This window comes from Uliginosibacterium paludis (assembly GCF_039631355.1).
GTDB classification, from domain to species: Bacteria; Pseudomonadota; Gammaproteobacteria; order Burkholderiales; family Rhodocyclaceae; genus Uliginosibacterium; species Uliginosibacterium paludis.
This window is the reverse complement of sequence record NZ_JBDIVF010000001.1, coordinates 173034-229647: the sequence shown is the minus strand read 5'-3', so window position 1 is coordinate 229647 and position 56614 is coordinate 173034. Positions and strand designations below refer to the sequence as shown.

The 56614-nt window shown below is 65.4% G+C and carries 50 protein-coding genes (2 of these 50 only partly in view); 24 read left to right on the top strand and 26 right to left on the bottom strand.

The features are described from left to right. Positions 1-426, top strand: the end of a protein-coding gene (locus tag ABDB87_RS01065) for a hypothetical protein (RefSeq protein WP_345923288.1). It extends 459 nt beyond the left edge of the window; the window shows 426 of its 885 coding nt (coding positions 460-885); the start codon falls outside the window, past its left edge; the stop codon is at positions 424-426. A 152-nt stretch (positions 427-578) separates the two neighbouring features. Beyond that, a complete protein-coding gene (locus tag ABDB87_RS01060) occupies positions 579-1802 on the top strand; it encodes a zinc-binding metallopeptidase family protein (protein WP_345923286.1) in 1224 nt (407 codons plus the stop codon). Positions 1803-1939: 137 nt separating this feature from the next. On the opposite strand, the gene ABDB87_RS01055 is transcribed toward ABDB87_RS01060, so the two are convergent. The 5 genes from ABDB87_RS01055 to ABDB87_RS01035 all read right to left on the bottom strand — a co-directional run bounded on the left by ABDB87_RS01055 (position 1940) and on the right by ABDB87_RS01035 (position 6603). Next, on the bottom strand, positions 1940-2272 hold the full coding sequence (locus ABDB87_RS01055) for a hypothetical protein (protein WP_345923284.1): 333 nt from the start codon (positions 2270-2272) through the stop codon (positions 1940-1942). A 203-nt stretch (positions 2273-2475) separates the two neighbouring features. Continuing rightward, positions 2476-4518, bottom strand: a complete 2043-nt coding sequence (locus tag ABDB87_RS01050) for a preprotein translocase subunit TatB (protein ID WP_345923282.1) — start codon at positions 4516-4518, stop codon at positions 2476-2478. Positions 4519-4571: 53 nt separating this feature from the next. After that, on the bottom strand, positions 4572-4763 hold the full coding sequence (locus ABDB87_RS01045; protein ID WP_345923280.1) for a hypothetical protein: 192 nt from the start codon (positions 4761-4763) through the stop codon (positions 4572-4574). Between the two features lie 246 nt (positions 4764-5009). Continuing rightward, complete coding sequence (locus tag ABDB87_RS01040) at positions 5010-5294, bottom strand: hypothetical protein (protein WP_345923278.1); 285 nt, start codon at positions 5292-5294, stop codon at positions 5010-5012. A gap of 190 nt (positions 5295-5484) precedes the next feature. Next, a complete protein-coding gene (locus tag ABDB87_RS01035; RefSeq protein ID WP_345923276.1) occupies positions 5485-6603 on the bottom strand; it encodes a branched-chain amino acid ABC transporter substrate-binding protein in 1119 nt (372 codons plus the stop codon). 231 nt (positions 6604-6834) lie between these two features. On the opposite strand from ABDB87_RS01035, the gene ABDB87_RS01030 reads away from it, so the two are divergent. Together ABDB87_RS01030 and ABDB87_RS01025 are read left to right on the top strand one after the other, a co-directional pair. Next, entirely contained in the window at positions 6835-7878 is a 1044-nt protein-coding gene (locus ABDB87_RS01030) for a Gfo/Idh/MocA family protein (protein ID WP_345923274.1), read from the top strand. A 31-nt stretch (positions 7879-7909) separates the two neighbouring features. Next, the gene (locus ABDB87_RS01025; protein ID WP_345923272.1) at positions 7910-10807 is read left to right on the top strand and encodes an HD domain-containing phosphohydrolase; all 2898 of its coding nucleotides are present in this window, start codon (positions 7910-7912) and stop codon (positions 10805-10807) included. 15 nt (positions 10808-10822) lie between these two features. On the opposite strand, the gene ABDB87_RS01020 is transcribed toward ABDB87_RS01025, so the two are convergent. The 4 genes from ABDB87_RS01020 to ABDB87_RS01005 all read right to left on the bottom strand — a co-directional run bounded on the left by ABDB87_RS01020 (position 10823) and on the right by ABDB87_RS01005 (position 16895). Continuing rightward, complete coding sequence (locus ABDB87_RS01020) at positions 10823-14110, bottom strand: EAL domain-containing protein (protein WP_345923271.1); 3288 nt, start codon at positions 14108-14110, stop codon at positions 10823-10825. Between the two features lie 100 nt (positions 14111-14210). After that, positions 14211-14984 carry an NAD-dependent protein deacylase gene (locus ABDB87_RS01015; RefSeq protein ID WP_345923270.1) on the bottom strand — a complete coding sequence of 258 codons (774 nt, stop codon included), beginning with the start codon at positions 14982-14984 and terminating at the stop codon, positions 14211-14213. Further along, on the bottom strand, positions 14962-16344 hold the full coding sequence (locus ABDB87_RS01010) for an MATE family efflux transporter (RefSeq protein WP_345923268.1): 1383 nt from the start codon (positions 16342-16344) through the stop codon (positions 14962-14964). Before ABDB87_RS01010 ends, ABDB87_RS01015 begins: the two co-directional genes overlap by 23 nt. Further along, positions 16341-16895, bottom strand: coding sequence for a hypothetical protein (locus tag ABDB87_RS01005; RefSeq protein WP_345923266.1), 555 nt, complete (start codon positions 16893-16895; stop codon positions 16341-16343). Before ABDB87_RS01005 ends, ABDB87_RS01010 begins: the two co-directional genes overlap by 4 nt. A gap of 212 nt (positions 16896-17107) precedes the next feature. Here ABDB87_RS01005 and ABDB87_RS01000 point away from each other — a divergent pair, with 212 nt between their 5' ends. After that, entirely contained in the window at positions 17108-17605 is a 498-nt protein-coding gene (locus ABDB87_RS01000) for a Dps family protein (RefSeq protein ID WP_345923264.1), read from the top strand. Between the two features lie 110 nt (positions 17606-17715). Here ABDB87_RS01000 and pelA read toward each other — a convergent pair whose 3' ends face one another. Next, complete coding sequence (pelA, locus tag ABDB87_RS00995) at positions 17716-19035, bottom strand: pectate lyase (RefSeq protein ID WP_345923262.1); 1320 nt, start codon at positions 19033-19035, stop codon at positions 17716-17718. 284 nt (positions 19036-19319) lie between these two features. On the opposite strand from pelA, the gene ABDB87_RS00990 reads away from it, so the two are divergent. After that, on the top strand, positions 19320-21647 hold the full coding sequence (locus tag ABDB87_RS00990; protein WP_345923260.1) for a Tex family protein: 2328 nt from the start codon (positions 19320-19322) through the stop codon (positions 21645-21647). A 74-nt stretch (positions 21648-21721) separates the two neighbouring features. On the opposite strand, the gene ABDB87_RS00985 is transcribed toward ABDB87_RS00990, so the two are convergent. Continuing rightward, positions 21722-22270 (bottom strand): cytochrome b, encoded by a 549-nt coding sequence (locus tag ABDB87_RS00985; protein ID WP_345923258.1) that lies wholly within the window; start codon positions 22268-22270, stop codon positions 21722-21724. Positions 22271-22379: 109 nt separating this feature from the next. After that, entirely contained in the window at positions 22380-22661 is a 282-nt protein-coding gene (locus tag ABDB87_RS00980; RefSeq protein ID WP_345923256.1) for a DUF2917 domain-containing protein, read from the bottom strand. 109 nt (positions 22662-22770) lie between these two features. Here ABDB87_RS00980 and gcvA point away from each other — a divergent pair, with 109 nt between their 5' ends. Further along, complete coding sequence (gcvA, locus tag ABDB87_RS00975) at positions 22771-23715, top strand: transcriptional regulator GcvA (RefSeq protein WP_345923254.1); 945 nt, start codon at positions 22771-22773, stop codon at positions 23713-23715. A 30-nt stretch (positions 23716-23745) separates the two neighbouring features. Here gcvA and nhaR read toward each other — a convergent pair whose 3' ends face one another. After that, positions 23746-24681 (bottom strand): transcriptional activator NhaR, encoded by a 936-nt coding sequence (gene nhaR, locus ABDB87_RS00970; RefSeq protein WP_345923251.1) that lies wholly within the window; start codon positions 24679-24681, stop codon positions 23746-23748. A gap of 133 nt (positions 24682-24814) precedes the next feature. Between nhaR and ABDB87_RS00965 the strand changes: the two genes are divergently transcribed. The 3 genes from ABDB87_RS00965 to ABDB87_RS00955 all read left to right on the top strand — a co-directional run bounded on the left by ABDB87_RS00965 (position 24815) and on the right by ABDB87_RS00955 (position 26720). Then, positions 24815-25171: a hypothetical protein gene (locus ABDB87_RS00965; RefSeq protein WP_345923249.1), complete on the top strand. Its 357-nt coding sequence runs from the start codon at positions 24815-24817 to the stop codon at positions 25169-25171. A 24-nt stretch (positions 25172-25195) separates the two neighbouring features. After that, positions 25196-25624: a hypothetical protein gene (locus ABDB87_RS00960; protein WP_345923248.1), complete on the top strand. Its 429-nt coding sequence runs from the start codon at positions 25196-25198 to the stop codon at positions 25622-25624. A gap of 163 nt (positions 25625-25787) precedes the next feature. Beyond that, entirely contained in the window at positions 25788-26720 is a 933-nt protein-coding gene (locus tag ABDB87_RS00955; protein ID WP_345923246.1) for a DedA family protein/thiosulfate sulfurtransferase GlpE, read from the top strand. A 56-nt stretch (positions 26721-26776) separates the two neighbouring features. Here ABDB87_RS00955 and ABDB87_RS00950 read toward each other — a convergent pair whose 3' ends face one another. Continuing rightward, entirely contained in the window at positions 26777-29056 is a 2280-nt protein-coding gene (locus tag ABDB87_RS00950; RefSeq protein ID WP_345923245.1) for a pectate lyase family protein, read from the bottom strand. Between ABDB87_RS00950 and ABDB87_RS00945 the strand changes: the two genes are divergently transcribed. Beyond that, positions 29049-29549 carry a hypothetical protein gene (locus ABDB87_RS00945; RefSeq protein ID WP_345923244.1) on the top strand — a complete coding sequence of 167 codons (501 nt, stop codon included), beginning with the start codon at positions 29049-29051 and terminating at the stop codon, positions 29547-29549. The two genes, ABDB87_RS00950 and ABDB87_RS00945, sit on opposite strands and share 8 nt — an antisense overlap. Then, positions 29546-29782: a hypothetical protein gene (locus tag ABDB87_RS00940; protein ID WP_345923242.1), complete on the top strand. Its 237-nt coding sequence runs from the start codon at positions 29546-29548 to the stop codon at positions 29780-29782. The genes ABDB87_RS00945 and ABDB87_RS00940 overlap by 4 nt, the downstream gene beginning before the upstream one ends. Here the strand turns inward: ABDB87_RS00940 and ABDB87_RS00935 are convergent. Next, positions 29748-32261, bottom strand: coding sequence for a pectate lyase family protein (locus ABDB87_RS00935; protein WP_345923241.1), 2514 nt, complete (start codon positions 32259-32261; stop codon positions 29748-29750). The genes ABDB87_RS00940 and ABDB87_RS00935 overlap by 35 nt on opposite strands. Positions 32262-32725: 464 nt before the next feature. Then, complete coding sequence (cimA, locus tag ABDB87_RS00930; protein WP_345923239.1) at positions 32726-34291, bottom strand: citramalate synthase; 1566 nt, start codon at positions 34289-34291, stop codon at positions 32726-32728. A gap of 136 nt (positions 34292-34427) precedes the next feature. Between cimA and ABDB87_RS00925 the strand changes: the two genes are divergently transcribed. The 3 genes from ABDB87_RS00925 (at position 34428) to ABDB87_RS00915 (ending at position 37254) form a co-directional block, all read left to right on the top strand. Continuing rightward, the gene (locus ABDB87_RS00925) at positions 34428-35054 is read left to right on the top strand and encodes an energy transducer TonB (RefSeq protein WP_345923237.1); all 627 of its coding nucleotides are present in this window, start codon (positions 34428-34430) and stop codon (positions 35052-35054) included. Then, positions 35051-36376, top strand: coding sequence for a S41 family peptidase (locus ABDB87_RS00920; protein WP_345923235.1), 1326 nt, complete (start codon positions 35051-35053; stop codon positions 36374-36376). The genes ABDB87_RS00925 and ABDB87_RS00920 overlap by 4 nt, the downstream gene beginning before the upstream one ends. Positions 36377-36546: 170 nt before the next feature. Beyond that, on the top strand, positions 36547-37254 hold the full coding sequence (locus tag ABDB87_RS00915) for a hypothetical protein (protein ID WP_345923233.1): 708 nt from the start codon (positions 36547-36549) through the stop codon (positions 37252-37254). A 31-nt stretch (positions 37255-37285) separates the two neighbouring features. On the opposite strand, the gene dbpA is transcribed toward ABDB87_RS00915, so the two are convergent. Together dbpA and ABDB87_RS00905 are read right to left on the bottom strand one after the other, a co-directional pair. Further along, positions 37286-38659, bottom strand: coding sequence for an ATP-dependent RNA helicase DbpA (gene dbpA / locus ABDB87_RS00910; protein ID WP_345923232.1), 1374 nt, complete (start codon positions 38657-38659; stop codon positions 37286-37288). Between the two features lie 2 nt (positions 38660-38661). Next, on the bottom strand, positions 38662-39138 hold the full coding sequence (locus ABDB87_RS00905; RefSeq protein ID WP_345923230.1) for a hypothetical protein: 477 nt from the start codon (positions 39136-39138) through the stop codon (positions 38662-38664). A gap of 199 nt (positions 39139-39337) precedes the next feature. Here ABDB87_RS00905 and ABDB87_RS00900 point away from each other — a divergent pair, with 199 nt between their 5' ends. Both ABDB87_RS00900 and ABDB87_RS00895 read left to right on the top strand, forming a co-directional pair. Continuing rightward, positions 39338-39952, top strand: a complete 615-nt coding sequence (locus ABDB87_RS00900; RefSeq protein WP_345923228.1) for a hypothetical protein — start codon at positions 39338-39340, stop codon at positions 39950-39952. A gap of 16 nt (positions 39953-39968) precedes the next feature. Then, positions 39969-40166: a hypothetical protein gene (locus tag ABDB87_RS00895; RefSeq protein ID WP_345923226.1), complete on the top strand. Its 198-nt coding sequence runs from the start codon at positions 39969-39971 to the stop codon at positions 40164-40166. Positions 40167-40169: 3 nt separating this feature from the next. On the opposite strand, the gene ABDB87_RS00890 is transcribed toward ABDB87_RS00895, so the two are convergent. The 3 genes from ABDB87_RS00890 to ABDB87_RS00880 form a co-directional block, all read right to left on the bottom strand. Then, entirely contained in the window at positions 40170-40901 is a 732-nt protein-coding gene (locus tag ABDB87_RS00890) for a flagellar basal body L-ring protein FlgH (RefSeq protein ID WP_345923225.1), read from the bottom strand. A 108-nt stretch (positions 40902-41009) separates the two neighbouring features. Beyond that, entirely contained in the window at positions 41010-42173 is a 1164-nt protein-coding gene (locus ABDB87_RS00885; RefSeq protein WP_345923223.1) for a hypothetical protein, read from the bottom strand. Further along, complete coding sequence (locus tag ABDB87_RS00880) at positions 42170-42754, bottom strand: sigma-70 family RNA polymerase sigma factor (protein ID WP_345923221.1); 585 nt, start codon at positions 42752-42754, stop codon at positions 42170-42172. Before ABDB87_RS00880 ends, ABDB87_RS00885 begins: the two co-directional genes overlap by 4 nt. Before the next feature lie 456 nt (positions 42755-43210). On the opposite strand from ABDB87_RS00880, the gene ABDB87_RS00875 reads away from it, so the two are divergent. Then, the gene (locus ABDB87_RS00875) at positions 43211-44956 is read left to right on the top strand and encodes a sodium:solute symporter family transporter (RefSeq protein WP_345923220.1); all 1746 of its coding nucleotides are present in this window, start codon (positions 43211-43213) and stop codon (positions 44954-44956) included. 368 nt (positions 44957-45324) lie between these two features. Here ABDB87_RS00875 and ABDB87_RS00870 read toward each other — a convergent pair whose 3' ends face one another. Both ABDB87_RS00870 and ABDB87_RS00865 read right to left on the bottom strand, forming a co-directional pair. After that, positions 45325-45609: a GlsB/YeaQ/YmgE family stress response membrane protein gene (locus tag ABDB87_RS00870; RefSeq protein WP_345923219.1), complete on the bottom strand. Its 285-nt coding sequence runs from the start codon at positions 45607-45609 to the stop codon at positions 45325-45327. Positions 45610-45777: 168 nt separating this feature from the next. After that, positions 45778-46515, bottom strand: a complete 738-nt coding sequence (locus tag ABDB87_RS00865) for a TonB family protein (RefSeq protein ID WP_345923217.1) — start codon at positions 46513-46515, stop codon at positions 45778-45780. Between the two features lie 90 nt (positions 46516-46605). On the opposite strand from ABDB87_RS00865, the gene ABDB87_RS00860 reads away from it, so the two are divergent. The 6 genes from ABDB87_RS00860 to ABDB87_RS00835 all read left to right on the top strand — a co-directional run bounded on the left by ABDB87_RS00860 (position 46606) and on the right by ABDB87_RS00835 (position 53728). Further along, positions 46606-47778 carry a M20 aminoacylase family protein gene (locus tag ABDB87_RS00860; RefSeq protein WP_345923215.1) on the top strand — a complete coding sequence of 391 codons (1173 nt, stop codon included), beginning with the start codon at positions 46606-46608 and terminating at the stop codon, positions 47776-47778. Between the two features lie 259 nt (positions 47779-48037). Then, a complete protein-coding gene (locus ABDB87_RS00855; protein WP_345923213.1) occupies positions 48038-49162 on the top strand; it encodes a D-alanyl-D-alanine carboxypeptidase family protein in 1125 nt (374 codons plus the stop codon). 77 nt (positions 49163-49239) lie between these two features. Continuing rightward, entirely contained in the window at positions 49240-49590 is a 351-nt protein-coding gene (locus ABDB87_RS00850; RefSeq protein ID WP_345923211.1) for a VanZ family protein, read from the top strand. 68 nt (positions 49591-49658) lie between these two features. Further along, entirely contained in the window at positions 49659-52154 is a 2496-nt protein-coding gene (locus tag ABDB87_RS00845) for an ABC transporter permease (RefSeq protein WP_345923209.1), read from the top strand. Between the two features lie 10 nt (positions 52155-52164). Further along, positions 52165-52950, top strand: a complete 786-nt coding sequence (locus ABDB87_RS00840) for an EI24 domain-containing protein (protein ID WP_345923207.1) — start codon at positions 52165-52167, stop codon at positions 52948-52950. A 13-nt stretch (positions 52951-52963) separates the two neighbouring features. Continuing rightward, on the top strand, positions 52964-53728 hold the full coding sequence (locus ABDB87_RS00835; RefSeq protein ID WP_345923206.1) for a competence/damage-inducible protein A: 765 nt from the start codon (positions 52964-52966) through the stop codon (positions 53726-53728). A gap of 24 nt (positions 53729-53752) precedes the next feature. On the opposite strand, the gene ABDB87_RS00830 is transcribed toward ABDB87_RS00835, so the two are convergent. From ABDB87_RS00830 to ABDB87_RS00820, 3 genes are all read right to left on the bottom strand, one after another. Then, entirely contained in the window at positions 53753-54370 is a 618-nt protein-coding gene (locus ABDB87_RS00830) for a hypothetical protein (protein WP_345923204.1), read from the bottom strand. A gap of 32 nt (positions 54371-54402) precedes the next feature. Beyond that, entirely contained in the window at positions 54403-54834 is a 432-nt protein-coding gene (cueR, locus tag ABDB87_RS00825; RefSeq protein WP_345923202.1) for a Cu(I)-responsive transcriptional regulator, read from the bottom strand. Between the two features lie 98 nt (positions 54835-54932). After that, positions 54933-56614, bottom strand: partial view of a heavy metal translocating P-type ATPase gene (locus tag ABDB87_RS00820; protein WP_345923200.1) — the 3' portion only. Its footprint extends 685 nt past the window's final position; 1682 of the gene's 2367 nt are visible here — the last part of the coding sequence; its start codon lies beyond the right edge, outside the window — the gene reads right to left on this strand; the stop codon is at positions 54933-54935.

Below are 56614 nucleotides of genomic sequence, written 5' to 3'. Positions count from 1 at the left end.
CGTTACGCTCCGGCACTTTGCTCCAGCGAAGACGAACAACGTTATGCGCCAGGGTTTGTGCCGAGCACGGTGAGTGGAGGTTTCGGTTGTCGGGAGTGGAGTTTCTATCAGCAGAATGCGCGTCTGCCCTACATCGACGTCACGACCTACCAGCTGGAAACCGATCGCACCGCGAAACCGGATCGCCGGGGGCGGCTGCCGCAACGCGTGCTGGCCACGATCAAGCCTTCACTGGGCTGGGGGCGATTCGACCAGCCCCCCAAGCCCGTCATCGGCAAGCATGGTGACAGCTGGTTCTGTCTGCATGATTGTCCGGACGGCGATCTGCCGGGCTACATTCCGAACATGAAATCCTGGCTGGCACGGCACAAGTGGCCCGCGCCCGCCGTGCCGAAGTCGATGCCGGTTTTTCCTGACAAAGCCTGAGCCCGCCTGCTTGCCGGAAGCTTTCGCATTCGTGGTGCGGCCGCGAACGGAATGCCGGGGCAGGGGGGCGAACAGGTCAGTCTCGTTTTCAAGCTTCAGGCGTCTGCGGGAAGGGGCTTCTGCAAGGCTCCGCAACGAGTCTCCAGCGATGAATGCACGCGCATTCCAGGGTATGCATATCGCATGGTCTCGCTGGCGTGCGGCCTTGCTTCTTCGCGACTTGCCGGCTGGCGCCCGGGTGTGGCTTGAGCTGCAACATGAGGTGGGCCGGTGCGCTCGGGCACGTTGCTTGCCCCCTCCGCCGGGCGTTTCCGCAAGGCTTCCGATGGAGGTTCGCGATGCCGCCATTCCAGTGCCCACGGTGTGGTCAGACCGTTTTCTTTGACAATACCCTCTGCGGCGGCTGTGGCGCAGCGCTGGGCTATTTGCCCCGAATGCGGCGGATGAGCGAGGCCTCCGTCGACGGCGGCTTGAGGCGCTGCGCGAATCACGCACTTCATGGATTCTGCAACTGGCTGCTCGAAGAGCCGGAGCACTCCTGGCTTTGCCTGAGTTGCCGGCTGACCCGGGTGTCACCCGATCTTTCCATGGCGGGCAAGCTTGAGGCCTGGCAGAAGCTCGAAGCAGCGAAGAAGCGCGTGGTGGTGACTCTGATGCAACTCGGGCTGACGCCCGAACCCAAGCACAGTGCCGAAGATCCGCTTGGCCTGAGTTTCGAGTTCCTCGACAGCCAGCCGGATGCTTCCCCCGTTCTGACCGGACATGCCGATGGCGTCATCACGCTCAACATGGCCGAGGCAGACGATGTCTATCGCGAGAAGGCGCGGGTGGATTTCGGTGAGCCGGTGCGCAATCTGCTCGGTCATTTCCGGCATGAGGTGGCGCATTACCTGCAGTATCGCTGGCTGGCCGGAAACGAGCGGGCCATGGATCGCTGCCGGGCCGTCTTTGGTGACGAGCGTGCCGACTACGCCAGTGCGCTGGCCGCGTATCACCAGAGCGGTCCGCCGGCTGACTGGCAGACCCGTTTCATCTCAGCGTATGCAAGTGCGCATCCTTGGGAAGACTGGGCGGAAACATGTGCGCATGTGCTGCTGGTTCTGGATGCAGTGGAGACTGCCGCCGCCTGGGGGCTGCGGCTTGAAGGGCCTGCCGCGACGGCCGAACCGGCGCGCGCGGGCTTTCGCCCCGAGGTCGAGCATCTGGTGGTGGAGCAATGGCTGCCGGTCGCGCGGTTTCTGAATGCCATGAGCCGGAGCATGGGGGAGCGGGATCCCTATCCCTTCCTGATTCCGGACGAAGTCTTGTGCAAGATGAATACCGTGCAGAAACTGCTGCGCGAGGCGGCAACGCAGTACTTGCCGGGCTCCGCCTGATGTCTTCGTCATGACGGTTGGGGGCCGGCCGGAGTCCGGAGCGCCGGGCTGACCGCGTGTGACGGGCCTCGCAAAAAAAAGGGAGAGCGTAAGCTCTCCCCAAAGCGCGGGGGACGCGTTTCAGATTCGGTGCCGGCTCATCGCTGCCTGCGCGCGGACAGGCGTTCCACCAGCAGCCCGAGGCAGCCGCCTGCGATCGAGAACAGGCCAGCGGAGATCATTGCGACGAACTCCGGCAGCGCCGCGGCAGGCGGCCAGCCCGAGGCGGCGAGCCCCGCCGCGAAGGCGGTGCCGCACAAGGCGCCCGCCATTGCGATCGTGGTGGGGGAATATACGGGTGATCCCTGGCCCGCCGCGTCGCGCCGGGCCTCGCCCCCGCTCGCTCGTACAGGGGCGACGACACCGGGCTGTGCAACGCGGCAGGTCTTGCTGGACAAAGCGTTGTTTCCGAATGCGAAGCTCGTTGTCATGTTCAGGCTCCGGAGTGTCCAAGACGGAAAGCGCCGTCCATTGCAGACAGTTTGCTGCGCGCGGGGCGCCCGTCCTATCGGTAAAGGCTGATTGCGGCTGCAGGACGTCTCCTACATCGATCAGCCGGGCGCTGCGCTGACCCGAACTGCCCGCGCCGTCTGACCGTGCGTGAGCAATCGGGCGCGGCGGATCCGCCTCGCGTTCAGCGCACGGTGCGCGGCGCTTCCCCCGGCGGCCAGAAGAAATGCGTGGGGCGGTGAATCAGTCTCCACAGCAGGTGGCGGCCCACGCCACGCGCCTGGCTCGGCCGGATCCGGCGGGATTTCAGCGCAACATGCAGAGCGAGTGAGAAGCTGACCGCGAGATTGCTCAGACCGATCAGCAGGACTCCCAGGAGTGTTATGCCCGCGGCATGCAGCGTGGTGGCGCTGGCGCCGCTCAGTCCCAACACCAGATTGGCGCTCGCAAAGGTGACATGGCGGATGTCGAGCGGCAGGCCCAGCAGAAAACCCAGGGTCCCCATGCTGCCCAGCATGAAACCGAGTGCGAGATTGCCGATCAGCGCACCGGTGTTGTGTTCGAGATAGCTTGCGAGCCGGAGATGGCGGGCGTCTCCCAGAAGGGCCCGGGGCCATCTGAGGCGCAGGATCCGCTCGCGCAGCCGATGGTAGATGGCGAGGTTGTCGCAGTAGCCGGAGATGAGCCCGGCCAGAAACAGGCAGACACCCGCGATGGCGGCATGAGCGATCGCCGGGCTGTGCCACGGATGGAGGTCCTCGAGCAGGTGGCGGGCCTGCGCGGCCCCGATCAGGGGGCTCGCGCTGCCGTGTTGCCAGACCAGTGCGATAGCGCCCGCTGCGAGCATGGCGAGCAGCATGTTGCCGAGGATCGCAATGAACTGCGAGCGGCAGACCTGCACGATCAGATCCGCGATCTCGTCGGCCGGACTGCTGCCCGGGTGATCCGGCTCCAGCGCTGCCGCAAGGGTTGCCGCTGTCATTGCGGGTTGCTTGGTGGCAATGGTGAAGCCGGACAGATGAACGAGCACGAAACCGGCGCCATAGTTGAGGCTGAGGGCGAGCGCGTTCCATACCGGGGGCAGGCCGAGGCTCGTGATGAATCCCTTGAAGAGCGCCATCACCGCGACGATCACGCCCGCACCGGCGGCCGCGCGGAACAGCGCATGAAATTCGCGCCTGTCACGGGCGATGTAGTGCTCGCCGGTCTGGCTGGCATGTTCGGTAACCCGTCGCGCCAACTGATCGGTCACGCTGCCGACCAGTTCACGCAGGCTGTTGCGCCGTGAAACGGCGCCCACCAGCAGGGCAAGCAGGCTGCTGGCCCCCGCGAGCGATTCGCTGTCAGGATGACTGATCGCGAGCAGCAGGCGCAGCCGATCCACGATCTGGCCGGCGCGGGTCAGCAGCCAGCCCAGCCGGACTGCTGCGCCCGAGTCGCGAGCCTGGCGGCGCAGTTTGAGGAGGGCGACACTGCACTGGTCCAGCAGTACCTCGACATGGGCCATGTCGGGCATCTGCCGATGGCGAGGCGATGCATTTGGCATGCTTTCAAGCATCAGTTCGAGCTCGCGCTGGAGGCCCAGAAAGGGAGATTCGTACAGGGCCAGTGCGGGCTGGTAGCGCACGATCTCGGGCTCGATGCCGGTCGCTGCAAGCCGACAGGCGAGAACCCGCATGGCCTCCCGGTGGGCGCGTCGCAACTGCGCTTCGCCCGGCGTGTCGCCGCCTCGTCCCCAGCCAACGGCTTCCAGCAGCCTCTGCCACTCGGCAAGGGAGATGGAGGCCAGCCAGCAGGCGTCGCCAGCGTCGTGGAACACCTCTTCGATGAGATCCTGCAGAAACTGCGGATTGATCGCCGGCGGCAGGATCCGGTTGATCAGGCGTTCGCGCATCGAGGTGAAGAAACCGGTGGCGCCGAGGACGCCCCCTTCGGCGAGCAGAAAGCTGTGATTGCGGGCCGCGAGCAGGTCCGAAAGATAGCCGCGCAGCGCGCCCGCAAGCTCGGGGCGAGCCTCGAGCAGCATGATGAAAACGGCCAGCGGCCTGCTCGCGTCGGACCCTTTGCCGGCGAGTGCTCGTGGCCTCAGCAGCGCGACTAGCCGTACCAGCGGGCCGGGGTCGTTGCCGGGGCTGACGGGCAAGAGGGCCTCAAGCAAGGCCTCGAGTGCCTCGCGCAGCGGCGCCTCACTGTCGCTCAGGCCGGCGCGGCTGCCTGTTCCGCCCATGCCGTGCTTTCCGTGCGACGCGAAGATGGCTTGAGCCCCTGCGGAGGCCGGGCTCAGTAGCGCGAGAGCAGATCGCGGATCTCTTCGTCTGCTTCCCGGCAGCGGATCGCGTGATTCATCGCGCCATGATCGGCACCCTCGCTCCGGCGCCCGCCCGGGCTGCCACCACGCTCTGCATGACGCGGGCGGCGCCCATTGGTGGCTTCCGCGCGGCGTGGTCTGGTCGGGCTGGTGTGCAGTTTCATGACGGCCTCCTGGAGGTTCAACCGGGAGCGGGACGGCGGGATGACGTCCTGCGCGAAGCCAGTGTCCCTGAAAGGCCGGAGCTCACTTGTAGGAAGGCGTGGAGGGCGCGCCGGACCCGCTGCCGCAAAACCGTGTAGGACAGCGCCGCATCAAGCCATGGGGCCTGAAAACCCGCCGGCCTGCGAGACCGGGCGATGGCTGCCGCAGCCGGGCCGGACTGGCGCGCCATGCGGCGGAGAGGCGTTTCAGCGGCGTTTGCCCGGGCGCTTGCCGGAGTGTGCGAGCAGCATGCCCAAGCCGCCACCTGCCAGCGAGAAAAGCCCCGCGCTGAGCATGGCACTGAAGCCGGGCGCCTGGACAACCGGCGTCCAGCCGAGGAGGACCAGCCAGAGCGCGAACGCTGTGCCGAAGGCCATGCCCATGATGGCGGTGGTCGTGGGGTCGGGGATGCGGTGAACCCGGGCGCGCGGGCCGATCTGGCGCAGGGGAGGCGTATCGCGCCGGATGTAGCGGTGATGGCTGGCGGTCATGGTGAGGCTCCCGTCTGAGTGTCCGTGATGCCGGCACAGTGTTGCGCTTTGGCGAAGCGGAGCCAATCGGGGCAAGCCTCATGAGGGAAACACAGATCCGGGCGCGCCCGGATGGCCGGGCCACCCGGCGCATGCCCGAATGAAAAGCCCCCTTGCGGGGGCTTCGGGCGGGGCCTGCTGCGGGTCAGGATTACTCCGCTGCGACCCAGCTGCCGTCCTTGTAGGAGTAGAAGGTCACGCCGCCGTTCTTGATGTCGCCCTTCGCGTCAAACGAGATCGTGCCGGTCACGCCCTTGATGTTGAGGGCCTTGAGCGCCGGCAGGTACTTGGCCGGTTCGACCGAGTTGGCGGCCTTCATGGCTTCGATCAGCGCAGTGGCGGCATCGTAGTTGTAGGGCGCGTAGAGCTGCACGTCGGCCTTGAAGGTTTCCTTGAAGCGCTCCTTGAACTTCAGACCGCCGGGCATCTTTTCCATCGGCAGGCCGGCTTGCGTGCAGAACACGCGATTGTCCAGCTCCTTGGCGGAGAGCTTGAGCATCTGCGCGGTGCACAGGCCGTCGCCGGAGAGGAAGGTAGCCGTCATGCCGAGCTGGCGGATCTGGCGCAGCATCGGGCTGCCCTGGGCGTCCATGCCACCATAGAAGATGGCGTCCGGATTCATGCCCTTGAGCTTGGTCAGGATGGACATGAAGTCCGTGGCCTTGTCATTGGTGAATTCGCGGGCCACCACCTGCACACCTGCCTTGCGCAGCGAGGCGGCCAGCGCGTCTGCCAGACCCTGACCATAGGCGGTACGGTCGTCGATGATCGCGATCTTCTTCAGGTGCAGTTTCTTCGTGGCGTAGTTCGCCATCGCCTCGGCCTGCTGGTTGTCGTTCGCGATCACGCGGAAGCTGGTCTTGAAGCCCTGGGTGGTGAGCTGCGGGCTGGTGGCCGAGGGGGTGATGACCGGGATGCCGGCCTGCTCATAGACGCGCGAAGCAGGGATCGAAGCGCCCGAGGTGACGTGACCGATCACGCCCTTGACGCCGGCATCAGCCAGGCGCTGAGCCACGGTGGTGGCCATGCGCGGGTCGGCCTGATCATCTTCCGACACCAGCTCGAACTTCACTTTCTGGCCGCCGATGGTGACGCCCTTGGCGTTGGCGTCGTCGATGGCGAGGCGGATGCCGTTCTCGCCGTCCTTGCCGATGTGGGAGATCGGGCCGGTCAGCGGGCCGGCAGCACCCAGCTTGACGGTCAGGTCGGCACTGGCAGTGCCGGCAGCGGCGATAAGGGCGACGGCAAGGGAAATCGTGGTCAGTTTCAAGGTGGGCTCCGTGTGGATTCAGTGCCAGGGCATCGGTCAGCAGACCGGGCAAGGCGGCGGGAAAGATTCCGATTATAGGAACAGCCCGGGAAAGCGACAAAACCTGCATGCTGATCTGGATCAGTGATTGACCGATCTGTCCGCCAGAGCGGGCGAGCGCAGGTCGGCTTGCAGCACGGCCGTGGCGGTGTAGGCTGCCGACTGGTGCAGCCTTGAACAGGGAGCAGCAGGATGAGCGAAACAAAGCGGCCGATCCGGATCGGCATTGTCGGAGCCGGCGCCAACACATGCAGCCGTCACATTCCCGGGCTGCGCGCCCAGCCGGGGGTGGAAATCGTCTGCGTGGTCAACAGCACGGCGGCGTCTTCGCAGCGAGTGGCCGCCGAGCAGGGCATTGCCGAAACCGCGCCAGACTGGCGGGCGCTGGTGGCGAGGCCCGATCTCGATGCAATCGTGATCGGAACCTGGCCGGTGCTGCATTGCCCGGTCAGCCTGGCCGCCCTGGCGACCGGCAAGCATGTGCTGACCGAGGCCCGGATGGCGATGAACGCTGCCGAGGCCCGCCTGATGCTGGAGGCCTCGCGGCAGCGGCCCGATCTTGTCGCCCAGATCGTGCCTTCTCCTTTCACCTTCGAGGTGGATCGCACGGTTCAGCGGCTGCTGCGCGAGGGTTATCTCGGTCGCCTGCTGACCTTGGACCTGCGGGTGGCGGACGGCGGCTTCGTCGATCCTGCCGCGCCGCTGACCTGGCGTCAGGATGCCGACCGCTCCGGGCTGAACGTGATGACGCTGGGCATCTGGTACGAGAGCCTGATGCGCTGGGTCGGTGAAGCCTCAAGCGTGATGGCGCGCGGCAGGACCTTCGTCAGTCAGCGTCAGGACGAGACCGGTCGCCTGCGCAGTGTCCGCGTGCCGGACCATCTTTCCATCCTGGCGGATCTTGCCTGCGGCGCCCAGGCCACGCTGACGCTCACGGCGGTGGCCGGTGCGGTGAAGCAGGCTGAAGTGCTGCTGTGCGGCACAGAGGGCACGCTGCGCTTTGCCGACGGCCAGCTGTGGGGAGCGCGTCGGGGCGACGATGCGCTCAGGCTGCTGGAGATCCCCGCGGCGGAGCGCGGCGCGTGGCGTGTGGAGGAGGAGTTCATCAGCGCGATCCGGGGTCGGGAATGCATAACGCATACGCGCTTCGAGGACGGGTTAAAGTACATGCTGTTTACCGAAGCCGTCGCCCTCAGCATGGCCGAGCGACGCGAGGTGGTCATTCCCATGTGCTAGTTGATGCTGAAACTCCTGGAGGAGCGGGCAGATGAGTCACGGCGATCCGGATGGACCGCGTTTCGTACGCATTCCCCTGCATGTGCTGGCCGCAGCCGGAACGACGCTGCTGCTGATCCTGGTGGCCGTCGTGCTGGCCTGGAGTTCCTACCGGAATACGCGCGAGGTCGTCTCGAGCACGGTGGACGAATCCATCCGTCATGCCTCGGTGGCCTTGCGCGGCAAGGTTCGCGGCATTCTCCAGCCGGCTGAAAACCAGCTCGACCTGCTTGTTTTCAGCGCCATCGTCAAGGCTGCGACGGTTGAACAACGGCTGGCTTCCGTGCCGATGGCACTGGCTGTTCTGGCAGCCAACCCCTTGCTGGACACCTGGTATGTCGGCTATCCGGACGGCGCTTTCGTGCTCTTCCGCGCCCTGCGGGACCGTGCGCTGCGCAGCGTCTATCACGCGCCGGACGACGCGGTGCTGATGGTGCAATCCATCGGCATGGGGCGTGGGGGCGTTCCGGAAGGCGAGTATTTCTATTTCGACAGCCAGGGTCGAGTGCTGCAGCATCGCCCCCGTCCGACCTATCGTTTCGATCCGCGTACGCGAAACTGGTACCGGATGGCGCTGGGCCACCGTCAGAACGTGCTGACGGAGCCCTATCTTTTCTACACCAACCGCGAAGTCGGCATCACGCTCGCCCGCGAGGCTTCGCCCGGCGTGGTCGTCGGGCTGGACGCCACCATCAACGACATCGGCAGCGAACTCTCGGAGCTGCGGATCACGCCCGGAACGCGGGTGGCCGTGATCGACCGGGGCGGGCAACTGATTGCCGTCGATGAACCCCGCGTCACCGGCGATCGCTACGACGACAATGGCGAGCTGCGCATGGCCTGGCTCGAGGAAACCAACGTGCCGGCGCTGACCGAGGCGCAGTACCTGCCGGCCGACAGCGTGCAGCGGCAGTATGTGACGATCGGCAAGCGCGATTGGGAGCTGATCTCGCTGCCCGTGCCCCTACAGACCAGCAACCAGGCCTACCGGGTACTCATGGCCGTGCCGGGAGACGAGCTGTTCGAGAAGGCGCAAAGCCTGCTGATGCGGCAATGGTGGCTGATCCTGGGCCTGATCGTTCTCAGTGTGCCGGTGGGGTACTGGCTCACCCAGCGGATCGTGCGGCCGCTGCGCCTGCTGGCCGAGGAAACGCACCGGGTGGCCCGCTTCGATTTCAGCGCCTTGCCCTTGCGGCGCTCGCGCATCGCGGAGGTCGACATGCTGACCACGGCCACCGTGCAGATGCGCTCGACCATCGCACGCTTTCTCGATGTGAGTGCCGCGCTCAACTCGGATCTCCGCCTGGAGCACCTGCTGGAGGTCGTGCTCGGCGATCTGGTCGAAACCACCGCCTCACGCAACGGCGCGATCTATCTCTTCGACCCCGATACCAATCTGCTGCACCGCTCTCAGGCACAAGGCACGGGCGCTGATGAAGCCTATGAGCGCGTCATGGAATTGGAGCCTGCCGGTGAGGGGCCGGTGATGCGTGCGGCCGTGCTGCGACGCAGCGTGGCGGGCGACCAGTCGGGGCGTGACGCAGGCGTTTTCGCGGTGCCGCTCGAAACCCTGGGCAAGGAGTTCGTGGGCGTGCTGGTGCTCGATCTGGGCAAGCCGCTGGGGCCTGAGAGCATCGCGCGGCGCGATCCGGTCGTGGCATTCATCGAGGCGCTCTCCTCGACGGCAGCCGTGGCCATCGAGACCCGGCGTCTGGTGGAAAGCCAGAAGGCCCTGCTCGAAGCCATGATCCAGCTGCTCGCTGGCGCCATCGACGCGAAGAGCCCCTATACCGGCGGCCATTGCCAGCGTGTGCCGGAGCTCACGCGCATGCTGGCCGAAGCTGCCCATGCGGAAGAGCAGGGCAGTTTCTCCGGTTTCCGGCTCACTCCCGAGCTGCGCGAAGCCGTGCACGTTGCGGCCTGGCTTCATGACTGCGGCAAGATCACGACACCCGAATACGTCGTGGACAAGGCGACCAAGCTCGAAACCCTGTTCAACCGGATCCATGAAATCCGGATGCGTTTCGAGGTGCTCAAGCGTGATGCCGAGATCCGCTTCTGGAAGGGCGCAGCGGCGAGTGTGCCCGATGCGGCTGCGCGAGCCGTGCTGGAAGCCGAGTGGGCGCAGCTTGATGAGGAGTTCGCTTTTGTTGCCGCCTGCAATCATGGCGGCGAGAGCATGGATGACGAGAGCATCCGCAGGCTGCAGCAGATTGCGGCGAGGCAGTGGGTGCGCACGATCGACGATCGACTTGGGCTCTCGAACGACGAAATGCTGCGTTGCCGGAACACGCCTTCAGCGCCTCTGCCGGCCGTGGAATGCCTGCTGGCCGACAAGCCGGAGCATATCGAGCATCGCGCCGCGAAGGAGCTGATGCCCGCCAATAATCCCTGGGGATTCCGGATCGAAGTGCCGGCCCGCAAGTTCAACCGCGGCGAGCTCTACAACCTCGCGGTCCGGCGCGGCACGCTGACGCCGGAGGAGCGCTACATCATCAATGACCACATCGTGCAGACCATCATGATGCTCGATCGCCTGCCGTTCCCGCGGCATCTGCGCAGCGTGCCCGAAATCGCCGGCGGGCATCATGAAAAGATGGATGGAACGGGTTATCCGAAGCGCCTGCGGGGCGAGCAGATGAGCGTGCCGGCCCGCATCATGGCGATCGCAGATGTATTCGAGGCGCTCACCGCGGCCGACCGACCCTACAAGTCGCCCAAGACCCTGTCGGAATCGCTGCACATCATGGCCCGCATGGCGCGCGAGCAGCATCTCGATGGCGAGCTCTTCGCGCTCTTCGTGCGCTCGGGCGTCTATCGCGAGTATGCCGGCCGCTTCCTCCAGCCGGCGCAGATGGATGCGGTGGACGAGGCCGCGCTGCTGGTCTGAGCCGGGCATGCCCGCTCAGGCGAGGCTCATCTCCTTGCGCAGCCATTCGGTGAGCGTGCCGGCCGGCCGGGGCGGGCTGATCAGATAGCCCTGGCAGAGCGTGCATTTGCGTTGCAGCAGCCACTCGCGCTGCGCCTCGTTTTCCACGCCCTCGGCGGTCACCATCATGCCCAGATCGCGTGCCATCGAGAGGGTGGCTGACGCGATGGCCGCGTCCTCGGTGTCACCCGGCAGGTCTTTCACGAAGGAGCGATCGATCTTCAGGCGCTCGATGGGCAGGCGCTTGAGGTAGGCGAGGCAGGAGTAGCCGGTGCCGAAGTCATCCAGCGCCAGGCTCAGACCCAGCGCGCGTAATTGGTTGAGGCGCCCGATCAGGGTTTCGGTGGAGGCCAGCAGCGCGCTCTCGGTGATCTCGAGTTCGATGTCGGCCGCCACCGCGCCGGTTTCCGCCAGGATGCCGGCGACACGCTCGACGAAGTCCGCCTGCTGGAACTGCAGCGCGGCAATGTTGATGGCCATGGTGAGGTGGATGCCCTGGTTCTTCCAGATCACCTGCTGCCGGCAGGCTTCGCGCAGCACCCATTCGCCCAGCGGCAGGATCAGGCCCGAGTCTTCCGCCATCGGAATGAACTGGATCGGCGGCACCATGCCCAGCTCCGGATGCTGCCAGCGCACCAGCGCTTCGCAGGCGATGATCCGGCCGCTTTCCATGTGTTGCTGCGGCTGAAAGTGCAGCACCAGCTCGCCGCGGTCGATGCCCAGCCTGAGCGCGCTTTCGAGCTGCAGCCGCTGCATGGCGCGGGCGTTCATCTCGGGCACGAAGAACTGGTAGTTGTTGCGCCCGTTCTGTTTCGCGCTGTACATCGCGAGGTCGGCGTGTTTCAGGAGCGTGTCGACGTCCTGTGCGTCGCCCGGATAGTGGGCGATCCCGATGCTGACGGAGACCGCCAGCTCGTGCCCCTCGAGACTGAAGGGCGCGGCGAGACTCTGCACGAGTTTGGCCGCCACCCGGCTGACGTCGGTGCTGTCGCTCACCCGGGGCAGCATCAGCACGAACTCGTCACCGCCCTGGCGGGCCAGCAGATCCTCGGCGCGCAGGCAGTCGCGCAGGCGGCGCGCCACCGAAGTCAGCAGCAGGTCCCCTGTCTGGTGCCCGAGGGAATCGTTGATGGTCTTGAAGTGGTCGAGGTCGAGGAAGAGGACGGCGGCCTGATCGCCATGACGCTCGGCGCTCTTGAGCGTGATGCGGGCCTGTTCCAGCCAGTAGGTGCGGTTGGGCAGGCCGGTGAGCGAATCGAAACGGGCGAGATGCTGGATGTGGGCTTCGGCCGCGCGTGCGCTGGTGACGTTCTGCACCGTGCCGAACAGCCGGACCAGCCCTTCCAGCTGCCACTCGCTTTCCACATGGAAGTGCAGCACCTGCTCGGTCTCCTCACGGTCGAGCATGCGGCAATCAAGCGTGCGGCTGCCTTCGTGCATCCGCACCTCGGCAAAGGCGGCCGCCAGCGCGGGACGGTCTTCGGCGATGACCCGCGCGATGAACTCGGCCTCGCCGATGGCTTTGCCGGGCGGGAGTTCGAGCAGGTTCCTCAGCTCTTCCGACATGTGCAGATGTTCGACGTCGGCAGCGATTTCCCAGCTTCCCATGTGCGCAATGCGCTGGGCCTGGGTCAGCAGCGACTGCTGGTCGCGCAGGCGGGCCGTGGCTTTGGCAAGCTCGCGCGTGCGGCGCGCCACGAGCTCGTCGGTGCGCAGCGCACGGCCGGAGTTCAGAAGCAGGAAGTTGCTGATCATGCCGCAGAACAGCAGCATCATGCCGAGCAGCGTGCCGGCAGCCCAGCTGCGGCTGGCGGTATCGCGCGGCGCGTCCACGCGGAGTTGCAATGTCCAGTCGCGGCCGGCAAAGCGGATCTGGCGCGACACCGGCATCACGCTGCCGGCTTGCGGGGAGGCCGCGCAGTCCGGCGGGCCGTAGAGCGCGATGACTTCCTGCGGATGCGTGTGGTCGGTCAGGCACAGCACGATGCGTGCGCGATCCACCTCACGGCTCGCGTCCCGGACCAGGTCGCCGATGCGCATGGCGCTGGAGACGACGCCCCGGGGCTGGTCCGCCGCCGTGGCGTCTTTCAGCTTGCGGACGGCCTGATAGACGACGATGCCCGGCTCGGCGTGCAGGCCCTGCACGAGGGGAAACGGGCGGCTGGCTGCGGGCAGGCCGGACTGCCGCGTAAGAGCGATGGCCGCCTCGCTGGCCGGGCTGCTCGCGGGATTCATGCCGACCGCTTTTTCGTTGCCCCGCAGCGGTTCGACATAGGTGATCGGAAAGAACTCGGCCTGCGGACCCGGCGGACCCAGATTTCCTTGCGCGTCGCGATCGCGCAGGGTGAAGCCCGGTCTGCCTTCCTGGCGCTGGCGGGCTTCGAACTCGGCCAGTTGCGAGCGCTCGAGGCGCGGATTCCAGGTCAGGTTGATGATGTTGCCGTAGCGCTCGAGCCAGGGCTGGGTGAGCTGGGTCCAGTCTTCCGCACTAAGATCCGGGTCAAGTGCCACATGGCGCTCGAGCGCCAGGAGCACATCGAGCCGGTTGCGCAGGCTGTTGCGCAGATTGCTTTCCACATGCTCGGTGCTGCGCATGAAGTCGTCGTAGATGCGGACTTCCTCGCGCTGTCGCACCAGCATCAGTGCCGCCGCGCAGACCAGGGTTGCGAGCACCAGGGGTACGCCCAGCATGGTGCGCCGCCCGACCCACTGGTTGGCCGGGCGCGTCATCATCGCCAGGTAGATCGGGGTGGCGAGCATGACGCCCAGGATGTCGCCCGCCCACCAGTTCATCCAGTTGAACAGGTCCGCGCCGGCTTCGGTGGCCGGAGACAGGGCCTGGATCAGGCTCGCGGCCGTCGCGCCGATCAGGCAGCTCGCCGGCGCCACGACTCCCAGAAACAGTGCGACGGGGCGCGTTTCGTCCAGGGCGCCGGGCCAGATGCGCAGCTTGCGAGCAAGCATCGCACCGCAGGCCGCCTGTGCGCAGGCGCCGACGGGGATGGCGAGTACGAGCAGCGGTGTGACGGGCAGCCCGGCATGAAGGCAGGCCGCCGTCTGAAGCAGCGCAGAGCCGAGATAGATGCCCGGCAGGATGCGCAGGCCCCAGACCATGACCGCGCCCAAGGCCACGCCCGCCGCCGGTGAGAGCGGCATCGTGAAGCCCGGTGAAATCGCGGTCACGAGCCCGAGTGTGCCCAGCGCCGCATACAGCGCGGCGAGAACAAGGCTTTGCCAGAGCAGGTTTTCAGCGCGACGAAGCATCAGGTTTCCGGATGGATTCGAACCAGAGCCGGCAGAGTGTCCGAGGTCAGACAGCTATTACGGCAGCGCTTTCCGGATCTTTTGCGACCTGCCCGCTTGCTCAGTTTCCCCGTTCGCCCAGCGCGCGCCACAGGCGGGTCAGGGCTTCCGCCGCGCCACTGCGCCAGCGCAGGTCGGCATGCCGGCTGACCGCGGTATCGCCCGGATTGACCTCGATCGCGAGCGCGCCGGTTTCCCCGGCGATCGCGAAAGGCTGCGCAATATAGGGAAAGACACTGGTGGTGCCGATCGAGAACACCACGTCATATCCTTCCTGCATGACCGCCTCCAGGCGCTGGATCGCTGCGCGCGGCAGCGCTTCGCCGAAGAGCACGACACGTGGGCGCAGGTGGCCCAGACAATGCGGGCAAGGGGGCGGCAGCACGGTGAGCTGGCTGTAGTCGGCCACCGTTTCATGATGGCCGCAGTGCGTGCAGTCGAGTTCGAACAGGTCGCCGTGGATCTCGATGAGGTCCCGGCTGCCGGCCCGGCGATGGAAACCGTCGATGTTCTGCGTCAGCACGGTCGTGGGAACCCGCTCCTGCAGGGCCGCGATCACTTCATGCGCCGCATTCGGGCGGGCACCGCGGCAGGTGGCCTCGATGCGGGCAAGATGCTTCCAGGTGATGGCCGGGTCGCGCCGCATCACTTCACCCGAGAGCGCCACTTCGATGGGCATGCCGTCTTCGGTCAGTTCGTCGTTATAGAGACCGCCGAAGCCGCGGTAGGTGGGCAGGCCGGAGTCGGCCGAAATACCGGCGCCGGTGATGACCAGTACGCGGCGGGCTTCGAGGATTCGTGCGGCGGTTTCTTCAAGTCCGGGCAGAGTATCCATGTGCGGCTCCTTTCCTTGTTTCATTCAGCCTCGACCAGAGCATGCTGCCGAACAGGATGCTGGCCAGGAGAGATGAGCCCACTGCGGCAATCCAGAAGCCTGCCAGCCCGAGCGGCGCGCTCCAGCCGTGATAGCAAAGCCACCAGCCGCCGGCCAGGCCTACGCCCCAGAAACTGACGATGTGGCCGATCATCGGCCCGGTGGTGATCTTGAGGCCGCGCAGCGCCTGGGCCGAAATGGTCTGGATGGCATCGAAGAGCTGGTAGAACGCGATCAGCGCGACCAGGCTCAGCGCAACCTTCTGCACGCCGGTGTCCGGCACGAAGCTTCGCACCAGCGGACCGGACAACAGGTAGAACACGATGCCCACGATCGTCGCGATCGTGCCGCCCAGACACAGACCGGTAAGGGCGGCTCGCCGCACCCGGGCCCAGTCTCCGGCGCCGGCGGCCTGGCCGACCAGCGTGAGAGTGGCGATCGACACCGATAGCGGCAGCATGTAACAGGCGCCGGCAAAGTTGCCGAGCAGACGGTTGGCGCCGACCGCCTCGGCGCCCAGCGAGGCGACCAGCAGGCCGATCAGCGCGAAGCTGCTCATCTCGACGAACATCGACATGCCGATCGGCAGGCCCAGCTTCAGGTGCTCGCGCAGCAGCGACCACTTCGGACCCCGCCAGCCGCGCAGCAGGTGCAGATGGGCACTGGCGCCGGAGCGCTGCAGATAAGCCAGGCCGAGCAGGGCCAGCATCGTCGTGTTGATCGCGGAGGAGGCGGCGCAACCCACCGCACCCAGTGCCGGCAGACCGAGCCAGCCGAAAGCCAGCGCGGGGGCCAGCAGTGCATGGCTGGCGGCATTGGTCAGGCCGAGAAACATCAGCGCACGGGGCCGGCCCAGTGCGTTCAGCATGCCGCCGCTGGCGCGATAGACCAGCATGCCGGGCAGGCCGAGAGCCTGTACTGCCAGATAGATCCGGGTGCGGGCGGCCACTTCGGGCGCGACCGAATTGGCTTCCAGCATCCAGCCCGGCGTCAGCAGGATCAGCATCGCGATGGCCGAAAGGAAGAGGCACAGCCAGGCCCCTTGCTGAAAAGTGGCCGGCAGGCGATCGAACTGCTTCGCGCCGACCTGGTGGGCCGCGATGGGCGTGAGCCCCTGCACCACGCCGGCGGCGGCCAGTGCCACCGAAATGTATAGCCCGGCCCCGATACCGACGGCCGCGAGGTCGACCGTGCTCACACGGGCCGAAATCACGGTGTCGACGATGGTCGTGCTCATCGAGGCCAGCTGGGCGATCAGGATCGGACCGGCATGCGCGAACAGGGCCCGTGTCAGGCCCGGTTGCGGGGCGGTCGGACTCATGCGGGTTGCGGCGCTTTGCGGCTCAGCCACTTCGCGCGCCAATACACCCCGGCCAGGATCGCAAGCGTTGCCGCGCCCATGAACCAGAACGCCACGGCTTGCCAGAATCCGTAGGGGTCGCTGGCCAGTGGATACTGCTGGCCCAGCCCCCGGAAGCCGATGAAGCCGGTCAGCATGGCGCGGATGGGCGGATAGAGCGCCACGAGGGCGGGCAGGAAGCTGATGAAGAGGCCGGCCGCGATGGCGGCTCGGTCAGCAGCCGGGCGAGGCTGGCTGCGCGGCGCAAAGCCGGCTTCCACACGCAGGAAGAGCGCGCACAGGCCTGCCACCAGGAACAGGATCGGGCCGGCGGCCATCACCAGGCCCCAGAGTGCTGCGATGATCATGAAACTGCCGGTGCCGAGCGTGACGAGCCAGGCCCAGAGGGGCTGGATGAACACGACGCAGGGCACGGTAAGGAGCAGGGCGGCAAGGGCGATCAGGGCCCAGCGGCGGGATTTGCGCAGAAGCAGGTCGCCGCGGGGGAGCTGCAGGGCATTGGGTGCATTCATGGCTTGGCAGTGTACGGGGCCGTCGGGCAAATGGAAACCTTCGCGCTTTGCCGCAGGTCAGACCTTGCGTGGCGGCCGGCATGGCGTCTGGCTATCCGATCTTTATGATTTTGTAATTGGATCAAAAACCTTTTCTGCGATAGTGTCATCTTATCGGCAGCGACGTTTTTGCGGCGCCTGCACCCCCGAATCAATCACTGTGGAGACTGATCATGAAAGCGAAGAAAGCAGCAGCATCGAGCAAGATCGATATCGGCATCTCGGAAAAGGATCGCGTCGCGATCGCGGCCGGCCTCTCCGGCCTGTTGGCCGACAGCTTTACCCTCTATCTGATGACGCACAACTTCCACTGGAACGTGACCGGCCCGATGTTCAACAGCCTGCACACCATGTTCATGGCGCAATACACCGAGCAATGGAACGCGCTGGACATCATCGCCGAGCGCATCCGCGCGCTGGGCGTGAAGGCGCCGGGCAGCTATGCCGAATACGAAAAGCTGACCACGATTCCGCCGGTCAAGGGCGAGCCGAAGGCCATGGAAATGGTCGCCCTGCTGGTGGCCGCCCAGGAAGCCACGGCCCGCACCGCTCGCGGCCTGCTCGAACTGGCCGACAAGGCCAATGACCAGCCGACCATGGATCTGCTGACCCAGCGCCTGGACCTGCACGAGAAAACCGCCTGGATGCTGCGCGTACTGCTCGAAGAGTAAGCCCGAGGGGCCGGAAGCATCCGGCCCTGCTGCGTGCGTTTGCCCGCCGGCAATCGAAAAAACCGCATCTTCCGGATGCGGTTTTTTCGTGGACGACGGGAAGGCAGCCTTCAGTAGCCGACCGAGCTGGCGTAGCTCAGCAGCGTGGCCGCATAGGCGCCGCCCCAGGAATAGCCGTAACGGCGTTCCGCCTCGATGTCCATGATGTTGTACTGCTTGCCCTTGCCACCCTCGGCTGCGGTGCGTCCGCTGAAGAAGCCGGTGTCCTTGTCGAGATCATAGAAGCGGTACCACATCACGCTGCCGGTCTTTGCCTGGATCGGATTCCAGGTGTCGTCCGTGTTGCCCGAGGGACGATTCACATAAGCGGTGTCGGCGACCTGCACCGCGCTGCTGCGGAACCAGGCCAGCGCGGCCTGCACGGCAGCCTTCACTTCCGGCGTCTGCGGCTGGCTCATCAGGAAGCCCACGATGCCGACCGACTCCTTGCCGCTCTTGGAGGGCCATTCATAGGAGCGGGCTTCTTTTGCCTCGTAAGTCACCGGGTCATGCTGGGCGCACCACACCGTTTTCACGCCGCTCTGCACGATCTGCGACTTGAGGATGAAGTCGATGCCTTTCGCGATGGCTGCCGAAAGCTTCGAGTACTGCTCTGCGGTAAAGAGGTCCTGAGTGTCGACCGGCGCGCTCTTCTTCGCCACCTGATCGAGCACCAGCATCACGCGCGCCATGGCATCGTCATTGAAGGTGACGTAGTTCGAGTAGCTGGTGCCCGCGCGTGCCGGATAGACCTGCGGGAAACCGCCCGAGGGATATTGCATCAGCAGCAGGAAGTCGAGCGTCCTGCGGGCGGCGTCGCGGTACTTCGTGTCACCGCTGCGCTTGTACACATCGGCCAGGAAGAAGAGCTCCGAGGTCGTGGCGTCGTTGTCGATGGTGCCCAGATCCACACCATTCTCGCCCAGCCAGGTCGAGGACTTGCTGCCGGAGGACCACGCCACGCTGTAGAGCGTGCCGGCGCCGGCCTTGCTGTCGGTGATGTGCTTGTAGAAACCGCCTTCCCTGGTCTGCCAGGTCAGGATGATGTCGGCCTTGGCCTTGTCGGCTGCGAGTCTGGCGGCAGCGTCTCCCGCGCTGCTGAGCAGTACGGTGTAGGTATTCAGCTCGCCGGAGGCCGGATTGCCGCTCTGGCTGAGCACCGGCGCGCTGCTTGCCGAAGAAGTCGCCACGCTTGAAGACGAGGCGCTGCTGGCGGGCTTGCTGCTTGCGCTGCTGCTGGACCCCGCTGCCGGCGCACTGCTGGCAGCCTGGCTGCTGCTGGATGAAGTGGCGGTCGGCGTGCTGCTGTCATTGCTGCTTCCGCCCCCACCACAGGCCGCGAGCGCGGCGCAGAGCAGCAGGCTGATGAGATGTCTTTCTGGCGTTGTCATGTCTGGTCTCCCCGATTCTTGTCTGATCCGGTCAGCACGCCCGGACCCGGGCCGGCTGCCTCGCGCATTGTCAGGTGATGACCCCTTGTCAGGGTTTGCGAAATCTGGCGGATCCGCTTGCGATCTGTGCGCATCGCGATGCTTTGCCGAGGGCCGCAGCCTGTTGGCCGGTTGTCGGATGCACGAGCGGCGTCAAGGTCCGGCTACTCCGGCTTTGCGCATTGCGGATGAGGCAGGGCTTGAGGCATAGTCGTGCCCCGGTTTTCAGTTCCAGACTCATCCAGATGCTTCCCTCGATCGAACTCCGCATTGCCTCCGAACTTGCCGCCCAGCCGCGTCAGGTGATTGCCGCCATCGAACTGCTGGACGGCGGGGCCACCGTGCCCTTCATCGCCCGCTACCGCAAGGAAGTGACCGGTGGGCTGGACGACACCCAGCTGCGCACGCTGGAAGAGCGCCTGGGCTATCTGCGCGAGCTCGAAGAGCGCCGCAGCGCGGTGCTCGCCAGCATCGAGGAGCAGGGCAAGCTGACGCCGCAACTGCGCGCTGACGTGGAGAACGCCGAATCCAAGCAGCGCCTCGAAGATTTGTACCTGCCCTACAAGCAGAAGCGCCGCACCAAGGCCCAGATCGCCCGCGAGGCCGGCATCGAGCCGCTGGCCGACGCGCTCTTGGCGGACCCGACTCAGAAACCGGAAGAAGTCGCCGCGCAATACCTGAACGTGGACGCCGGTTTTGCCGATGCCAAGGCGGTGCTCGACGGCGCGCGCCAGATCCTGATGGAGCGTTTCGCCGAAAACGCCGAGCTGGTCGGCAGCCTGCGCGAGTATGTGAGTGAGCACGGCCAGGTGCGCGTGACGGTGGCCGAGGGCAAGGAGAATGACCCCGAGGCGGCCAAGTTCCGCGACTACTTCGCCTACTCCGAGAAGCTCGGCAACATCCCCTCGCACCGCGCGCTGGCCCTGTTCCGGGGCCGCAACGAAGACGTGCTGCGGGTGAAACTGGCACTCGACTCCGACCCCGAAGATGGCTCGCGCTCGGCTGAGCCGAATCCCTGCGAGCGCAAGATCATGGTTGCCGCGGGCATCCGTGATCAGGGGCGCGCGGCGGACAAGTGGCTGGTCGACACCGCACGCTGGACCTGGAGCGTGAAACTCGCACTCTCCATGGATCTGGACCTGATGGGCAAGCTGCGCGAACGCGCCGAGGAAGAGGCGATCCGCGTCTTTGCCCAGAACCTGAAAGCCTTGCTGCTCGCCGCACCGGCGGGTGCCAAGACCACCATGGGCCTCGACCCCGGCATCCGCACCGGTGTGAAAGTGGCGGTGGTGGATGCCACCGGCAAGCTGCTGGAGACGGTCACGGTCTATCCGCACGAACCGCGCCGCGACTGGGACGGTGCCTTGCATACGCTCGCGAAGCTGGTCGAGAAGCATGGCGTGCAACTCATCGCCATCGGTAACGGCACGGCCAGCCGCGAGACCGACAAGCTGGCCGGCGAGGTGATCAAGCGCGTCGCTCCCGCAAAGGTCACCAGCATCGTCGTGTCGGAAGCTGGTGCATCGGTGTACTCGGCTTCCGAACTGGCGGCCAAGGAATTCCCGGAGCTGGACGTGAGCCTGCGTGGCGCGGTGTCCATCGCTCGGCGTCTGCAGGATCCGCTCGCCGAGCTGGTGAAGATCGAGCCCAAGGCCATCGGCGTCGGTCAGTACCAGCACGACCTGAACCAGAGCAAGCTCGCCAAATCGCTCGACGCGGTGGTGGAAGACTGCGTGAACGCGGTGGGCGTGGATGTGAATACCGCTTCCGCGGCGCTGCTCACGCGCATCTCCGGCCTCAACTCCACGCTGGCGCAGAACATCGTCGCCCATCGCGATGCCAATGGTGCCTTCGCCAGCCGTGCCGCACTCAAGAAGGTGCCGCGTCTGGGCGACAAGACCTTCGAGCAGTGCGCGGGCTTCCTGCGCATCACGGATGGCAGCAACCCGCTGGACGCTTCGGCCGTCCACCCGGAAGCCTATCCGCTGGTCGAGAAGATGCTCAATGACATTGGCAAGAAAGCGCGCGAGCTGATTGGCGATTCGGCCACGCTGAAGCAACTGGATGCGAAGAAATACACCGACGAGCGCTTCGGCCTGCCGACGGTGCAAGACATTTTGCGCGAGCTGGACAAGCCCGGCCGCGACCCGCGCCCAGAGTTCAAGACCGCGTCATTCCGCGAAGGCGTGGAAGAGCTGAAGGATCTCGAAGCCGGCATGCTGCTCGAAGGCGTGGTGACCAACGTGACCGCCTTCGGCGCTTTCGTCGACATCGGCGTGCATCAGGACGGGCTGGTGCACATCTCGGCGCTCTCCAACCGCTTCGTGAAGGATCCGGCCGAGGTCGTGAAGGCGGGTGACATCGTCAAGGTGAAGGTGATCGAGGTGGATCTGGCGCGCAAGCGCATCGCGCTCTCGATGCGTCTCTCGGACGAGGTGGTGCGCAAGCCGGCCGGTGAGGCAGCACGTCGTGATGTGCCGCGTGGCGGCAAACCGCAGCAGGCCGCGCGCCCGGAAAAAGCGCCTGCGAACAATGCCTTCGCGGCGGCCTTTGCCAAGGCGAAGCATCGCTGAAGCATGCTGGATCGCGCATGAAAAAGGGCGGCTTGCCGGAAGGCAAGCCGCCCTGTTCATTGTGTGACCCTTGTTCAGGACTTTGCGCGATAGCCCGGACGGATGCGGAGCAGGGTGTCGTCTTTCAGCACGATGTGGTGCCACAGCGAGGCCAGCACATGGATGCCGACCAGCCAGTAGACGGCATTGCCGATGAATTCGTGGAATTCCTTCACTACGCTTCGCAGATCGGGATTCTGCGCAATCATCTGTGGCAGCGCGATGCCGAAGAAGGCGACTTCACGGCCGCCAGCCTGCGAGAAGACCACGCCGCTGATGGGCAAGGCGAACATGATGAGGTAGAGCGCCCAGTGCAGGAGGTGCGCGCTCGCGCGCTGCCATGGCGCATCACCGAGGATGGCCGGCGCGCCGGCAGTCAGGCGGATACCCAGGCGCACGAAGGCCAGCAGGAAAACCAGCAGACCAGCGCTGATATGCACCGCACGCAGGGTGTTGCGCAGGGCCTGTTCGTCTTTTGGCACGCCTTCACGCCATTCGATCGCGACCAGGGCGACGGCGAAAAGGATGAACATCAGCCAGTGAAGGAGGATCTGGCTGCGGCGGTATTCTGCGGGGCTGGACATGGACGGGCTCCATTGTGGAAGGAATGCCCATGATTGTAGGGGGGACTCATCGCGTCGGGGGCTTTCATTCGTCATGGCTCGTGCCGGATTTGAGCCTGATGAATCCGGCTCAAGTGTCAGATTCGCTTTGGGCGAGCGTATACAGCGCCTCGGTGTGAGGGATGGCGGCTTCATGCGCGCAGGTTTCGAGCAGCGCGAGCTGCTCGGCGTCGATCAGCACGCGCCCCGTGGCCAGCGTGCGGTGGGTGTCTCCCGCCTGCAGCACGAAGTCCCGCGGGCGCCCCTGTTCGGTCAGCCATATCCGGCCACTCAGGACCTTCAGTTGCTGCCCGGCTGCCATCTCCAGTATGCAGAGCCTGCCGCGCCTGGCGCAGAGGATTCCGGCTTCCATGTTGTGCTCCTTCACGCGTGCAAACGCTCTGTCGATGGATTGATTCTGTATGCACGCGGCGTATGCTTCAAACGAGCATTTCTCTACGACATGTGAAAGGAATTCATTGATGGAGTCACCGGGCCGCCTGCCTCCGCTGGGCATGCTGAGAGTGTTCGAATCAGCTGCGAGGCTGGGCAGCTTTGGCGCTGCAGCCAGGGAGCTCAGCGTGACGCACAGCGCGGTGAGCCATCAGATCCGTGCGCTGGAGGAGTTGCTGGGTTTCCCCCTTTTCCTGCGTGCAGGGCGAGGCGTTCAGCTCACGCCGCTGGGGCAGGAGCTGTCAGTGCAGGTGAATGAGGCCTTGTGCGGGATCGGCAGTGCGCTGGCACGGGTGCGTCAGCGTGCCAACCCGCTGCGCCTCACCGTCACGACCATGCCTTCGTTTGCAGCCCGCTGGCTGGGCCCGCGTATCGGTCGCTTCATCGAACAGGAACCCGATATCGAGCTCAACATCGTGAGCACTGCTGGTGTGCTGGATTTCGTGCGCGACGGTGTCGATGTCGCGATCCGCTTCGGTTTCGGAGACTATGCCGACCAGCAGGCCGAGCTTCTGATGCGGGACGAAATGCTGGTGGTGGCGAGCCCCGCGCTGGTCCGTGAAAAAGGCATCACCCGGGCCGCCGATCTGCAGAGCTGCCCCTTGCTGCGCTCGGATGGGGAGTTCTGGCGCGCATGGTTCCAGCGCGTCGGACTGGACTGGCCGGAGCCTCAGGGAGGACTGTTCTTCAACGACTCCGCGCTGGTGCTGCAGGCCGCGCTGGATGGGCGCGGCGTGGCCTTGTCGCGGCGGAGTCTGTGTCAGCAGGATCTGGACTCAGGCAAGCTGGTGCAACTGTTCCCCGAGACCTTGCCGAACGGCAGGGCCTACTGGTTCGTGACTCCTGAAGGCGTGCCGCTGACACCGCTGGCCCGGCGCTTCCGGGACTGGATTTTCTGCGAGGCCGGAAACTGCCCGCCGGTGGCGGATGCGCCTGTCATCGACGATCTCGGGCTCGAGCGCTGCGTGCATTGAAGGCGGGGGCGACCGCGCCGAGCCCGCTCCTCAGGGCATTTGAAGCGTGCTCTGGATGTCGCCCGCCGCTTCGCCGAAAAGGTCGGTACGCGCACGCTGAATGATGGCTTCGGTGCAGGGGTGGGTGATCTTGCGCTGCACGGTGATCGCGTAATAGGCCTGTTCGATGTCGGGCGTGCTGCCGATCTGCTCCACGCCATAGTTGCGGCAGATCTCGTCGCTGATCGTCGCCGGCGCCATGAAAATGCCCCAGCCGGCGCGGCCGAAGGCCTTCATGAGACCGGTGTCATCGAACTCCGCCACGATCCGCGCGCGGATGTGGCGTGCTCGCGCCCACTGCTCGAACTGCCCGCGCACGGCGGAGTCTTCGCCGAGCAGGAGCAGCGGCTTGCCATTCAGGCAGGCCGGAAATGACTGATCCTGACAGCGTGCCGCCAGCGCCGGGGTGGCAAAGAAGGCCATCGGTGAGGCGCCCAGGCGGTGGCTCCAGGCTTTCACGCTGAAGCCCGGCGGGATCGGGCTGTCGGCAATCACGAGGTCCAGGCGATGTGCCGCGAGTTCAGCCAGCAGGCGGTCGATCCGCCACTCATGGCAGCTCAGGCTGACCGGCATGTCCAGACGCAGCGCGGGTTCCAGCAGAAACTGCGCGATCGATTTGGGCAGCGCATCAGCCATGCCGACGCGAAAGCGCATCGGCAGCCCGGCGGTTTCATCGCTGCGCAGCATGTCCTCGAGCTCGGTGCCAAGCGAAAAGATTTCCTCCGCGTAGCTCATCGCCAGCTCGCCCGCCTCGGTCAGCACGAGATTGCGGCCTTCCTTTCGGAACAGGGCCTTGCCCATCCGATCTTCCAGCAGCTTGATCTGTCCGGAGAGTGTCTGCGGCGTGGTGTGGAGCGCCTCGGCTGCGCGCGTCACGCCTCCGCAACTGGCGACTTTCCAGAAGTAGAACAGGTGCTTGAAGTTCATGCTGCGCCTCCTTCTGTTCGTAAAAACCGAAGTGAATATGAATTTATTGCGAATATACATGAAGTATATGGCGGCATAAATTGATGTTGTGAGGCCGGCCGGAAGTGCCGGTTGTGCTGGAAGGAGACCAGACATGAAGCTGTCCATCAGAAACATTCCGGGTACGCCGCTCGATGTTGCGCTCATAGGTCATATCGAGCGCCGGGCCGAGTTCGCGCTGGCCGGCGTCCGCGCCCATGTGCGCCAGGTGCAGGTCGGTCTGCAAGAAGTGCCGGGTCTGCGCGGCGCGGCGGATACGCGCTGTCAGGTCCAGCTGGTGCTCGGCGACGAGGCCCCCCTGGTGGTTACCGAGACGAGTTCCGACGAGTTGGCTGCGGTCAATCGCGCCTTGTCGGTCGCCGGCCATCTCGCGACCCGGCGTGTGGCGCATCGCAGTCGCCATCAGATCACCAAGGTCGCCAGCGGGCATGCCTCCGCGCATGCCGTCTGATCCCCCTGAGCAATGGAGCAAATCATGATGACCCGATATGAAACCGACAGCCCCGAAGCCGTGGCCCGCTTGCTGGCACTTGCAGTGACCGTCGATGGTGTTCCGGCCGAGTCTGAACTCTCGATGCTGGAGCGACGCGGCGTCTTTGCCCGGCTGGGGCTGGACCGTGACGGCTTCAATGCGGTGATCGAGCAGCTGTGTGCAGACCTGCGTGAGCTGGGGACGGTCGCCGATGCGGGAGATTTCAGCGTGCTGCGTCCGTCGCAGCTGGAGATGATGCTCGATGAGGTGCAGTCGCTCGCGCTGCAGCGCGATCTGATTGCGCTGTTCATCGAGATCTTCAGTGCCGACAACCGCTATGAGCCCGCCGAGTCGATTTTCCTGCGCAGCGTGCTGCGTTGCTGGGGTGCGGATCAGTCATTGCCCGCCATGGATATGCCGGCCATGGCCTGAGCATGCCCCTGCTGTGGGCGGAGGCCGCTGGCCGTGGGGGATTGTTCCGCAAACGGGACGATGAAACCCGCGAGGCGGGCTTTGTCCGATCCGCCGACGGGACTAGAGTGGCACTCCCGGGGATGAGGCCGTCAGGCCTCATCCCGTTTTTGCGGAGTCCAGCGTGCTTCATCTTGTCGCCCTCTTCGAGCAGCATGGGCCCTTGCTCGTTTTCCTGAATGTGCTGGTCGAACAGCTCGGCGTGCCGGTACCCGCCGTGCCGACGCTGATGGTGGCGGGCGCGCTGTCGGTTGAAGGCCGGCTGGTCTGGCAGCAGATCCTGCTGCTTGCCGTGCTCGGCTCAGGCATGGCGAATTTTGCCTGGTATCTGGCCGGCAAGCGCTTCGGGATGCAGATCCTGGGTCTGATGTGCCGCATCTCGCTCTCGCCGGATGCCTGCGTCCGCCGTACCGAAAACGTGTTTGCACGCTGGGGCGTTACGGCACTGCTGGTCGCCCGTTTCGTGCCCGGGCTTTCCGCCGTGGCCTCTCCGCTCTCGGGGGCCATGGGCTTTTCAGCCGGCCGCTTCGTGTTGTTCGACACGCTCGGTACGACTCTGTGGGCCGGCGCCGCGATGCTGGCTGGCCGGGTCCTGCACCGGCAGGTGGATGGGGTCATCCATGCGCTGGCCTCCATCGGCAGCATCGCGCTTGCGGTGCTGGCCGGGCTGCTGGCCCTCTACGTGCTGTGGCGATGGATCGAGCGGCAACGTCTGCTGGGCTTTGTGCGCGAGCACCGGATCGACGTCGCGGAACTGCGTCAGCGCATGGAGGCGGGCGAAGCGCCGGTGATTGTCGATGTGCGTTCGGCCGTGTCACGCGGGAGTGATCCTCGCCGCATTCCCGGTGCGCTGGAAGCGGAGCTCGAAGAAGTCCGCCAACTGCTTGCGGACGTGTCCCCCGAACGCGAAATCGTCTTCTACTGCAATTGTCCCAACGAAGCCTCGGCAGCCAATGCCGCCCGCATCCTGCAGCGTGCAGGCTATCGTCATGTGCGGCCCCTGCGGGGCGGGCTGGATGCCTGGATGGCAGAAGGCGGCGGTTTGCCTTCCGGCTGATTGACGGAAAAAACGGCGACCCGAGGGTCGCCGTTTCAGTTGGTTGCGTGTTTCGCTCAGAGGCAGCTGAGGCTCACGCTGTTGATGTAGATCACCGTATTCGATTCGGTCCGGAGCTGAATGAACGATCCGGCGGTGTAGCTTGGATTGTTCAGGGTCCAGGTGAAGATGTTGTCGCCGACCACGAGACCCGAAGCGACCATGCTGACGACAGTTGAGCCTGTAGTCGAACTGGTGCCGGTGCTCGTGAGCGCTGAGGTCGCATGCGGAGAGTTCGAGCTGGAGGTTGTGTTGTTATCCACCGAAACAGTGAACTTCCCGGTACTTGCCGCACTGCCGGTTGCGGGGGCATTGATGTTCACGTTGAGTGTGCAGGTCTTGCCGACGATGCTGAAGACGCCACCGGGTGACGAGGTGCTCGTCGTGGCTGTCGATGCCAGTGCACCGATGGTGAAACGTCCGCCACTCAGGGTGACCACTCCAGCGGTATCCACCGTGACGGTTCCCCCTGTCTTGACATACATCGCCTTGGTGGAGTCCGTCGGAAGCGCGGCGTAGCCAGCAGTGAAGAGCGTGGTGGTGGTGGCGACAGTGAAGTCGTCAGACCAGGGATAGGTCACGCCTGTCGTGCCGCCGGAAGCACTGCTTGAGGAGGCCGTGCTGCTTGTGCTGGCGGCGCTGCTCGAGGCCGTACTTGCGCTGCTTGACGCAGCGGCGCTGCTGCTCGCTGCCGACGATGAACTGCTGCTCGACACCATCGTGTTGAGCGCGGCACAGGTCATGGCTGCCGGCATGTAGCTGCGGCCCGCGCCCGAGCCGGCGCCGGCGTTGCTGCGGACCCAGGTACAGGCCGCGTCAGGCGCGAGCGGCGCGTAGGCGTAGGGCGGCGTCCAGTTGGTCTGGAAGGGAAGCGCCGGGTCGGCCAGCAGTGCTGCGGTGATGTCGATGGCGCCGTTGTAGCTGGTGGCCCAGGCCTTGCTGTTGTCATCCTTGTCGTTTATGAACCACTCGTTGTAGGCACGGTAGCTGATCGCGCTCTTGCCGCTGGAGACCTTGCCACCGACTTCCTTCGGCTTGAGATTGGTGAATTGGTAGTAGTTGTTCTCCGAGAGGACGTCGGCCTGGTAACGCACATCCAGACCACTGCCGAACTTGCGGTTGGGGTCACTCGGATTGGTGTCAGCCTCGACCAGGTTGTTGAAGGTGTGCAGCTGGCCGAAGCGAACCAGCGGCAGGCGCGATTCGGTTCCGCTCCACCACATGCCGGTGAAGGTCGTATGCAGGCGGCCGGCATCGCTCCAGGCACGACCCGAGTCGCCGTTACCGAGCAGCGTGGTCTTGTGATGCTTCTCGATGAAGGTGTTGGCGAGCGTGACGTAGTCCGACCCGCGCACGATGTCGATGGCCGCGTCATGCCGCGTGTCACTGCCGAGCGAATCAGGCGTGTCGCCATCGCTCATCGAGATATTGGCGAGATAGATGTTCTGCGCACGGGAAATCGTCATGCCGTCCGCATAGGCGTTGGCGCTGTCTTCCGGATCGACGTCCCACGGCGTGTCGATGCGCAGATTACGCAGGATGATGTTGCGCGTCCAGGTCGGGAACAGGTCGCCGTCCTTGCCGGCGCTGATCCACTTGCCGAAGTCGTTTTGCGGATCGCCGTTGGCGCCGGCAATGACTGCCGTGGTGGTGCCCAGTTCGCCACCGATCAGCAGCGTTGTACCGGTAATGCGTGCCGGGTTGCCGTTGGCATCATTGATGCCGACGATGGTGGTGTTTGACGGAATGTTGATCGAGCCGCCGTATTTCTGGTCGGTATAGCTGATGTACTCGGTGAAGGTCGTGTTGTTGTTGCTCCAGCGCAGGTCGATATGGCCCACGACGCGGATGATCTTGGGCTTGAGGCCTGCTTCATTCAATGCGGCAATGAACTGCTGGCCGTTGTAGACGGTGTAGATGTTTTCCTTGGCGGCATTGCGGCCGCCAGTCACGACCACCTTCTGGTGGGTGATGGGCGTCGAGGTGCCGCTGCTGCGGGCATAGCTGTGCCAGCCGAGATCGGGCGCCACATCGCACTCAAGGGCGCTCAGTACGCCGCCGCTCGGGTCACTGACTGCGAACTGCCAGGTAACCAGATCCTTCGATTGCGCCTGGTACTTGTAACCGTGATTGCCGTCGATGACCTGGAAGGGAAGGATTTTCGGGTTGAGCGTACCGTTGCCGTCATAGCGGTAGTAACTGGCGGTTTGCAGCGGTGTGCTGTCGCCGGTGAAGCTGGCGGCATCCGGGGCACTGAACGTTACGCTCGGACAGCTCGTGCTTGATCGAGTGAGCACGATCGTGCTTTGCGCGGAGGAGCTGGCTGCGCTGCTCGATGTTGCCGCGCTGCTGGAGGCGGCGGCACTGGCCGTGCTGCTTGATGCGACGCTGGTCGCAGAGGATGCAGCGGCTGTGGCCGTACTGCTTGCGGCAGCCGCGGAGCTGCTTGCTGCCGTGGTGCTGGACGCCGCGGCGCCTGCAGAGGAGGCCTTGCTCGAAGCTGCCGCGCTGCTGGTGCTGCTGGCACTTGAAGCCGTGCTGCCACCGGAGGGGGCCGCGCTGGCGGCTGAACTGCTGGCGGATTCCACGCCGCCCCCGCCGCCACATGCTCCCAGAACGCCGGCAACCGTCATGATGGCTGCCAGGCTTCGCACTTGTGATGCTGCTGCCATTGCTCGTCTCCTCCCCGCATGCTCGCGGTGTTTGTCATTCGCGTGTTCCGGTGTCTTCCCGGATTTGAGGGAGGAATGTAGGTATTTTTCTGACGCGCGGCGTTTTATAAATTCATGAATATTTTTTATTCGCCATTGCAGCAAATTAGCTTTCTTGTCAGTGAAAAAACACAAAAGCCAGCAGGAGAAAGGGCTTTTGGCGACTGTGCGGCTGAAAAAAAGCCCCTCTTCCGAGGGGCGGGTGAAAAAAATGCTGCGATGCAGTGTGTTCTGAAAGCAACGTTATCCCGCTTGGCGGGAACCTTCCATCCTGGCGTTATCCGCAGTGCATATCAAAGCGGTCCATCCTGATCGTTGTGTTCGATTCGGTACGAATCTGGATGAATGAGCCCTGAACCGCCTGGCTGACGGGGAGGCTCCAGCTGAAGCTGTGCTCTCCCGCAGCAAGGTCCGCTGCGAGCTTGTTCACGACGACTGCGCTTGCCCCGTGAGGCGAGCTGCCGCCGGTCGTGGTGTTGTTATCGACCAGTATCATGAAGCGTCCGCTACCCGAAGCTGCTTCGGTCAGTGCCATCGTGAAGCGGCAGTTGCGCCCCGCAATGTCGAATGCTCCCAGGAAACCGCTGCTGGCAGTGCTCGTTGTAGTGTTGCCGAGGGCGCCCGCCGTGAAGCGGGTGCCGGTCAGGGTCAAAACTCCCTCGGTGATCGCGATGCTGCCGCCGGTGCGCACATACATCGGCAAGGCGTTGCCGCTGGCGTCCAGGATGGATGCGTAGGCCGCCGTCACGAAGGACGACGAAGTAGCCGAGCTGAAGTCATCCGACCAGCTGCTGAGCAGTGTCACCGTTCCCGTGCTCGACGAACTGGAGCTGCTGTTGCCGGTGCTGGACGACGAGCTGCTTGACGAGGATGCGCTGCTGTCCGAGCCACTGCTGCTGGATGACGAGCTGGCTGCAGACGAGCTGCTGGACGCGCTCCCGTTGGTGTTTCCCAGCTCATTGCCCTCATAACAGCTGTCGTTCGACAAGCCGTCGTCATGAGTGCCGGTCGTCGCGGCCAGCCCGATGCGTCCGGCGCCTGCCTGCATCTGGGCGTTGCGGCGCGCTTGCGGTGCGCACACGGCCTGATACTGATAGGGCGGCTCCCATGCGATGTCGGCCGCTGGCAGCGTGGCCTTGGCGCAATTCGCGGCCTGCAGGGCGCTGTCGACATTGATCGGTCCGTTGTAGGCGAGCGCCCAGTCCTTGCCCGCTTCCTTGTCGCTGATGAAGTAGTTGCCCCGGGTGCGGAAACCGACCCCGTCCTTGCCATCGATGAGCTTGCCGCACACTTCAGTGGTTTTCAGGCCGGAGAAGAGGTGGAAGTTGTTCTCGGCAAACACGGAAGCGCCGTAGCGCACATCCAGACCATTCTCGAACTTCTGTCCCACGGCGGCGCTGCCGGTCGTGCCTTCAACGAGGTTGTTGAAGCTGTGCAGCTGGCTGAAACGGGTGAGCGGGTGGCGCGATTGCAGGCCTTGCCAGCGGTTGTTCGCGAGTGTCACGTGCAGGCGATCCTGATCGCTCCAGGCGCGGCCCGAGTCACCATTGCCGACCAGCATGGTCTTGCCATGGCTGTGCAGGTGGGTGTTGGTGACGGTCACGTAGTCCGAGCCGCGCACGATATCGAGCAGGCCGTCGTGGCGCGTCTTTGATGCATTGGTACCGCTGCCGTAAGGCGTATCGCCGTCACTCATGGTGAGGTGGTCGATCCACACGTTCTGCGCGCGGGTCAATGTCATGCCATCGGCATAGGCATCCGCCGTGCCTTCCGGATTCACGTCCCAAGGGTGATCGATCGCGAGGTTGCGGATGATGATGTTGCGCGTCCAGGTCGGAAAATCCTCGCCGTTCTTGCCCGCAGCGATCCACTTCTTGAAATCGTCTTCGGCCGAGCTGCCGCCGTTCGAAAGCTCGGAGCCGATGAGAATCGTCGTGCCGGTGATGCGCGCCGGGCGCCCCTGCGCATCGTTGATGCCGACCAGGGTGGTGTTCGACGGGATCATGATGGAGCCGCCGAACTTCTGATCGTAGTAGCCCGTGTATTCCTCGAACTTGCTGTTGTTCTCGCTCATGCGCAGGTCGATGTGGCCGACGACGCGGATGATCTTCGGCTTGTTCTGGGCCTCGTTGATGGCTGCCACGAGCTGCTGGCCGTTGAACACGGTGTAGATGTTCTCCTTCGCGGCGTTGCGCCCGCCGGTGACGGTGACCGGCTTGTGCGTGATGTCCGCCGCCGTGCTGCCGGAAGCGCGTGCAAAACTGTGCCAGCCGTTGTAGGGCGCTACATCGCATTCGAGCCCGGAGAGCTCTCCCTGCGTGGGGTCGATGCTGGCAAATTGCCAGTCCGGAAGTTTGGGTGCAGCTTCGTAGTTGCTGGCGGGATGCTTCGAACCTCCCTCCGGGCCGGGACCGGGAGCGTAGTAGTTGCGGACGCCATAGCGAGCGCTCTGAAAGGGGGTGCTGGCGCCGGTCAATTCGGCGGCGTCCGGTATGTCCAGCGTCAGGGCCGGGCAGCTCATGCTGCCGGGCGGGACGGGAACCGAGGGATTGGGCGGGGCAGAAGACGAGCTGCTCGACGACGAGTTACCCTGGCTGCTGGAGCTGCTCGAGTCATTCGAGTCGCTGGAGCCTGAACTGCTCGAGCTGGAACTGATCGGTGGTGCGACATCCGGCTCCCAGGCGCCGCCCGGGTCTCCTCCCGAGGCTACACCGCCTCCGCCACCACAGGCCGCCAGGGCGCTCAGTGCGGCGGCTGCCGCGACCATGCTCATGTTCCGTGTTGCTGACATCTTTTGCTCCTCGTTCCCGCTTGATTCGGTTGTTATCCGTCAGATCAATCCGTGGATTTGCCGGATTGATCGCTTGCCGGATCTTGCAGGGCAGGCGGGAGCACGTCGTTTTCGTATTTTTTTTACAACGCCGCTTCACGCGGGCTTCGGGTAAATACGTAGTCTGAAAAAATCTAAATAATTCAGTTGCATGGAAGAGAGTTCCCGTGCGTTAAACGGAATCGCTCAGGGTTTGATATGCCTCAATGTTGTTTTTGAGTGACAAAGGAGGGGCTGCTGGCCTTTCTGGCGGGCCGCGCGCTTCTTCCAGGCAGCGTGCAGGAGCAGAGGGCGGCGCGACCGGCGCACGGACGCGTCGGGAGCCTCGGCGAGGAGGGGGGGGCGAGCCTGGCCCCGGACGCGGGCCGAGTGGCCGTGCAGGTCCGGCGCCGGCGTGATGAATCGGGGCCAGACCTGCGCGGGGCTTACTTGGCGAGCTTGTACTCAATTGCGTCGACGAGCGCGCGCCAGGAGGCATCGATCACGTCGGTCGAGACGCCGATGGTGGTCCAGGAGCTGGTGCGGTCGGCGGATTCGATCAGCACGCGCACCTTTGCCGCGGAGGCCATCTGGGAGTCGAGTACGCGCACCTTGTAGTCGGTGAGCTTCATCTCGCGGAGCTGCGGATAGAAACGCTCCAGCGCGCGGCGCAGCGCCTTGTCGAGCGCGTTGACCGGCCCATCGCCTTCGGCTGCGGAGATTTCGTCCTCGCCGTCGACATGGATCTTGATCATGGCGGAGGAGTTGAACACGCCTTCGAGTGCGGGCTCGGCCACCATCGCGCGGAACTGCTTGAGCTCGAAGGATGGGGTGAACTTGCCCAGCATCTTGCGCACCAGCAGTTCGAAGGAGCTTTCGGCGCTTTCGAACTGGTAGCCCTCGTGCTCCAGCTCTTTGAGCCGTTCGATGATGGCACGGGTTTCAGGGGAGTCCTTGTCCAGCGTGGGGTCGATTTCGCGGATCTTGCCGAGGATGGTGGCGCGGCCGGCCACTTCGCTCATCAGCACGCGGCGGCTGTTGCCGACCGAATCGGGCGTGACGTGCTCGTAGCTGACCGGGTTCTTGTTGACCGCATCGACGTGCATGCCACCCTTGTGCGCGAAGGCGTCGGCACCGACATAGGCCGCTTTCTCGTTGTGCTCGACGTTGGCGACTTCGGATACGAAACGGGCCGTGCTGGTGAGCATCTGCATGTTCTCGGGGGGGATCACCTCGAAGCCCAGCTTCAGCTGCAGATTCGGCACGATGGCGCAGAGATTGGCATTGCCGCAGCGCTCGCCGATGCCGTTGATCGTGCCCTGCACATGGGTGGCACCGGCCTGCACCGCAGCCACCGAATTGGCCACCGCCAGCTCGCAGTCATTGTGGCAGTGGATGCCGACCGCCACGCCCGGGAAGCGTTCGACAACGCGGTGGGTGATCTTGTAGATCGCGTCCGGGAAGCTGCCGCCATTGGTATCGCACAGGGCCAGACAATCGGCGCCACCTTCCACGGCGGCGGCCAGCGCTTCCATGGCGTAGTTGGCGTTGGCCTTGTAGCCGTCGAAGAAATGCTCGGCATCGAACACGACTTCCTTGCCCTGCGCTTTCAGCCAGGCAATGGTTTCGCGGATCATGCGCAGGTTTTCTTCCAGCGTGGTGCGCAGGATCGCGGTGGCGTGGTAATCCCAGGTCTTGCCGAAGATCGCGACGGCCGGGGTGCCGGCTGACACCAGCGAGGCGAGCTGGCTGTCTTCTGCCGGATTGGCGCCGACCTTGCAGGTGCTGCCGAAAGCGATGATCTTCGAGTGATGCAGCGTCAGTTCGTCGAGGCGACGGAAGAATTCGAGGTCTTTCGGGTTGGAGCCCGGGTTGCCGGCTTCAATGTAGGCAATGCCCAGCTCGTCGAGCTTGCGCACGATACGGAGCTTGTCTTCCACTGAGAATGAGATTCCCTGGGCCTGCGCACCGTCGCGCAGGGTGGTGTCGTAGGCAAAAACCTTTGCATTCATGATTCTGGAGCCGTTTCGGGTTGATCAGCCGCCGTGTCTGGCGGGTTGTCGAAACTATCACAAAAGGTCGCTTTTCCGAAGGCAGGCGCCCGGTATCGGGCTGATAGTCCGCCGGAGCCTGCGCTAAACTCGCGCCATGCATGCCGACTTGCCCGACACCGGGGCGCGCGAGGCGAGGCAGGTCCTGCTCAACCGGGCGGCGGCCGTGCTGTGCTCGGTGCTGGTCCATCTGTGTCTCTTTTCCCTGTTTGACTGGCCGCGCTCACCCGCTCCGGCCGCGACACGCCTGCGCGTGAGCCTGCGCGCGCCCGAGGCCGCGGTGCGCCTGCCAAGCCGCGCACCGGACGCGACGCGTGCAGCACCTTCGCCGCATCCGCTCCCTGTTGCCGAGAGCCCCGCTCCCGCCGCTGCGCCGGCTGCTCCGGCCGAGACCCTGGCTGCGCCGGGCGAGGCTGATCAGGCGGGGCTGCCTTATCTGCCGGCCGATCTGCTCGATGTGCGGCCCGAATTCCCGCCCGATCTGGAAGAACGGGTCAGCGCCGGCCTGGCGGAGACAGAATCCGGCCGGGTGGTGCTGCAGCTTCTGATCGGTGAGGATGGCCGGGTCAATGATGTGCTGCTCGAGGAGTCGGAGCTCAGCGAGCAGGCCTCGCTCAAGCTGATGGAGAACTTCTCCAGCCTGCAGCTCGTGCCCGGGCAGCGTGGCGGCAAGCCGGTGAGAACGCGCTGGCATCTCGAATTCACCTTTTCGGTGGCGCCATGAGCTGGCGCCTGTTGATTTGTGCCTGTTGTCTGTTGGCCGGTTGCGCGAGCCTGGACCCCTGGAATCTGGTCGGCCGTCATGTGGTGATCGGCGAGACACCTGTCGGCCCGCTGGATGTGCCGGCGCGCGAAAAGGCCTTCGATTTCGTCTGGCAGACCATCGATCAGCGCTGGCTGGATCCGGCCATGAAAGGCCTCGACTGGCAGGCTGTTGCGGAGCGCTACCGGCCGCGTGCCCTGGCCGCGCCGGACGACGAAACCTTCTGGCGCGAGCTGGATCTGATGGCGGCCGAACTGGCGGACTCTCATACCCGGGTCGAGTCGCCGCGGCAGTACCGCGAGATTCGTGAATTCTCCGGCGTAAGCCTGGGCGTGCGGCTTTTCGAGCGCGCGGGCGAAGTCCGTGTCGGCGGCGTGTCGGTCGGCTCGGAAGCCTGGATGGCAGGCTTGAGGCCTGGCGCGCGCATGCTGCGCATCGAGGGTGACGAGGCGCTTGACTGGTGGCGGCGGGCACTCGATCAGGCGCGCCCCGGCTCGACTCCGCAGACCCGGATCGGTCATGTCAATCGCCTCTTCAATGCAGGCAAGCCGGGCGACAGGGTGGCGATCAGCTTCGAGCGCAGCGACGGCAGTCGCTTCGAGACCTGGCTCATGCGGCGGCGTTTCAGCAGCCCGCCCGGGGTGCGGGCGATGAAGCTGGGTTCGGGCATCGGCTATCTGCGTTTTTCAGGTTTCGAGGAGACGATCCGGTCGCGCACGCTGGCTGAACTCGAAGACTTGCGCGACGCGCGCGGGCTGATCCTCGATCTGCGTGACAACGGTGGTGGGTCGGTGTTCTTCGCTCGTGCGCTGATCGAGCAGTTCGTCAGTGGCGAGCACCGGCTGGCGCATGTCGATACGCGCAATGGCAAACCGGTCAGCCTGCTGTTCGGCCTGATTGATGTCCTGCCGTCCGAGCTCGTCATTCAGGGCCGGCGCGATCCCCTGCGCCAGCCGCTGGTGATCCTCGTCAATGCCGGCAGTGCCAGCGCCGCCGAACTGGTGGCGGCTTCACTGCAGGGGCTGGGGCGCGCGCATCTGGTGGGAGAAACCTCCTGCGGCTGCCTGCTCGGCTATCTGGGGTATGCGCAGATTCCCGGAGGCGGTGCGCTGGCCGTGAGCGAGTTCGGCTATCGGCTGGCGAGCGGACAGCAGATCGAGGGGCATGGCCTGACGCCGGACGAAGTGATTCAGCCCTCGCTTGCCGATCTTGTCAGCGGCCGGGATCCTCAATATGAGGCGGCCTTGCGCTGGCTTGAGGAATCTTTAACTCTCGCGCGCTGAATAATCCCGGCCGGAGGACGTTAAGCCACAAGGCTTGCAGCTTTCTGCCCCGCAGCCAGGGCTGGCCGCCTCCGGTCAGCTTGCCGGTGCAGGCCGGGGCAAGCCGTGCTGCACTGCCGGCCGCCGGCCTGAGTTGCCGGTGATTTCATCCGACGGAGAATCGAATCAGCATGCTCAAGATGATCGCTGCCATGACGGCAGCATTGGCTGTCAGCGGTGTGGCCGCGGCAGATCTCAAGAACCTCGGCAGCCTGACGCAGGACGAGTTCAAGCTTTTCGCCGCAGACAGCACTTCTGCACTCAGCTACAAATCCGTCTCGCCCGGCGATCCGCTGGGCCTGCTCGGCATTGATCTGGGGGTTGAAGTCAGTGCCACGCGCCTGAGTCACCCCGAGCTGCTGCAGAGCGCAACCGGTGTGGCGCGCGAGTTCCTGCTGAGCCCGCGGCTTCATGCGCACAAGGGGCTGCCGCTTGATCTCGACATTGGTGCGTTCTATGCCGCGGTGCCGGCCTATGACGCTTCGCTCTATGGCGCGGAGCTGCGCTGGTCGCCGATTGCGGGCAATGCGGTGATTCCGGCAGTGTCCTTGCGTGGCGGTTTCACCATGCTCAGCGGTCCGTCGAATCTGGATTTCCGCACGACCAGTGCCGAAGTCGTGATCTCGAAAGGCTTTCTGTTCATCAAGCCTTATGTGGGCGCCGGCCTGGTCTATGGCAGCGCCACGCCGAGCGTGGCCGGGCTGTCTGCCGTCACGCTGTGGCAGCGCAAGGTGTTTGGCGGCGTGAACGTTAATCTCGGCCTGGTAAACATGGCGGTCGAGGCTGATCGCACCGGGCACGACAGCTCCTATAGCGCCAAGCTGGGCTTCCGCTTCTGAGCCCGGCGGCGGCCTGCCGCCGGGAGGCCGCCTAGAGGATACGGGCCCGGATTGCGCGCCCCTTGAGCCGGCCGGTCGTGAGCTTGCGCAGGATCTCGCGCGCCCGCTCGCGCGGCACGGCGACATAGCTCTGCTGCTCGGTCACGTTGATCCGGCCGGTTTCCTCACGGTTCAGTCCGGTGGTGGCGGCCAGCGTGCCCATGATGTCGCCGGGGCGGATCTTGTCGCGCTTGCCGGCGAGGATCTGGATCGTGCTCATCGCGGGCAGCAGCGGCTGCTCGTCTGTGGCGTCGAGCGCATCCAGCGCATGCCATTCCGGCGTGAAACCATTGGTGCGGGCGATCTCGTCGACACGGCGCCGGTCGGCGCTGCTCGCAAGGCTCAATGCCCAGCCATGCTGATCAGCCCGGCCGGTGCGGCCGACGCGGTGGGTGTGAACTTCGGGGTCTGGCGTCACATCCACATTGATCACGCATTCGAGTTGCGCGATATCCAGACCGCGGGCGGCCACATCGGTGGCCACCAGTACTGACACGCTGCGGTTGGCAAAGCGGATCAGGACCTGATCGCGTTCGTGCTGATCAAGTTCGCCATGCAGCGTCAGCGCGTGAATGCCTTCGTCATGAAGCTGGTCGAGCAGGGCCTTGCATTGCTGCCGGGTGTTGCAGAAGGCCAGTGTGCTTTCCGGGCGGTAGTGCCGGAGCAGGGCACCCACCGCCTTGAGTCGCGCTTCGTGCGCCACTTCATAGAAGCGCTGGCGGATCTGGTCAGGCTCATGCGTATCGGTCAGCATCACTTCGCGGGGCTCGCGCAGAAAGCGTGAGGCCAGCGAGGCGATGCCATCCGGATAGGTGGCGGAAAACAGCAGGGTTTGCCGGCCTGCCGGGCAGCGCTCGGCAACCCAGGCGATGTCGTCATGAAAACCCATGTCGAGCATGCGGTCCGCTTCGTCCAGCACCAGCGTGGCGAGCGCATCGAGCCGCAGCGTTTCGCGCTGCAGATGGTCCATGATCCGGCCCGGCGTGCCGACCACCACATGCGCGCCGTGCACCAGGCTCTCGATCTGGCCGCGCACCGGACTGCCGCCGCAGAGCGTGAGGACCTTGATGTTTTCCTGCGCGCGGGCGAGGCGCCGTATTTCCTGCGCGACCTGCTCGGCCAGTTCGCGTGTCGGGCAGAGCACGAGCGCCTGCACGGCGAAGTGCTTCGGTTTGAGCCGGGCGAGCAGCGGCAGGGCGAAGGCGGCGGTCTTGCCGCTGCCCGTCCTGGCGCGCGCGATGAGGTCGTGGCCCGCCAGCGCCAGGGGCAGGCTCGCGGCCTGGATGGGCGTCATCTCGAAGTACTCGAGTTGCTCGAGTACGGCGAGCTGGGTCGGGGCGAGCCCGAGTTCGGCAAAGCGGGCCATGTTCAGAAGCGCTTGCGGCGTGCCGGGCCACGCGGCGTATTGCCACGCGCGGCGGGCTGACCGGTGCGCTTGGCGAAGCGCTCGCTCTTGGTCAGCGGCGGCAGGCTGGCCTGCCAGGCTTTCAGCGCGTCAGCGGCTTCGGCGGTGGTCAGCGTGATGGCCGGCAGATCGCCCGCCGACTCGTGTGCCGCCAGGGCCTGTTTCAGCTCGAAGATCCGCTCGGCCAGGTCGCCCTTTTTCGGCAGCCGGGCGAGCAGGGTCTGGGCTGCTTCGGTGAGGGTGTAGCCGCCATCCCGTGCCAGCATCAGGCCGTGGGCGGAGAGGTGCGCAAAAGCGTCGCGCAGACGGACGGCTCCGGGCAGCTCGGGGCGCACTTCCGCCAGAGCGATGATGACTTCGGCCAGGCTGGCCGGGCGGCGCTTGGAGGCCGGCACGAGTGCCAGCAGGAGGAGTGCGTCGGCGTCAAAAACAGGTTGCATGGCGTGTCCTTCAGGAAGAGGCGCGAGGGTAACCGAACAAGCCGGCCGTCGCGGACTTATTTTCCGCCAGGCCGCGGCGGCCGGGGCAAGACTGCGCCAGAGGTCAGAACTTGTAAAACAGCTTAAGAACGGATTATCGGCGCCGTCATGACGTTTAAGATCCTTGCGATCCTCTTCCACCTGTCATGCCGGAGCCGGTTTGTCGCGCGAAATCATCTGTTTGCTGAGTCTGCTGCTGGGAGGCTGTGTCGTCATGACGCCGAGTGCTTCGGTCACTGCGCTGGAAATGGCCAGCGTGGCCGTGACGCATGCCGCCAGCCTGACCTCGTCGAGCCCGTCGAACACCGTGCAGCACCCCCATGATGCGTTTTCGGGGGCCTGCATCGAACTCAACCGGAACGGCAGTGTCGCTGATTTCGTGCCGGCCCTGCAGGCCGAACTCTCGAAGAACGGCGTGGAAAGTCGCGTCTATGGCGAAGCGATGCCGGCTTCATGCCGCTTCACGATTCACTACAGCTCGGCCATCGCCTGGGGCAAGCGGATGTTCGAGGACGACTTCAGTCCCTACATGAGCGAGGCACGGCTGGAGTTGCGCGAGCGCGGAAAGATCCTTGCCGCGTCGAGTTACAAGCCCAGCGTGCTGGGCACGGACAAATGGTCTGCGACCGCGGACAAGCTCGCGCCGGCCGTGCGGGTGCTCGTGAAGGCAGCAGGCCCGGGCGCCCAGGCCACCGCGAAGCCCGCCGCGGCACCGGCCACGACCGTACAGGAAGAAACACAGGTTTTTGCCGTACCGGAGAACAGATTGAGATGATCAGGGGAGGGCCGCCATGCCGGTGATTCGCACGCAAGCGCCACCGAATTATGTTCAGCAGCTGACCAACACCATCGAGAAAGACATCGGCCGGATAGGCTCCGCGCTCGCCAACACCGTGACCACCACTGCCGATGTGGCCGTCAATACGGTGACGGGTGCGGCGAAGGTCGGGGTCAAGATGATCGGCTCGATCATCGATACCTGGGCCTGACGCTTACCAGACCGTCAGCTTGTCGGTCAGGAAGCGCTGCAGCCAGGTCCGCTGATTGGATGCCGAGACCAGGCCGTCGCCGACCTGTTCGAGTTTGGCGTCGAGCACATCGCTGGAGCTGACCGTACGTGCCGTCTTGATGTCGGCAGGATCCACCACGCCTGAAAAGCGCAGGGTGCTGAGCTGGCCGTTGAACGAGATGCTCTTCTCGCCGGCCACCACCAGGTTGCCGTTGGGCAGCACATTGATCACCGAGGCGGCGAGCTTGCCCTGCAGCTTGGCGGTGTTTTCGGACTTGCCCGAGCCGTCGAAGCTGTCTTCGCCGCTCGCGCTCGCGTCCGCATTGATGATTTCGTTGATCAGACTGCTCATCGTGTTCGCGCCGCCCGGTCCCTTGGTCGACACCGCATTGGCGCGGCTCGTCTTGGTGGCGGTCTTGCTGCTGGCGGTCAGCGACTCGGAAATGTCGATCTTGAGCGTGTCGCCGATGCGGCGCGGCTTGCTCTCGGTCTGGAACATCGCCATGCCATTCGGATCGCCGGGCTGGAAGATCGCGCCCGGATTCACGTTGCGCTCCACATTCGCCAGCTGTGGCTGGGGCATGTTGCGGGTCGGTCCCTGAACCAGCGGCGGCGTACTCGAGCAGGCCTGGAGCAGCAAGCCGGAAACGAGCAGGGCAGGCCCGGCGGACTGCAGGTTGCCGAGGCTGGAGAAGCAGGGGAAAGGGTGCTGCATGCGGATGATGATGATGGCATCTGGAGTACGTGCCCGATTATCCGGCTTGCAGACGTTAAAAGATGTTGTTCCCTGAAAGACCGGATAAAACAGTCTGTGCCGATCGGCTCAATGCGAGGCGGGCGGTCTGATGCGAAGCGGGCTGTCCGGCGGCAGGTCATGCGTGACCTCGAAGCGCGCCGGCCTCGCTGATTCGGGAATGAGCCTGCGCAGGGTTTCGAGCCAGGCCGCCAGCCCCGCCGGGGGCGGCAAAGGCGCCCGCACATGCCAGACGCTGCCGGCAGCTCGTGCCGGCAGACGGGTGACGACTTCGGCAAGCGGCTCGTCGATCCGCGCTTCGATGTCGGTGATCTCTGTCGAATGCGCGGCGGAGGTGCGTTCTGCTTCCGGCGTGCGGGCGAGGCTCGCCATCGGCGCCATGCGCGCAGCGGCCCGCGCTTGCGGCACCGGAGCCGCCGGAGCGGGCGGGGGCGCGTCGCTGCCCTCACTCACCGCTGCAGGCGGAGGCGGAGGAGGCGCGGCAGCGGCCAGGGCTTCTGCCAGCCTGAGCTTGCTCTCGGGTGCCGGTGCCGCGGCGACCTGGAACTCGTTTTCGCTTGCACTCATGTCGGGTTCGGGGTCCGGCTCGTGAGGCGGATTTGCCAACGTCATGATCCGCGTGCCCGGCTGCGGTCGCGGCACCGCTGGCGGCTGCGCTGGCGCGGGCGGGGTGGGCATGGCCATTGTCACGGCGGTTCTGAAACGGGTCTCGTCACGGAAGGCCTGGAGCAGGGCGACTTCCATCGGTGAAGGCATGCTCAAGAGCACCCAGCGGGTGAGGAGCGCGGCGCACACCGCGGCCAGACCGGCCAGACGGAGCTCGGGCCACCTGAAGTTGCTCAGAAAGGCCTGGCGAAGCTCGCGCCAGCGGGCTTTGCGCTGCCTGCGCAGCTTCGTTGCCTGCAGGTGGAGCCAGCGCGTGGTGGCCGGATGCATGCGATTGCGCAGGATTTCGTCGGGATGAGTGCCGGCGTCGATCTTTTTCAGGATGCGTTGGCGTTGCGCGGCGCTTTCCTGCTCGAGTTGGGCGGCGCGCATGCGGAAATTGCCGGCGAGGCGCTCCGGTGGTTCGAATTCGGGGCGCTGCAGCGGGCGCTCCTGCTGCGCGGTGTGAGCCGCCGCAGAAAACGCGGCCTCCTGGCGGGCCGAGGGCTGATAGGCCGGCACCTGTCCGAGCAGTGTCGAGAGTCTGTCGCGCCCCGCCACAAAACGGTCGAAAAGATCTTCCGTCACGACGCCTCCAGCTCTTGCCGCAGGCGGGTGAAGGCATAGCGGAGCCGGCTCTTGACGGTTTCGAAACCGGTGCCGACGGTGTGCGCGATTTCTTCCAGGCTCATGTCGCTGAAAAAGCGCAGCACCACGACTTCGCGCTGGCTGAATGGCAGCGCCATGAGCGCCTGATGCACGCGGTCGAGATTCTGGCTCAGGCCGAACTCGGCTTCTGGCGTGAGGTCGTCGGCCGGCAGTTCGGCGTGGGTCTCGTCCAGGGTCTCGCGCAAGCTCTCGGCTGCGGAGCGGTTGAGATCCAGCCAGAGGTTGCGTGCGATCTGGAACAGGAAACTGCGGAAGGCGGACTGCGGCGTATAGGCGCCGCAGCGCGTCATGAGTTTTTCCCAGGTGCGCTGGGTGATGTCTTCGGCCGCGGCGATATTGCCCTGGCATTGCCAGGCGACGAAGTTGTAGAGCGCGCGGTTATGGCGGCGGAAAAGCTCCGTGGCCGGCGCTTCGATGAAGCCTCCGGCAACCAGCAGCATCAGGTCTTCATCCGGCATTTCGGCCAGTTCCCTTGATGCGAGGGCGTTTGCGTTCGTCATGCAACGAGTATAAACGTGCCGTCCGCCTGCAGGCTCACGGCCGGGTGCGCGGGCTGTCGCTTACCCGAAAAGCCGCTCCGGGCATGCCGGATTGTTGCAGAGTGTGTCGTCCCCGTTTTCCGGGCGCCAGGACAGGATCTGACACAATTTGGGATAGGTGTTTTCCTGTAGCATTTTCCTCATCAAACAAGCCCTTCAGCACCGGTGGCGCGCGCGGTTTTGCGCCTCTGCCGGGTGATGGATCCTTCCTTCCGGGCCGGTTCGCGGCCCGACCAAGAAACCCAGGACGAAACGGGCAATTGCAATTTCGCGAGTACCTGTACGGCAGCGCGTTTGCTTTCCGGCATATCCGGGCCCGGCACACTTTTTCAGCCGGTTCCAGGCAGCAGTCTTCTGTCGGTCCGGCCATGCCGGGCTGCGTTCAATCTTTTTCAGCTTGTGGATCGGAGTCTGTCCATGGATCTCAATATCAACGCAGTCGTCGTACTCGCGTATTTCGCCTTCATGGTCGCCATCGGAATGGTGTTCCGGAAGATGGCCAGCAATTCGGCGTCCGACTATTTCAGGGGCGGCGGCAAGATGCTGTGGTGGATGGTGGGGGCTTCGGCCTTCATGACGCAGTTTTCCGCCTGGACCTTCACCGGTGCAGCCGGCAAGGCCTACAGCGACGGCCTCTCCGCGATTGCCGTGTTCATTGGCAATGTGGTGGCCTACATCGTGAGCTGGGCCTGGTTCTCGGCCCGCATGCGCCAGGTGCGCGTCGATACGCCCACCGAAGGCGTGCGCCGCCGCTTCGGCCCCACCAATGAGCAGTTCTTCACCTGGGCGATCCTGCCGCTGTCGGTGATCAACGCCGGCGTGTGGCTCAACAGCCTGTCGATCTTCGTCAGCTCGGTGTTCAACATCGACGTCGGCCACACGATCTGGGCCACCGGCATCATCGTGCTGCTGATCTCATTGCTCTCCGGCGCCTGGGGCGTGGTCGCGTCCGACTTCGTGCAGACCGTGATCGTCGCCGTGCTCTCGGTGGCTTGCGCAATCGTTGGCCTGGTGAAGGTGGGCGGCGTGCACAACATGGTGGCGAACTTCCCCGGCGGCTTCGTGATGGGGCAGAACATGAGCTTCCCTCTGCTGGTGGTGGGTACTTTCCTGTTCTTTGTCGTCAAGCAGATGCAGAGCATCAACAACCTGCAGGAGTCCTACCGCTTCCTGTGCGCCAAGGACTCGCGCCACGCCCGCAAGGGGGCCATTATGGCGCTCGGCATGATGCTGGTCGGCGCCTTCATCTGGTTCGTGCCGCCCTGGTCGGCCGCCTCGCTGCTGCCGGACGCCGCCAGCACCTACAAGGCCGCGCTGGGCGCGAAGGCGGGGGACGCGATCTACCTCGTGTTTGCTGAAACCTTCATGCCGCTGGGCACGGTGGGTCTGCTGATGGCCGGCCTTTTTGCTGCCACGATGAGCTCGATGGACTCGGCACTGAACCGCAACGCCGGCATCTTCGTGCGCAGTTTCTACAAGCCGGTGCTGGCCAAGCACCGCGATGTGTCGGACAAGGAACTGCTGCGCGTGGGCGAATGCGTGACCATCGTCAACGGCTTGCTGGTGATCCTGATGGCGCAGTTCTTCCAGTCGCTCAAGGGCTTCTCGCTGTTCGACCTGATGATGCAGGTGGCCACGCTGCTGCAGTCGCCGATCCTGGTGCCGCTGTTCTTCGGCGTGCTGATCCGCCGCACACCGAAGTGGGCGCCCTGGGCCACGGTGATCTTCGGCCTGTGCGTGTCCTGGATGCTGGTCACCTGGCTCAAGCCGCAACTCTTTGCCGACCTGCTCGGCATCACGCTCACCCGGCGCGAAGCGGGTGACTTCTCGGTGATCATCAACATCGCCGCGCACCTCGTCCTGACCGGTGGCTTCTTCTGCCTCACCACGCTCTTCTACAAGCATGAAGACAGCCCGATCCAGCGTGAGACCGACGCCTTCTTCAAGGACCTGGATACGCCGGTGATCACGGACGACACACCGACCGAATCCGACCTGCAGCAGCGCGCCAAGCTGGGCTTCATCGTGACCCTCGCCGGCGTGGGCATGCTGCTGATGATCGCGATCCCGAACCCGCTCTGGGGCCGCCTCACCTTCCTCGCCTGCGCACTCGGCGTGCTGGCCATCGGCCTTTTGCTCAAGCGCAGCGCACGCATGGCCTGAGCCTTGCGCAAGCTGCCAGCCCTTTGGAGGGCCCTCCCATTGCGGGAGGGCCTTTTTGCTTGTGTCGCCCCGTGATGCCAATGCTTCCGGCAGGAGCACGCCGGCTGTGCGGGAGATCTTCCGGCTTCGGGCGCGCTTTATCACCTTGCGGCAGGCCGGCAGGATCTGCATGGCTTTCCCGCCACGCGCCGATGGCAGACCGGCGAATCCCCCGGCGGAGATGCCCGGCGGGCTGAAGACTTCGCCGCCGATCCGGGCTGGTCCTGGCTTTTTGTGAGGCGGATGCGGATCGGCAACCCGGCGCATGGGGATAAAAAAGGGCCGCCCCTTGCGGAGCGGCCCTTCTGCTTGCGACCTGAAAAGCAGCTTCAGGCGCGCTTCATCACCATGCGGTAAGCCAGCAGGATCAGCATGGCGCCGAGCACCGAGCCGATCAGCCCGACGAAGCCGCCAGCGGAGATGCCCAGCAGCTTGAAGACCAGCCCGCCGATCCATGAGCCGGCGATGCCGAGCAGGCAGGTCATGAACCAGCCGCCCGGGTCGCGGCCGGGCATCAGGAGTTTGGCGACGACGCCGATGATGAGACCAATCACGAGGGCGATCACGATGCCGGTGACCCCGCCGACCATTGCTGCAGCAGTAGTGGATTCCATGTCAGTTTCCTTTCAGGAGCGGTTTCCCGGTTGTTCCGGGAAGCGGAGATGTATAGGAAGGTCGCCGGCACGCGTGGGCCGGCAAGCGCCTGACGGAATTCTGGACGCAGAGGCGGAATTTGACTGTGTCAGGCTGTGCCGCCCGGGGCAGGGGGGGGCGCTGCGGACTCAGTCCGCTCTGAACACGAAACTCACCCGCACGGTGCTGCCCGCTTCGGCGGCGGGCAGGCATCGCCACTGCATCGCTGCGGCGATCGCGGCGGTTTCGAAGACGCCTTCCGGCTCGGTGCTGAGAGTCTCGGCCTGGCCGACGCTTCCATCCGCTTTGAGGTGGAGCCGGAGTTCGACGCGACCGCTTGCGAGTCCGCTGCGCAGTGCGCGGCGCGGGAAGGCCGGCTCGGACTGCTGCGGGCAGCGCTGGCGCAGCGAACGCGGTGTGTCCGTGCCGGCCGTTGCGCCAGTGCTACTGCTGCCGCCGGCCTTTGCCTGGGCGGTCGCCGTGTCGGACATGTCCGGTGTGCCGGGGTGGGGCCGGCTTTCCGTCGCGGCCCCGGTTGGTACGCTGATGACAGCCGCAGCCGGGGCGGTGAGGGGCGCGGCGTCCGGCTGCTCTGAGGGCAGGGCGATTCGCGGTCTGGCCGGGCGGGTACCGCGTTGTGGACGTGCCGGGGGCTCCGGATCCGCGCTCTGCCCGACTGCTGCGGGAGGTGCTGCCCGCAGCCGCGCCTCGAGCACGAGCGGCGTGGCCGGCGTCTGCACGGCCGGGGCTGGCCAGGGCAGGGCGCACAGCACCAGTCCATGCAGGCCACCTGCCGCCAGCCAGGCCAGCCCCATGCGCTGGCGGGCCGCTTGCGCGTCATGGCGAAGCAGCCCGGTCGGGACGTTGAGGTGATCGTCGGCTTTCATGGTCTGGGCGGAGTGTAAAATCCGGGGCAGGAGAATTCCATGTCGCGGCGCAAGCAGGCTGACGACTCCTCGCAGAACAGGATCACATCCATGCAGATCATTCCCGAAATCGCCGCGCGCCGTGCGGCCCTCACCGCCATCCGTCACGACATCCATGCGCATCCCGAACTCGGTTTCGAGGAGCATCGCACGGCAGCGCTGGTCGCGACCGAGCTTGAACGCTGCGCCATCGAGGTCCACCGGAACATCGGCAAGACCGGCGTGGTTGGGGTGCTCAAACGCGGCCAGTCGAGTCGCTGCATCGGTTTGCGCGCTGACATGGATGCTTTGCCCATCAGCGAGGCCGCGGACCATGCGCATCGCTCGACGCATGCCGGATGCATGCACGCTTGCGGTCATGACGGCCACACCGCGATGCTGCTCGGGGCGGCGGCGCATCTGGCGGAACGCGGCGAATTCGATGGCACGCTGGTCTTCATCTTCCAGCCGGCCGAAGAAGGGCGAGGTGGTGCCGCAGCCATGATTGCCGATGGCTTCTTCGAGCGTTTTCCGGTGCAGCAGGTTTTCGGCATGCATAACTGGCCCGGCATGGCGCTGGGCCGCTTTGGGGTTACACCGGGGCCGGTGATGGCCAGCGCGGACCGTTTCGACATCACCATCACCGGGCATGGCGGGCATGCCGCGATGCCGCACCTGACGATCGATCCGGTCGTGGCCGGCGCGGCGCTGGTCACCGCGCTGCAAAGCGTGGTGTCCCGCAACACTGATCCGCTCGACAGCGCGGTGCTGACCGTGACCCGCTTCAATGCGGGCGATGCCTACAACGTGATTCCCCACACGGCCACGCTGTGCGGCACGACGCGCGCGCTGCGGCCGGCCGTGCGGGAAGCGACCTGGCAGCGCTTGCTGAGGGTGTGCGACGGCGTGGCGGCGGCCTATGGCGTGAAGATCGAGGCCCGGCTCAATGCTGGCGGCTATCCGCCGACCGTGAATACCGTGGCGGAAGCCCGGCTCTGCCGCGAAGTGGCGAGTGCGCTCGTCGGTGCCGCGCAGGTCGATTGGGATTTGCCGCCGAGCATGGGGGCGGAGGACTTCTCCCACTTCCTCGAGCACCGGCCGGGCTGCTACGTGTGGATCGGCAATGGTCCGGGCGAGGGGGGCTGCACGCTGCACAACCCGCGCTACGACTTCAATGATGACAATCTCGTGCTGGGCGCGAGTTACTGGGTGAAGCTCGCCGAGCATCTGTTGCCGCCCGCCTGAAGGTGCTTCCATTGCTCTGAATGACACCGGCATCGCTGTTTGCAGTGTGTGACGGAAGTGTGGGCGCGCGCGTGCGGGGCACGATGCTGCCCGGCGCCGTGCGGCCCTGTCTTTTGCGGGTCTGCCGGCCGGAGCGCGGCACGCCGGGCAACGCAAGGATTTTGCGTTCCGATGCTGCGTTGCGGAACTCCGGCGCCGGCAAACCCTCTGAGCAGGCGTAGAATTGCCGCCTTTGTTGCACACCCGAATCGGAGTACCCATGATCCAGCGCCTGCTTGTTGCAGCCCTTCTTGCCGCGCCGTTCTGTGCGCAGGCCGTTCTCCCCGTTCCGCCCGAAGTGGCTGCGCGCAGCTACATCCTGCTGGATGTCCAGAGTGGTCAGGTGCTGGCCGGTAGCCAGGCCGACACCCGTATCGAACCCGCCTCGCTGACCAAGCTGATGACGGCCTATCTGAGCTTCAAGGCGGTCAAGGAAGGCCGCCTCAAGCTCGACCAGATGCTGACGCCCTCGATCAAGGCCTGGAAGCAGGAAGGTTCGCGGATGTTCGTCGACATCAAGGTGCCGGTGAGCGTCGATGATCTGCTCAAGGGCATGATCGTGCAGTCGGGCAACGACGCCTGCGTGGTGCTGGCTGAAGCCATCGCCGGCAGCGAGGATGCCTTCGCGGTGATGATGAACGCCGAGGCCAAGCGCCTGGGTCTCGCGAACACGCACTACACCAACAGCAATGGTCTGCCCGACCCCGAGCTCTACACCACTGCGGCCGACCTCGCGAAGCTCTCCGAAGCGATCATCCGGGACTTTCCGGAGTTCTACCCGATCTATTCGATGAAGCAGTTCACCTACAACAAGATCAAGCAGGACAACCGCAACCTGCTGCTCTACCGTGACCCGGATGTCGACGGCCTGAAAACCGGCCACACCGCGAGTGCCGGCTACAACCTGGTCGCATCGAGCCACCGTGGTGGTCGTCGCCTGATTTCGGTGGTGACCGGCACCACCGGAGCGGAAGAGCGCGCGCGCGAGTCCGCCAAGCTGCTCGACTGGGGCGTGCTGAACTTCGACACCGCGAAGGTTTTCAGTGCCGGTCAGACGCTTGGCACGGTGCGGGTCTACAAGGGCCAGTCCGCCGAGGTGAGCGCCGGCTTCAAGAGCGATCTGTTCATGACCCTGCCGCGTGGCAAGGCCGCCGAGGTGAAGCAGGAAGTCACGCTGGCACCGCGCGTGATTGCACCGGTTGCCGAAGGGCAGGAAATCGGCAAGGTCCGTCTCATGCTCGATGGTCAGGCGCTGGGCGAATACCCGCTGCTGGCCGTGCAGGCCGTGGAGCAGGGCAGCTGGTGGCGTCGCCTGATCGACACCATCATGCTCTGGTTCGCCTGATCCTTTCCTTCCCATGAAGCAGGCCGGCATCGCGCCGGTCTGCCTTTCTCACGAATGCCGTTCCGGCCGGAGCCTGAATGACCCGACTGCAGCTGCGTGTCCTGAGCGCGATGGCGCTTGCCCTGATGCTGATAGCATTGTTTGCGGGCGGCGCTCAGCCCGAGGCGGCCGGACTCATTCCTGCGCCCTGGGACAAGCTTGCGCACTTTGCAGTGTTCGCGCTGTTCGCTGCACTCATGCGTCATGGGCTGGGATTTCCGGCCGTGCTGGCGGTGCTCGCCGCGGTGCTGATTGGCGCCGGGGACGAATTCCACCAGATGAGCCTGCCGGGACGCTTCCCCGGGCTCGATGACTGGCTGGCCGATCTTGCCGGCGCGCTGGCCGGTGTCTGGCTGGCCGGAAAGCTGCCCCGGTTGCGGACGGATTGACTTCCCCCAAGCGCGGCAGGCGCTGCGCGAGTGCTCCCTGATGAAGTGACGCCAAGAGGCCCGTGCAGATGAACTTGCTCAGATCCGCTCTCCAGATGCTCCGCCGCGATCTGCGTGCAGGCGAACTCGGTCTGCTCGGTGTGGCGTTGCTGCTCGCGGTGGCCAGTCTGGCGAGTGTGGGATTCCTGACCGATCGCGTCGGCCAGGCGCTGGAGCAGAACGCGACCCGTCTGCTCGGCGGTGACCTGCTCATTTCCGCCGATCACGAACTGCCGGCCTCGCTGATCGATGAACTGCGCAAGCGGGGTCTGGCCCATACGCGCAGCGTCACCTTCAACAGCATGGCGACCAGCGACGAAGCGGCCCAGATGGTGGCGGTGAAGGCCGTCGAGCAGGGCTTCCCGCTGCGCGGCGAGGTGCAGTTGTCCGATTTCTCGGGGGCTGCGCCGCGCCAGGCCGACCGGGCGCCGGCGGCCGGTGAGGCCTGGGTGGATGATGCCCTGTTGCCGGCCCTGCAGCTCAAGCCGGGTCAGAGCGTGCAGCTGGGCTACCTCCATCTGCGCATGACGCGTCAGGTGGTGTTCGAGTCGGACCGCGGTGTCGGTTTCTCGAGTTTCGCGCCGCGCCTGCTCATGAACATCGCCGATCTGCCGGCCAGCGGCCTGCTCGTCGAGGGCAGCCGGGCGCGATACCGGCTGGCCGTGGCGGGCGAGCGCGAGGCGATCAAATCCTATGAAGCCTGGGCGACGCCGCGGCTCGAGCGCGGCGAGCGCATCGAGAGCCTGGACAATGCGCGCCCCGAGATCCGAAGCAATCTGGATCGTGCCGGGCGCTTCCTGCGCATTGCGGCGATGCTCGCGGTGGTGCTCGCGGCGGTAGCGATCGGCCTTTCTGCCAGACGCTATCTGGCACGCCATCTCGACAGCTGCGCGGTCATGCGCTGCTTCGGCGCCAGCCGCTGGCAGCTGCTGGGCATGCATCTGGGGGAATTCCTGATTTTCGGACTGGTCGTGGCGGCATTGGGCTGCGCGCTGGCCTGGGGCGTGCAGGCCGCGCTGGCCGGGCTGGTCGCCACGCTCATCAAGAGCGATCTGCCGCCGCCGGGCTGGCAGCCGGTGCTGCAGGGGCTCGCGGTCGGTGTATTGCTCACGCTGGGCTTCGTTGCGCCGCAGTTGCTGCGTCTCGCCCGGGTGCCGCCGATCCGCGTGATCCGCCGTGAAATGGGCGAGCTGACGGCGGGGAGTTTTCTGGTCTGGATGGCCGGTGCGCTGTCGCTGGCCGGGCTGATGCTCTGGATTGCCGGCGAGTGGACGCTGGGCTTCGCGGTGGTAGGCGGCTTTGCGGCGGCGCCTGCGCTTTTTGCGCTCATCGCCTGGGCGGCGCTGGGCCTTGCCGGCCGTGCGCGCAGCGTGGCGCCGGGCGGACAGGGCTGGGGTTTGCGTTACGGTCTTGCGGCGCTTTCGCGCCGGCGGGCGTCCAGCGTGATTCAGGTGGTTGCGCTGGCCCTGGGGCTCACGGCGATCCTGCTGCTCACACTCATCAGCCGTGATCTGCTGGCGGGCTGGCAGGCCAAACAACCTGCCGATGCGCCGAACCGATTCGTGATCGGGATCCAGCCCGAACAGCGGGCGCCGATCGCGGAATTTCTGGCGGGTCATGGCATTCATGAAGCGCTGCAGCCGATGATCCGGGGCCGGCTGGTGGCGATCAACCAGCGCGAGGTGCGGCCTGAGGACTACACCGAGGAGCGCGCCCGCAATCTGGCCGAGCGGGAATTCAATCTGTCTTACGGCAGCACGCTGCAGCAGGGCAACCGTGTGATCGCCGGGCGCTGGCACGGCGATGCACGCGTACCCGAATTCTCGATGGAGCAGGGCATCGGCGAGCGCCTGGGCGTGAAACTTGGCGATGAGGTGACTTTCGAGGTGGGCGGTCAGCGGGTCCGCGGCAAGGTGAGCAGCGTGCGCAAGCTCGACTGGGATTCAATGCGGGTGAATTTCTTCTTCACCGGCGCGCCGGGTCTGCTCGATGCCATGCCGGCAAGCTTCATCACCAGCTTTCATCTGCCGCCGGGGCAGGCTTCGCTGGTTCGCGACATGGCGGCGCAATGGCCCAACATCACGGTGATCGACATCGGCATGCTGCTCGAGCAGGTGGCGACCATGACCGATCGACTCTCGCAATTGGTGCGTTTCGTTTTCGGTTTTTCGCTGCTGGCGGGGCTGGTCGTCTTGCTGGCCGCGCAGCGCAATACGCATGACGAGCGCGGCTACGAGATTTCCGTGCTGCGTGCGCTGGGCGCGCGCAGCCATCAGGTGCGCTCGGCCCTGCTGGCAGAGTTCGCGGTGCTGGGCGTCCTGGCCAGCCTGCTGGCCGTACTCGCGGCAACCGGCATCGGATATCTGCTTGCGCGCGTGGTGCTGGATCTCGACTTTCAGCCCTCGCTGCCCGCGCTGCTGCTGGCGGGCGCCGGGGCGAGTCTCGCCATCGTGCTCTTCGGCTGGCTGGGCGTGCGCGGCCTGACTGGGCGCACGGTCGTCGAAGGTTTGCGCGAAACCGTCTAGGAGCTGTCTCATGAGTACACTTCTGCTGGCTTGCGGGCGTGCCCTGCTGAGCCTCTTCAAACCGGGCATCCTGTGGCACCTGTTGTGGCCCACGCTGCTCTCCGCACTGGTCTGGGTCACGCTGGGTGCGATCTTCATCGGTGATCTGTCGGAGGCGGTGCGGGGCTTGTTGCCGGGCATTCCCCTCGTGGGCGGCTGGTTCGCCCAGGGAAGCTCCGTTGCCAGCCATACCGCGGGCGGTGTGTTCTACCTGCTGCTGTGGCTGCTGACCCTGCCGCTGATCTATGTGACGGCGCTGCTGCTGATCGCCACCATTGCCTTGCCGGCGATGCTTGAGCGGGTGGGCGAGCGCGAGTATCCCGAGCTGGAGCGTCGTGCCGGAGGCTCGCAGTGGGGCAGTGCGGCGACCAGCATCAAGGCGGCGCTGCTGTTCGTCGTGCCCTTCGTGCTGTGCCTGCCGCTCTGGTTCATTCCGGGGGCGGGGCTGGTCATTACCGTGCTGCTTTCGGCACGCCTGAACCGGACCTGCTTTGCCTACGACGCGCTCATGCATCATGCCGATGCCATCGAGCTTGAACGCGTGCCGCGCGAACATGCGTCGCAGCTCAACATGCTGGCATTGGGGGGCGGCCTGCTCGCGCTGGTGCCGGTGATCAATCTGCTGGCGCCCGCACTGAGCGGTCTGTGCTTCGTGCACTATCTGCTCGAAACACTCCGGCGCGAGCGCCAGCGTCCGCTGCGCGACATCAGTATCGATGCCGGTGGCATGGCTGTGCTGCCTCGTGACGGACAGTAAGAAGGAGACTGGAATGGCTTTCGGTGTGCTGATCATTGGTGACGAGATCCTGTCCGGCCGGCGGCAGGACAGGCATCTTGCCAAGGCGATCGAGCTGCTTGCCCGACGCGGGCTGCAGCTCTCCTGGGCGCGCTACTGCGGGGATGAGCGGCCGAGGCTCACTGCCATGCTGCGCGAGAGTTTCGCCAGCGATGACATCGTCTTTTCCTTCGGCGGCATCGGTGCCACGCCGGATGACCACACGCGGCAGTGCGCCGCAGCAGCGCTGGGCGTCGGAATCGCCCTGCATCCCGACGCCGAACGTGAAATCCGCGAGCGCTTCGGTACCGAGCTGACTGCCCAGCGCCTGAAGCTTGGCGAGTTTCCGGTCGGCAGCCGCATCATTCCGAACCCTTACAACCGGGTGCCGGGCTTTGCCTGCGGACGCCATCATTTCCTGCCGGGCTTTCCGGAAATGGCCTGGCCGATGATGGAATGGGTGCTCGATACCTGGTTTGCCGGGCTGCATCACGCCAGTGCGCATGCTGAGCAGTCGATCCTGGTCTTCGGCGCGCGAGAGGGGGCGCTGATTGACTTCATGGAAGCGCTGGAGCAGCGGTTCGGTGTGACCATCTTCAGCCTGCCGAGTCTCGGCAGCGCCACGCAGCGCTCATTCATCGAGCTGGGGGCCAAGGGTGCGCCGGCCGAGGTCGCACGCGCGATGGCCGCGATCCAGGCCGAAATGACGGCACGCGGCCATGAATGGCAAGCGGCCGAGGATACCCGGCCAGCTGCCTGAGAAATCGCAGGAAGGGGCAGGGCCTCAGGCTGCCTTGGGCCGGAAGATCTGCTTGCGCATTTCTTCGCGCGAGGGCAGGCGATCGACCGGCCAGCGCAGCACGCGCAGGCGATGCAGGCGCAGCAGCTGTTCGGCTCGCGCCTGCAGGGAATCCCCGGGCACGCGATCGATGAAGATCACCACGGCGGGCGTGAAGTCTTTCTTGCAGAGCACGAAATCCGCCTGCACGCGCGGCGGCGTCACGCCGCTGGTGCCGGTCAGTGCCGCCACATCCACACAGGCCAGCAACGGGATCTGCGGCATTTCAGCATGCAGGCGCAGATAGATTTCCTGGGCCGGCCCATCGAGCACCGGCAGGTGCTTGCGCGTTTCGATCTGGGCTGCATCAGGCAGCGGCGGCAGCGATTTTGCCGGTGCGGCAGCGGCAGGCTTGCGCACCGATGCAGGCAGCTTGCCGCCGGCCATCACGGCAACCGCCTGGATGGGGTCATCGGGACGATCATCGCCATCGAGCAGGCGCTGCATCTGCAGGATTTCGTAGTTGTCATCACGACTGCCGAAGCGCTCTTTCCAGACCTGCCAGGCCTTGAGCACGAAAAACAGCATTACGGCAGCGAGAATGACAAAAATCGCTGTGGTCACGCGGGTCTCCTTTCAGACTCGTGTTCCGGGGTTCAGGATTCGCCGGCCAGATCGGCGAGGATGGGGCACTCGGGGCGGGAGTCACCCGCGCAGCAGTTGGTCAGTTCATTGAGTGTATCGACAATGCTCTGAAGTTCCGCGATGCGCGTTCTGAGATCGTTCAGGTGACGTGCCGCGATTTGCCGGACTGCCGCACTGGGGCGCTTGCGATCTTGCCACAGGGTGAGGAGTTCGCTGATCTCAGGAATCGAGAAACCGAGTTTCCGGCTGCGCGCGATGAAGCGCAGCGTGTGGATCAGCGACGGACTGTAGACGCGATAGTTCGCCTCGGTGCGCGGCACTTCGCCGAGCAGGCCGAGGGTTTCGTAATGGCGGATCATCTTGATCGAGACACCGCTGGTGCGGGCGGCGTCGCCGATGTCGACGAAGCCGTTTGCGAGCGCGTTGGCGTGATCGGGTTTCATGGTTTGCCCCCTTGCAATGCGGACCGAGTTTAGCGTTTGCCGCTGCGGCCTCCCGCACCACTCGGCGGGCTCCGGGGGCCGCGAGGCCGCTCTGCCGATCAACGTGCCGGACGGGGCTTCCAGCGGCTCAGCAGCAGCGCATTGCTGACCACGCTGACGCTGGAGAAGGCCATCGCGGCACCGGCGAAAACCGGGTTGAGCAGGCCCGAGGCCGCCAGGGGAATGCCGATCAGGTTGTAGATGAAGGCCCAGAACAGGTTTTGCCGGATCTTGCGGTGCGTGCGCCGGGAGATGTCCATGGCATCAGAAACAAGGCGCGGGTCGGCACGCATCAGCGTGATGCCGGCCGCGGCCATGGCCACATCGGTGCCGCTGCCCAGCGCGATGCCGACATCGGCAGCGGCCAGTGCCGGCGCGTCATTGATGCCGTCGCCGATCATCGCGACGATGGCGCCCTCGTCACGCAGGCTGCTCACGATGCGTGCCTTGTCGCCCGGCAGCACTTCCGCGCGCACGTCGTCGATGCCCAGTTGCGCGGCGATCACGGTGGCACTCGCCAGCTGGTCGCCGGTGAGCATGACCGGGCGGATGCCCTGTGCAAGCAGCCCGCGGACGGCTGCTGCGGCTTCCGGCCTGAGGCGATCGCCAAAGGCCAGCAGGGCGAGGCGTCGAGGGGCGGCGCCGGTTTCCGCGAGCCAGGAGAGGGTGTGACCGAGCGCGCGGTGCGGCGCCGCTTCCGCTTCCAGCGTGGCGGCATCAAGGCCGAGCTCGTTCATCCAGCGCAGGCTGCCCAGCGCATAGTCCCGTCCTTCAATCCGGCCCCGCACGCCGCGCCCGGGTTCGGCTTTCAGGTGCTCTGCGGTGGGCAATGGCTGCTCCGCCGCCGCGGCAGCCAGCGCCCGGGCCAGTGGATGCTCGCTGCCGGCCTGCAGCGCCGCGGCGATGCGCAGCGCATCGGCCTCCGTGCTGTCAAAGGCGCTCAGCACCGGTTTGCCTTCGGTGAGCGTGCCGGTCTTGTCGAAGGTGACGACGCTGACCTTGTGGGCGAGCTCCAGCGCCTCGGCGTCACGGATCAGGATGCCGGCGCGCGCTGCCACGCCGGTGCCGGCCATGATGGCGGTCGGCGTGGCCAGCCCCAGCGCACACGGACAGGCAATCACCAGCACGGCCACCGCATTGAGCAGGGCGTGTTCCCAGTTGCCTGCCGCCAGTCCCCAGCCGAGCAGGGTGCCCAGTGCGATCAGCAGCACGACCGGCACGAAGACCGCGGCGATCCGGTCCACCAGGTGCTGGATCGGCGCCTTGCCGGCCTGGGCCGAGTCCACCAGTTCGATGATCCGGGCGAGCGCCGTCTGCGCCCCGACCGCCGTGACGCGCACCCGCAGCAGGCCTTCGCCGTTGACCGAGCCGCCGATCACGATCGCCCCCGGCGCGCGCGCCAGCGGCAGGCTCTCGCCGGTGATGAGCGACTCGTCGACATGGCTCTCGCCCTGCAGGATCACGCCGTCAGCCGGAATGCGCTCGCCGGGGCGGATGAGCGCCTCATCGTCCGGGCGCAGGCTGCCGATCGGGATTTCCTGTTCGCGGCCCTCACGCCAGACGCGTGCGGTATCGGGCCGCAGTGCCTGAAGGGCGCGGATCGCCGCCGTGGTCTGGCGCTTGGCGCGGGCTTCGAGCCATTTGCCGAGTTGCACCAGGGTGATGACCACTGCTGCGGCTTCGAAATAGAGATGCCCGGCATGCCCGCTCAGCATCTGCCACAGCGAGAGGCCGAAAGCCG

Bases quoted from the DNA above. Each gene is read 5' to 3' on its own strand.
- nhaR (WP_345923251.1), bottom strand. From the start codon at position 24,681: ATGAACTTCAAGCACCTGTTCTACTTCTGGAAAGTCGCCAGTTGCGGA.
- ABDB87_RS00840 (WP_345923207.1), top strand. From the start codon at position 52,165: ATGAGTACACTTCTGCTGGCTTGCGGGCGTGCCCTGCTGAGCCTCTTC.
- ABDB87_RS00925 (WP_345923237.1), top strand. From the start codon at position 34,428: ATGCATGCCGACTTGCCCGACACCGGGGCGCGCGAGGCGAGGCAGGTC.
- ABDB87_RS00850 (WP_345923211.1), top strand. From the start codon at position 49,240: ATGACCCGACTGCAGCTGCGTGTCCTGAGCGCGATGGCGCTTGCCCTG.
- ABDB87_RS01030 (WP_345923274.1), top strand. From the start codon at position 6,835: ATGAGCGAAACAAAGCGGCCGATCCGGATCGGCATTGTCGGAGCCGGC.
- ABDB87_RS00880 (WP_345923221.1), bottom strand. From the start codon at position 42,754: ATGACGAACGCAAACGCCCTCGCATCAAGGGAACTGGCCGAAATGCCG.
- ABDB87_RS00860 (WP_345923215.1), top strand. From the start codon at position 46,606: ATGCAGATCATTCCCGAAATCGCCGCGCGCCGTGCGGCCCTCACCGCC.
- ABDB87_RS01050 (WP_345923282.1), bottom strand. From the start codon at position 4,518: ATGGGCGGAACAGGCAGCCGCGCCGGCCTGAGCGACAGTGAGGCGCCG.
- ABDB87_RS01025 (WP_345923272.1), top strand. From the start codon at position 7,910: ATGAGTCACGGCGATCCGGATGGACCGCGTTTCGTACGCATTCCCCTG.
- ABDB87_RS00985 (WP_345923258.1), bottom strand. From the start codon at position 22,270: ATGTCCAGCCCCGCAGAATACCGCCGCAGCCAGATCCTCCTTCACTGG.
- cueR (WP_345923202.1), bottom strand. From the start codon at position 54,834: ATGAAACCCGATCACGCCAACGCGCTCGCAAACGGCTTCGTCGACATC.
- ABDB87_RS00895 (WP_345923226.1), top strand. From the start codon at position 39,969: ATGCCGGTGATTCGCACGCAAGCGCCACCGAATTATGTTCAGCAGCTG.
- ABDB87_RS00920 (WP_345923235.1), top strand. From the start codon at position 35,051: ATGAGCTGGCGCCTGTTGATTTGTGCCTGTTGTCTGTTGGCCGGTTGC.
- ABDB87_RS00865 (WP_345923217.1), bottom strand. From the start codon at position 46,515: ATGAAAGCCGACGATCACCTCAACGTCCCGACCGGGCTGCTTCGCCAT.
- ABDB87_RS00870 (WP_345923219.1), bottom strand. From the start codon at position 45,609: ATGGAATCCACTACTGCTGCAGCAATGGTCGGCGGGGTCACCGGCATC.
- ABDB87_RS00990 (WP_345923260.1), top strand. From the start codon at position 19,320: ATGCTTCCCTCGATCGAACTCCGCATTGCCTCCGAACTTGCCGCCCAG.
- ABDB87_RS00835 (WP_345923206.1), top strand. From the start codon at position 52,964: ATGGCTTTCGGTGTGCTGATCATTGGTGACGAGATCCTGTCCGGCCGG.
- pelA (WP_345923262.1), bottom strand. From the start codon at position 19,035: ATGACAACGCCAGAAAGACATCTCATCAGCCTGCTGCTCTGCGCCGCG.
- ABDB87_RS00915 (WP_345923233.1), top strand. From the start codon at position 36,547: ATGCTCAAGATGATCGCTGCCATGACGGCAGCATTGGCTGTCAGCGGT.
- ABDB87_RS00940 (WP_345923242.1), top strand. From the start codon at position 29,546: ATGAATATTTTTTATTCGCCATTGCAGCAAATTAGCTTTCTTGTCAGT.
- ABDB87_RS01010 (WP_345923268.1), bottom strand. From the start codon at position 16,344: ATGAGTCCGACCGCCCCGCAACCGGGCCTGACACGGGCCCTGTTCGCG.
- cimA (WP_345923239.1), bottom strand. From the start codon at position 34,291: ATGAATGCAAAGGTTTTTGCCTACGACACCACCCTGCGCGACGGTGCG.
- ABDB87_RS01045 (WP_345923280.1), bottom strand. From the start codon at position 4,763: ATGAAACTGCACACCAGCCCGACCAGACCACGCCGCGCGGAAGCCACC.
- ABDB87_RS00980 (WP_345923256.1), bottom strand. From the start codon at position 22,661: ATGGAAGCCGGAATCCTCTGCGCCAGGCGCGGCAGGCTCTGCATACTG.
- ABDB87_RS01040 (WP_345923278.1), bottom strand. From the start codon at position 5,294: ATGACCGCCAGCCATCACCGCTACATCCGGCGCGATACGCCTCCCCTG.
- ABDB87_RS00875 (WP_345923220.1), top strand. From the start codon at position 43,211: ATGGATCTCAATATCAACGCAGTCGTCGTACTCGCGTATTTCGCCTTC.
- ABDB87_RS00965 (WP_345923249.1), top strand. From the start codon at position 24,815: ATGAAGCTGTCCATCAGAAACATTCCGGGTACGCCGCTCGATGTTGCG.
- ABDB87_RS00960 (WP_345923248.1), top strand. From the start codon at position 25,196: ATGATGACCCGATATGAAACCGACAGCCCCGAAGCCGTGGCCCGCTTG.
- gcvA (WP_345923254.1), top strand. From the start codon at position 22,771: ATGGAGTCACCGGGCCGCCTGCCTCCGCTGGGCATGCTGAGAGTGTTC.
- ABDB87_RS00890 (WP_345923225.1), bottom strand. From the start codon at position 40,901: ATGCAGCACCCTTTCCCCTGCTTCTCCAGCCTCGGCAACCTGCAGTCC.
- ABDB87_RS00905 (WP_345923230.1), bottom strand. From the start codon at position 39,138: ATGCAACCTGTTTTTGACGCCGACGCACTCCTCCTGCTGGCACTCGTG.
- ABDB87_RS01060 (WP_345923286.1), top strand. From the start codon at position 579: ATGCACGCGCATTCCAGGGTATGCATATCGCATGGTCTCGCTGGCGTG.
- ABDB87_RS00855 (WP_345923213.1), top strand. From the start codon at position 48,038: ATGATCCAGCGCCTGCTTGTTGCAGCCCTTCTTGCCGCGCCGTTCTGT.
- dbpA (WP_345923232.1), bottom strand. From the start codon at position 38,659: ATGGCCCGCTTTGCCGAACTCGGGCTCGCCCCGACCCAGCTCGCCGTA.
- ABDB87_RS00935 (WP_345923241.1), bottom strand. From the start codon at position 32,261: ATGTCAGCAACACGGAACATGAGCATGGTCGCGGCAGCCGCCGCACTG.
- ABDB87_RS01000 (WP_345923264.1), top strand. From the start codon at position 17,108: ATGAAAGCGAAGAAAGCAGCAGCATCGAGCAAGATCGATATCGGCATC.
- ABDB87_RS01005 (WP_345923266.1), bottom strand. From the start codon at position 16,895: ATGAATGCACCCAATGCCCTGCAGCTCCCCCGCGGCGACCTGCTTCTG.
- ABDB87_RS00845 (WP_345923209.1), top strand. From the start codon at position 49,659: ATGAACTTGCTCAGATCCGCTCTCCAGATGCTCCGCCGCGATCTGCGT.
- ABDB87_RS01020 (WP_345923271.1), bottom strand. From the start codon at position 14,110: ATGCTTCGTCGCGCTGAAAACCTGCTCTGGCAAAGCCTTGTTCTCGCC.
- ABDB87_RS01015 (WP_345923270.1), bottom strand. From the start codon at position 14,984: ATGGATACTCTGCCCGGACTTGAAGAAACCGCCGCACGAATCCTCGAA.
- ABDB87_RS01055 (WP_345923284.1), bottom strand. From the start codon at position 2,272: ATGACAACGAGCTTCGCATTCGGAAACAACGCTTTGTCCAGCAAGACC.